Consider the following 55784-nt stretch of genomic DNA (forward strand, 5'->3'; position numbering starts at 1 on the left):
CCAAAAACCCACAACAGTTGAGCCTCGCAATATGCGGAAGCTGAACCGGACAGCCGTGGGTCAAGCCCGGCCATGACAGCATTGAAATGCGCGGCGATCCGCAAATGTCCGGCAGCGCGGAGGAACATTAAATGCCGGCAACCGGCTTGCGGTGCTGAGCCGGGTTCCCCACCTGCCCTGCCGTGCCTTATAATCGGGCTCGCGAATCCGACGAACCCGCCTGGAGACGATGCCATGTCGAACGACGTCAGGGACTATCCGGCCCGCGCCCGCAGCTCGGATGGCCTGTACCGTTTTCTCGGCGGCTCGCCGCTGTCGGTGGCGTTCCGGCTTGTGCTGCTGTCGATCCTGGTCGGCGTGGTGCTGTCGGCCATCGGCTTCGATCCGCTGAACATCCTGCACAGCATCCGGCTGCTGTTCATCCGGCTGTACGAGCTCGGCTTCGACGCCTTCAACTGGCTGTGGCGCTACTTCCTGCTCGGCGCCGTCATCGTGATCCCGATCTGGTTCCTGTCGCGGCTGTTCGCTCCGCGCGGCCGCTGAGAGACGCAGCCGATGCAGCTCCGCTTCGTCGGCTGCGGTGACGCGTTCGGATCGGGCGGCAGGTCCAATACCTGCTTCCATCTGACGGGGGCGCGCACCAATCTTCTGATCGACTGCGGCGCCTCGTCGCTGCCGGCGCTGAAGCGGCTCGGCATCGCCTGCAACGCGATCGAACTGATCCTGATCACGCATTTCCACGGTGATCATTTCGCCGGCCTGCCGTTCCTGCTGCTCGATGCGCAGTTCTTACGGCGAACGACGCCGCTGGTGATCGCCGGCCCCGCCGGCATCGCGGCGCGGCTGACGCAGGTGATGGAAGCGCTGTTCGAGCATTCGTCGACGACGCCGCGCAAGTTCGAGCTGTCGGTGATCGAGCTGGTGCCCGAGGAGACGACGCGCTTCGGTGACATCAGCGTGACGCCGTTTGCGGTGGTGCACGGCAACTCCGGAGGGCCGTTTCTCGGCTACCGCATCGAGGCGGAAGGCAAGGTCGTCGCCTATACGGCCGACACCGAATGGACCGACAGCCTGATCCGGCTCGGCCGCGACGCCGACCTGCTGATCGCCGAGGCCTATACCTACGACAAGGCGGTGAAGAACCATCTCAGCCTCGCGACGCTGGAGGCGCATCTCGATGCTATCAGGCCGAAGCGGCTGGTGCTCACCCATATGAGCGACGACATGCTGGGCCGGCTGGACCGCATCGACCACGTGGCCGCGCATGACGGCATGAGTATCGACCTCTAGCCGGGAGACGCGAAAGGTCGCTAAGAACGGCAGAGACGCGCGTGTCGCGCGTTTCGCCAATCAAAGAGCCGTTCTTGACCGCTTCAGCCAAAGTCACGACTGCGCAGGTGTTCGACATCGCGGGCCCCGCGATGATCGCCAATCTGACCACGCCGCTGATCGGCATCGTCTCGACCACGGCGATCGGCAGGCTCGGTGAAGCGGCCATGCTCGGCGGCGTCGCCATGGCCTCGGTGATCTTCGACTGCCTGTTCTGGCTGTTCGCGTTCCTCCGCGCCAGCACGCTCGCCTTCACCGCGCAATCGCTCGGCGCCGGCGAGAGCGACGAGATCCTGATGGTCCTGATCCGCGGCCTCGTGCTGGCCGCGCTGATCGGCATTGGCCTGACCGCGCTGCAACTGCCGCTGGGCGCGATCATTTTCGACATCATGGGGGGCAGCGACGCCGTGCTGAGCGCGGCGCGCAGCTATTTCATCATCCGGATCTGGTCGGCGCCGCTGGCGCTCGCCAACTACGTGCTGCTCGGCTGGCTGGTCGGGCTCGCGCGTGCGCGGCTGGCGTTGGCCGTCCAGGTCGCGATCAACCTGATCAACATGGCCGCGACCATCCTGTTCGTCCAGGTGCTGCAGGCCGGCATCGCCGGCGCGGCGATCGCCGCCGTGATCGCGGAAACGGTCGGTGTCGCGATCGGCCTCGTGCTGGCGCGCCGATTGGTCAAGGCCGACGCCCGGATGTCGCGTGCGGCGCTGCTCGACCGCGCCAAGCTGATGCACATGATGGCCGTCAACCGCGACATCATGATCCGCACCGCGGCGATGATCGTGGCCTTCCTGTTCTTCACCTCGCAAGGCGCGCGCGCCGGCGACACGACGCTCGCCGCAAACGCGGTGCTGAACAATTTCCTGCTGGTGGCCGCCTTCTTCCTCGACGGGCTCGCCAATGCCGCCGAGCAGCTCTGCGGCTACGCGTTCGGCGCGCGCAACAAGGACGCCTTCGCCGGCGCCACGAGGCTGGTGCTGACCTGGGGCTTCGGCTTCGCGCTCGCGGTGGCCGCGATCTTCGCGCTGTTCGGGCCGGTGCTGATCGACGTGATGACGGCAAGCGATGCCGTGCGCCGTGCGGCGCGCGACTACCTGCCGTTCGTGGTGGCGTCGCCGCTGCTGTCGGTGTTCGCCTTCGCATTCGACGGCGTCTATATCGGCGCCACCTGGGCGCGCGACATGCGCAACCTCATGGTGGCGGCGCTGGTCGTCTTCCTCGGCACCTGGCTGGCGCTGCGCGGCTTCGGCAATACGGGCCTGTGGATCGCGATGCTGAGCTTCTACGCGGCGCGCGGCGGCTTCCAGGCCGCGCGCTATCCGGCGCTGTTGCGGGCGTCGTTCGGGAAATCATGAGGGTCGTAGGGCGGCGAAGCGCAGCGTGCCCGCCGCCTTCCTTGACGTGCAAATGGTGGGCACGCTGCGCTTTGCCCACCCTACATTCTTTGTCGACGATAGACCGCGCGCTAGACCGGCCAATCCTCGGCGGTGATCGTGGCGGCATCGGCGCCCACGATCTCCGACAGCGAATCGCGTCCCGTGCGCAGCAGGGTCGAGGTCAGGTCGGCCTTGATGCTCTCGACCAGGCCGAGGCCCTTGTAGACCAGCGAGGAATACAGCTGGATCAGGCTGGCGCCGGCGCGGATTTTCGTCAGCGCGGCGCCGCCGGTGTCGATGCCGCCGACGCCGATCAGCGGGAACGCGCCTTCGACGCGCACGAAGGTCTCGGCCACCATGCGGGTCGACAGCCGGAACAGCGGCCGCCCGGACAGGCCGCCCTGCTCCCTGGCGCGCAACTGCTCGCGCAGGGAGCTCGGCCGGGCGAGCGTCGTGTTCGACACGATCATGCCGTCGACGCCGCGCGAGCGGGCGACGTGGACGACGTCGTCGAGCTCGGCGAGGCTGAGATCGGGAGCGATCTTGAGCAGGACCGGCGTATCGCCGGATTTCCGCCTGACGCGGTCGCGCGCCTCGAGCACCTTGGACAGCAGATCGTCGAGCTGAGAAGCCTGCTGGAGATTGCGCAGGCCCGGCGTGTTGGGCGAGGAGATGTTGACAGTGAAATAGCTCGCCACCGGTGCGAAGGTCTCGATCAGCCGGACATAGTCGGCGACGCGGTCGGCCGAATCCTTGTTGGCCCCGACATTGACGCCGACGATGCCGCCCTGGTGGGCGCGCCCGGCCAGCCGCCGCAGCACGATCTCGGCGCCGTCATTGTTGAAGCCCATGCGGTTGATGACCGCCTCGTCGCGCTCCAGCCGGAACAGCCGCGGGCGCGGATTGCCGCTCTGCGGCCGAGGGGTCACCGAGCCAATCTCGACGAAGCCGAAGCCGAGCCGCAGCAGCGCGTCCGGCACCTCGGCGTTCTTGTCGAAGCCGGCGGCCATGCCGACCGGATTCGGGAAGTTCAGCCCGAAGGCGCGCACCGCGAGCTTGGCATCATCCGGTCGCGGCTTGATCGCCGGCAGCAGCTTCAGGCCCTGGATGGCGAGCCGGTGCGCATCCTCGGCGTCGAGCCAGCGGAGCAGCGGCAGCGAGAGCTGATCGAAGGCGCGGATCACGGCTTCAAGTCCGGAAGGTCGTGGCCGCCATCGGCACGGCTGTGCATCTGGTGAACGGCGGTGACGGCGCCGAGATCGAGCTCGCCATACAGATGCGGGAACAGCTCGTCGTTGCGCGAGCGCTCCCAGCGCAAGCCCGTTCCCAAAGCATCCGCCTCGACCTCGACCAGGAACAGCGCGCTCTGCCCGGAGAAATGCTTCCGCGCCGTCTCCGGCACCTGGGAGGCGGTCGAAAAATGGATGAACCCGTCCCGCAGATCGTCCGCGCTGCCGCGGTACACGCCCAGCCGCTCCGCCTCGCGCCAGGCCGAAGCTGAGCAGATTTTGTAGATTTTGGGCACCTTCGCGCGGTCCTGGCTTGAGCTTGAGTTTGCTGATGTTTTCGGGAGCGGCCGACCGTATCGGCAGGGGGCGGCGAACTCAAGCATCGTTTGCCCGGGACAGTTCAGCGGCTGACACGCTCAGGTTGCATCCGAGCGACGGCGAATTCGCGAGGGTGCAACCGGTTCCTCAGCAAGAGTTAACCTGATTCGGCTTTCCTGTTGCGCGCGATTCGCAGCCGATCATGCCCACGCTTGAACCTTTGGAGATTGTCATGGACCGCCGCCACGTCTTGAAGGCCCTGGCGGGGCTCGCCCTGTGCCCCGTCTGCGCCACCCCGGGCTTCGCCGCCGAGGGCGCCCCGCACTGGAGCTATGAGGGCGCGACCGGACCGGCCAAATGGGGTGATCTCGACGCGGCCAACAAGGTCTGCGGCGTCGGCACCCAGCAATCGCCCATCGACATCGAGCACTCGACCCGGGCCCAGCTGCCCGACTTCAGGCTGAACTGGGCCAGGACCGCCGACACCATCGTCAACAACGGCCACACCATCCAGCTCAACTTCGCCGATGGCAGCAGCACCATGAAGCTCGAGGGCACCACCTACAAGCTGCTGCAGATGCATTTCCATCGTCCGAGCGAGCACCAGATCGGCGGCAAGAACTATCCGATGGAGGCGCATTTCGTGCATCGCGCCGCCTCCGGCGGCCTCGCCGTCCTCGGCGTGCTCATGACCACCGGCCGCCCCAACGCCGCCTTCGCGCAGATCGTCGCGACGATGCCGGACAAGGAGGGTCCCGCGGTCAAGGCTGATCCGCGCATCAATCCCCACATGATGCTGCCAGCGCGCCGCTCCTATTATCGCTATGCCGGCTCGCTGACGACGCCGCCCTGCTCGGAGGTGGTCGAATGGCTGCTGCTGAGCGAGCCGGTCTCGGTCGCGGAAACCGACGTGGCGAAATTCGCAAAGCTGTATCCGATGAACGCCCGTCCGGTGCAGAAGCTCGACCGCCGCTTCGTGCTGCAAGGGGTGTAGTTCGCTCGCCGCGCGGCGGTGGAAAGCGCCGCCGCGCATTCCGCCGTCGTCCCCGCGAAAGCGGAACCCATACCGCGGAATCCTGATTGTTTGAGAAGATGGCGGAGACCCTCCGCCACATGTTGGCCGGTGGCTATAGGTCCCGGCTCAAGGCCGGGACGACACCTTTTGTGTCATGACCAGCGTTGGCCTCACGCGCTGCGTGCCAATGCCCCGTCGATCATCGCCACCGCATTGTTCAGGCCGTAGACCGCGACGAAGGAGCCGAAGCGCGGGCCCTTCTCCTGGCCGAGCAGCACCTGGTAGAGCATGTTGAACCAGTCGAGCGACACGCCCGGGCGGCCGTCCTTGCCCTTCTTGGCGTGGTCGAGGAACGGCTCGCGGCGGCCGATCTCGTAGACCACGTTCTGGATGTCCTCGGCCGTCGCCTCCGCCGGCAGGTTCGACAACGCGTCGCGCAGATCCTGCAGCGCCACGCGCTCGCCCTCGGTCGGCTCGCGGAACGTCTTGGTGGGCGCGACGAAGTCGCGATAGTAGTTGATCGCGTAGCCGACCATCGCATCGAGCTTGGGATGGGTTTGCGGCGTCACGCCTGGCCGGTAGCGGCCGATGAAGCCCCATAGGGTCTCGGCATTCTCGGCGTTCGACGACGACACCAAGGTCAGCAGCAGTTGGAAGGTGACGGGCATGTCGGCCTTCGGCGGCTTGCCGGAATGGATGTGCCAGACCGGATTGCCGAGCTGCTGCTTGGCGTCCTGCCTGGAGAAGCCCTCGAGGAATTGCTGGTAATCGTCGACGTTGCGCGGGATGACGTCGAAATACAGCCGCTTCGCGGCCTTGGGCTCGCGATACATGAACAGCGACAGCGATTCCGGCGAGGCATAGCGCAGCCATTCGTCGATGGTCAGGCCGTTGCCTTTCGACTTCGAGATCTTCTGGCCCTTCTCGTCGAGGAACAGCTCGTAGTTGAAGCCCTCCGGCGGCGTGCCGCCGAGCGCCGCGCAGATCTTGCCCGACAGCTTCACCGAATCGATCAGGTCCTTGCCGGCCATTTCATAGTCGACGCCGAGCGCATGCCAGCGCATCGCCCAGTCCGGCTTCCATTGCAGCTTGCAATGGCCGCCGGTGACTGGAACGGTCACGCGCTCCTTGGTCTCGGGATCGTCATAGGAGATCGTACCAGCCTTGGCGTCGTGCTCGACGATCGGCACGTACAGCACCAGCCCGGTGCGCGGGCAAATGGGGAGGAACGGCGAGTAGCTCGCCGCGCGCTCCTCGCGCAGGGACGGCAGCATGATCGCCATCACCTTCTCCAGCCGCTCCAGCATGCGCAACAGCGCCGCATCGAACTTGCCGGAGGTGTAGTACTCGGTCGAGGAGGCGAATTCGTAGTCGAAGCCGAACCGGTCGAGGAAGGCGCGCAGCCGGGCATTGTTGTGCGCGGCGAACGAGGGATACTCGTTGGAGAACGGATCGGGGATGCGCGACAGCGGCTTGCCGAGATGCGTGGCCAGTATCTCCTTGTTCGGCACGTTGTCCGGCACCTTGCGCAGGCCGTCCATGTCGTCGGAGAACGCGATCAGGCGGGTCTTGATCTTGTCCTCGGTCAGCACGCGGAAGGCGTGGCGCACCATGGTGGTGCGCGCGACCTCGCCGAAGGTGCCGATGTGCGGCAGGCCGGACGGGCCGTAGCCGGTCTCGAACAGCACCTCGTCCTTCGGGGTCTTCTTCAGCCGGTTGACGATCGCCTTCGCCTGCTCGAACGGCCAGGCGTTGGAGTTTTCGGCAAGCGCGCGCAGGTCGCTCGGGCTGGTCGGGACGAGATCGATCGTGGACATCTGAAGTACCGGTTTCGAAGGAGCAAAAAACTAACACAGGGCGTCATCGCGAGCGAAGCGAAGCGATCCAGCCGTCACAAGGCTTCTGGATTGCTTCGTCGCTCCGCTCCTCGCAATGACGGTGGATGCGCAGCGACGGCGGGCCGGGCGCATGACGCCTTCGCCCACCCGGCAGGTGAAACTCTAGAACGGGCTGATCGAGAAGTAGCGCAGCCACAGATCGGTGTAGCGGCCTTTTTCCCAGACCCGGAACAGCGCCCAGTTCAGCGCCTGGCGCAGGAGGTCGTTGCCCTTGCGCACGGCGATGCCGACGCCCTCGCCGAAATAGCGGCTTTCGACGAAAGGTCCACCGGAAAAGGCGCAGCAATCGCCGGAATCGGTGCCATTGACCCAGAACGCCAGCGAGATTCCGTCACCGAAGATCAGGTCGACCTCGGCCCGGCGCAGCGCCTGCCGCAGCGCCTCGTCGTTCGGATAGGTCTTGATCTCGGCGTCGGTGAACATCGCCTTGAGGTAGGCCTCGTGCGCGGTGCCGGCGACGGCACCGATCTTCTTGCCCTCGAGAAATTCGGGGCGGATCTCGGTCATGACGGCGTCGCGGCGGGACACGAAACGCGCGGGCGCGCGGTAATACGGATCGGAGAAGTCGGCCCGCGCCCGCATCTGCGGCGTCACCGCGATCGAGGCGATGATCGCATCGCCCCGGTTGGACGACAGCGCGTCGAGCAGGGTTTCGAACCGGCGCATCTGGACGGTGCAGGTGACCTTGATCTCGTCGCAGATCGCCCTGGCAAGATCGACGTTGAAGCCGGCCGGATTGCCGTCCGGGCCGGTGAAGTTGAACGGCGGATAGTCGGTCTCGGTCAGGAACCGAATCACGGTGAGGCGCGACAGATCGGGCCGCTCCGGCCGGCGGCGCGGATCCCAGAAACCAGGGACGGCCTGCGGCGCCGCCTCGACGACCGGCCTCACCGGCGCTTGCGCGCGCACCTCGGAACCGGCCGCGGCGAGGCCGAAGCACAGCAACGCGCCAGCGGCGGCGCGGGCGAGACGGGTCGATTTCACGGGCTTTGACAAGACGGTCGGCATCAGCGGTCCCGATGGTCACCGCCTTATAAAGCATCCCAGCGCAAATTCGAGGCTGGATTCGGCCGGGAGGCAGCCGCCCGGCTGGAGCGTTAACGCGCTCAGAGGTATTTCTTGAGATCCGCCGCAGCTTCCTCGGGCGTCCGCTTCAGGTTGAACGGCGCGACGAACCGGCCATTGCGGTCCATCAGATACACCAAAGCAGTGTGGTCCATGGTGTAGTCGCCGTCCTTCAGCGGAACCTTCTTGGCATAGACGCGGTATTCGGTGAGAACCTTCGCCAGCACCTCGGGATCGCCCGTCAGGCCCTTGAGATGCGGGTCGAAGCTCGAGAGGTAATCCTTCATCGCGGCCGGATTGTCGCGCTCCGGGTCGACCGAGACGAAATAGGCGTTGACGCTGTCGGCATCCTTGCCCATCGCGCGTAGCACCTCGGAGATCTCGAACAGCGAGGTCGGGCAGACGTCAGGGCAATGGGTGAAGCCGAAGAAGATCAGGGTCGGCCGCCCCTCCAGGCTCTTCTCGGTGACGACCGCACCGCTCTGGTCGGTCAACTGGAACGGGCCGCCGATCGCCGCTGGCGCCGCGATGTTGCGTCCGCCGCCCATGACGAGGAACATCAGCGACAGCCCGATCACCAGGCTGGCGGCGAAGGCTCCGACGATCACCAGCGGACGGGTGATATTGGACGGCATTGCGCGCTCCTTCACTGTCTCTCAGAAGCAGGCCTGCAAGCCGGCCGCGAGGGTCTCGAAGAACACCGCGGTCCCGTACTGCGCCCACATCGTCACGGCCCCGAGGACGAGCCCGATCGCCGCGAGCCCCGCCGCGATAGCCGGCACAGAGGCGGGACGCCGGGCTTGCGACACGGACGGTATCTCTTGCGGCGCTGAAAGAGGCTGCATGATGGCGTACTCATCGGCCGGAGCCGACCACGCGGCCCGCCCCTCAGACTCCAGATAAGCCCCGCAACCGGTCCAGGCAAGCGCCGCAGTCGGGCGGCCGATCAGCCCAAATGCCAGCGGTTATCAATGGGAGGCGGAGGCCTTGGCCGCGGCCGGAGAGATGGCCGGCGCATTGGGCGCGACATGCGAGGACGAGGGCGAGGATGCCTGGGCATCCATGTAGCAGGGCTTGTACATCGCCTGCAGCTCCTTGCCCTTCAGGAAGATCATCCGGGGCGTCAGGCCGCCGCGCTGGGTGATCCAGCGGCGGATCGGCGACGGGTACATCGAGTACAGCATCTGGGTCGCCTCGGGATTGGTGACGGCCCGGCCGTTGGCGCCGAAATCCCAGGCGGCGTGGAAACCGAGATTGGCATGCGAGGTGACGCAGATCTTCTCGTGCGGGATGGCGCCGAGCACGATGGTGCAGGCCGATGCGCAGAGCCCGTCGATGATCACGTACTCCCCGGAAGACCGCAGGCCCTGGTACTTGTCGACATAGGTTCCGATCCGGCCGCCGCGGTCATCGGCGATCCGGACCACGGCCTGGCTGGCGCCGACCCCCGACAGCAACAGAACGACCGCAAGCAATCCCGTCCAGAATTTCATGTCGAGCCCCAGTGCAACCCGGCGAAACCGATCTGACCGACTTTGGCACGCTTCGTGTGATGCGCTTCTTGTGATGCTTGGACTGCGGTGGACCTTGCAATCACGACCCCATCCGCAGAACCGGAACGCGAAGGCCAAATCCAAATCGCACATGCAGCGTGTTTCGAGATCGTGTTTTTGTCCAGGAGAGCGCAGCGACCAAAGCCAAATTCACCGCGAGTGTTGCAAGCCCGCTGCACCAATGAGTCGCTACCACCGAAAATGGCCGAACGCTGGTTCCGGACATGGCGGTCGCGCCACGAGCAAGGCGGAGGCCCGGCATGATTCGCCCATCGGCGCGGCAGCGGCGTCACGGCGGCACGACCGGCACTCCGGAGAAACCCGGGGGCCGCGCTTTCGCACGACACACCCCAATCAGGGCGGGAGGCGAATCCCGCGGATCGCCGGCCCAGCGGCGCTGGTGCGGTCCCGATGGCGGGTGAGGGCTCGCGCGGGCATGGCGTCATGCGACGACGTCAGGAGAGGCCGTCGACGCAATCACAAGTTTGTGCCGTCCGCTCCTGGCCCTGCGCCGCAATGACTGCGGTGGGGTCAGGCGGCACCGCGCCGTCTGATCGGGAGGAGATGAAGCGAGGTCGCGCCGACACCGCGCCAGCAGCCGGGAGACGATCGGCCTCCCGACGCTCACGGCCCCGGCGGATCGAACTAATTATCGGGCAGCCGAATCCGCGCACCGAAGGTGACGAGCGGCGCATCGGCGGCGCCGAGCTCGATCTGCCGCTCCGGCACCTCCTGATAGCTGCCGTCTTCAATCTTTCTTAACTCATATTGCCAGACCGTTAACGTCTCGCCGCGCGCCAGCGCATCGCGGATGCGGCTGGCGCCGCGTCCCGGCAGCTTGATCAGGTCGTCGCGCATCATGCCGATCATCGTCGGGCTCTCGCCGCGATGCAGCTCGAAGAACACCATGCGATTGGGCTTGTCCTGCGGCTTGAGCACGGTATCCGCCGTGAACAGCACCAGACAGATCGCGACGGCAATCCACTTCCAAGTGTCGGACATCATGAGACGCATTCCCCGCACCGCCGCTGCGCGTGGCGTAGTCCTCGCGCAAACAGGCGGCAACTTACAGTTCTGTCATTCCGGATGAGATGACGTTCGACGTAATCGATTCGCTGCGCGCCGGGCGCGATGATGGGCTCCTCATCGTTCACAACATGGAGAGCACCGATGACCAATCCGACCGAGATCGCCGAGATCTACATCGCGCTGTGGAACGAACGCGACGCCGCGCGGCGCGGCGCATTGCTCGCACGTCACTGGACCGCGGATGCGCTCTATATCGACCCGATGATGCGCGGCGAAGGACGCGAGGCGGTGGATGGCCTGGTCGCGGGCGTGCAGCAGCGCTTTCCCGACTTCCGCTTTCGCCTCGTCGGTGCTGCGGACGGCCACGGTCCTCATCTGCGGTTTTCCTGGGAGCTCGGCCCCGAGAATGCGGAAGCCCCGATCCAGGGCACGGATTTCGTCGAACTGGCCGACGGCCGCATCCAGCGCGTCACCGGATTTCTCGACAAGGTCCCGCAGGGCGCCTGATGGACGCTCCGACCGGTCCGGCGTCCGCTGCGGTGCCGGCCTGCCGCGATGGCCGGGCTCCCATGCGCGGATGCGCGACCTGCCTTGCGATGATTGCGCTACGTCAACGTCGGACGCGATCCGCCGCTGCAGAGCTTCTGCTCGCAACGGAGTCCAGGATCGCCGGAGACGGGCGTGCAGCAATCAAATCCCATCGATGATCACGCCATGGCGGCCGGCACGCTGGCCGCCATCACCACCCTGCCCGAGCTTTGGCGCTGGCGCGTCGCACAGAGCCCGGACAAGCCGGCCTACCGCCATTTCGACGCGCGAGGCGGCCGATGGGCGAGCTTCAGCTGGCGCGAGATCGATCTCGTCGTCGCCCGCTGGCGGCGGGCGCTTGCGGCCGAGGGCTTCGACCGGGGCGAGCGTATCGCCATCCTGATGCCGAACGGGATCGCGCATCTCGCGATGGACCAGGCGGCGCTGTCGCTCGGCCTGGTGCCGGTGCCGATGCACGCCGTCGATAACGCCGACAGCATCGCCTACATCCTCGCCGATTCCGGCGCCCGGCTGCTGCTGGTCGATTCGGACGCCCGCTGGGAGGAGATCGCGGCGGTCCGCGAGGCCCTGCCCGAGCTGCGGCGCATCGTCTGCGCCGACCGACAACCGGCTGGCCCGACCGGCGATCCGCGCCTCGTCGATCTGGACGCGTGGTTGAACGCAGCCAGCAACGCCGCGCCTTCCGGCGCCCAGGCCGCCATCGCGCCGCACGACCTCGCCGCCATCGTCTACACCTCCGGCACGACGGGCCGGCCCAAGGGCGTGATGCTGTCGCACGACAACGTCGTCTCCAACCTCAAGGCGATTCATCAATGGCTCGCGGCCGACACCGACGACGTGTTCCTGTCGTTCCTGCCGCTGTCGCACACGTTCGAGCGCACCGCGGGCTATTATTACCCGATCGCCATCGGCGCCTGCGTCGCCTATGCGCGGTCGGTGAAACAATTGTCCGAAGATCTGGTGGAGGTCCGTCCGACCATCCTGATCTCGGTGCCGCGCATCTATGAGCGCATCTACTCGCTGGTCATGCATCATCGCGGGACCGCAAACCCGCTCGAACGGGCGCTGCTCGACCTGACGATCGCGATCGGCGGCCGTCGCTTCGATGCGCAGCATGGGCGCGAAACGAGCCTGTCAGCGTTCGACCGTATCGCGTGGCCGCTGCTGCAGCGCCTGGTCGCCGCCAAGGTGCTGGCCCGGTTCGGCGGACGGCTGCGGGTCGCCGTCAGCGGCGGCGCGCCGATCGCCGAGCCGGTGGTGCGGCTGTTCCTGGCGCTCGGGCTCGAGGTGCTGCAGGGCTACGGCATGACCGAGACCTCGCCCGTCGTCAGCGTCAACACGCCCGACGACAACGACCCGCGCACCGTCGGTCGCGCCCTGCCCGGCATCGAGGTGCGCATCGGCGACAATGACGAACTGATGGTGCGCGGCCCGAACGTGATGCTCGGCTACTGGCGCCGGCCGGAGGAAACCGCGCGGATCAAGGAAGCGGACGGCTGGCTGCACACCGGCGACCAGGCCCGCATCGATGCGGGACGCATCACCATCACCGGTCGGATCAAGGACATCCTCGTCACCTCGACCGGCGAGAAGATCGCGCCTGCCGATCTCGAGACCGCGATCCTGACCGATCCGCTGTTCGAGCAGGCAATCGTGATCGGCGAGAACCGGCCGTTCCTGGCCGCGATCGTCGTGCTCAATGCCAAGGGCTGGGCCGAGCAGCAGGCGCGGCTCGCGGCGCACGGCCAGCGCGGCACCGAGGCCGAGGCGGCATCGCTGCTGCGGCACATCGCCCGCGCCGTGAAGGCCTATCCCTCCTACGCGACGCCGAAAGCCGTGCATTGGACCTTGGAGCCGTGGACCATACAGGAAGGCCTGATCACGCCGACCTTGAAGAACAAGCGCCCGGCGATCGAGCGTGCTTTCGCGACGGAGATCGAGGCGATCTATGCGAAGCGGGTGGCGCCACAGACTGCCGTTTCAGGCTCAGCCCGCGGCTGACCCGCTCGCATCCCTGGTCTCGCGCCGAGGGCATGCTGGCGAGGGCACGCCGGCGAGGTCCGTGCGCCGGCCTCGGCGAACCTTACCTGGCCGAAACCGCCAGCGATCCGATTAACCGGAAGGCGCTGCGACGGCGATGCGGAACGGGTTGCTCGGATCGATGGTCAGGGCTCCCTTCGGATCTGATTTGATCGCCCACGACACCGCCCCCTCCGCACTGGTCGAAGCAATGATCTCGGCGGTGTAGTACGGCTGGACCGTCGCTTGGGGGAAGTAGCTGGCCGAACTGGTCCAGACGCCTACGAAGAGCTCGACGCTCGTGTTCGCCGGCGGCGCGTAGAACGCGGTGGGCGTGCCGACCGAGCTGGTTGCGGCGTAGTATTGTCTCGCACGCGCCACGGTCGTGCCCGCCGGCACTCCTGTCCCGGTGACCGCTTGGCCCGCAACGACGCACGAGGGGTCAGCGAGGGTGACGGCGGCCTCGTCTTGGATCAGCGTCGCGGTCGTCGTGCTGACGAAGGTCACCGCGACCGCCGTGCCGGAAGACGTCGGAGGCCAATTGATGGTGACGCCCGATGCATTGACGTCGGTTACCACGGTGCCGGTCGCGATTCCCTGTCCGGATACGGACTGACCGATCTGGACGAGCGACGGGTCTGCGACGTTGAAGATCGCCGTTATTCCTTCGAACAGATCGCCTGTGGTCGTGCTGGTGAAGGTCAGCAACGCGTCGCCATTTTGGGTCGCGTTGGCGCTCAAAGTGATCCCGGTCGACTGAACCACGGCGCGCACGAGAGGATTGCCGGGGCCCAACACGCCCGGACTTTCCTGGCTCGGGAGCAGGACGAAGAAATTGCGTGCCGGATCGGCCACCGACGATGCACAGGCGAGTTGCATGGCGCCAGTGCCGTTGGGCCCCCCCACCCACGATACGGCGAGAGGGCTCTTCGAATCGCGCAGCGGAGCCGAGCCGGCGCCGCCCGCGCTGGTGAAGTCCTGCGCGTAGAGGATGCCGAAATATTTCGAGAAGTCGGTCGCGAAATCGCTCGCAGTCCACGTTCCGTCGGAGAAATCGAGCCACAGGGCATCGTCGCTCTGCAGGTCGAAATCCGACGTGTCCTTGCCGGACTTGAAAGGGATGAGCGGGTACCAGCCGATCGTCTGCACGAAGGCCGCCACGTTGGTGAAGTCAGAACCGGGAGGGGGACCCGACCACCCGACGCCGGACTGCATCGTGGCAAACGTCAGCGCGACGCCCGTCCCGCTCGCGGCGGCGGCCTGGGTCAGCGTGACCATGGTGTCGTTGACGCTGACCACGCTCGTCCCATTCTGTATCCCTTGACCGGAGACGGACTGGCCCGGGAGGGCAATCGAGGGATTGGCGACATTGGTGATGATCGTCGAACCTTGGGTCAGATCACCGGTCGTCGTCGCGTCGAACAATGTGGTGAAGGTCAGCGGCGCTCCCGAACTGCTCGCGCTGGCGTTGGCGCTCATGATCACATCGGGCGGCGCGACGCCTGTCACCGTCGTCCCCTCCGGGACGCCTGCCCCCGAGACCTGCTGGCCGACGAAGATTCCCTGCGCCGCAGCGATGTTGGAGATCGTCGGCGATCCGGTCGCGAGGTCGCCTGTCGTCGTGACCGTGGCGGTCGGCACGAATTGCAGCGGGACCCCCGTGCCGCTCGTCGTGGCGGCGAGGCTCATCGTCACAATACTTCCGTTGACGCCCGTCACCGTCGCTCCCGCCGGCACTCCCGCCCCGGAGACGACTTGGCTGGCGAAAATCCCCGATGGATCGGAAACGGTGACGGCCGTCGAATTTGCGGTGAGGCTGCCTGTCGTCTCGACCGGAGGGTTTGGTCCCGCACCGGCAGCCATGAAGGCGACGTAGTTGGCGAGATTTATCGTGACGTTCCCCACCGGCATGTTCATTTCGCTGCTGATCCACGGGATCTCCGCGCCCGGCGCCTGTGGTCCGGACTTGGCGACAGACGGGAAATCAGTGCGGTCGAACACCGCGACCGGGGTGGCATTGGAGATGTCGCGGCCGCCGTTCGGCGCGTCGATGTACTGCGCCACACGCGTCGGCGTCCACGCGATGGTGTACGTATGAAACTCGCTGTAAGGCGCGAAGTTTCCAGACGTGTCGAACAGATACGCCTCGTTGTTGAGCACCGCCGAGGTGAAGGAGTTCGGATCGCTCGTGCCGGGTATGGGGCTCACCCGGAGTATTCCGGTGTGCGTGACGTCGGGCCATCCGGTGAAATCGACGGTATTCGAGGCTTGGCCGGCAGGGCTCCGCCAGTAGTTGAGCGCCACGGCATTGGTCATGTCGAGGTCGGATGGAGCCGCGAGCGACGTCAGCGGATATTTCCAGGTCGTCGCGTCAGGCCAGATCAAATTGGGCCCGGTCTGGTCGACGAGCAGCTTCCACCAGGTCGACCCGCGCGCCGGCGCGTGCAGGGGTTGGAAGACGGAGACATTGAATGCGGTCTCCTCGTTGCCACCGGGACCGCTGAGGCCGGCGATCACGCTTCCGAGCGTGCCCTTCGGCGTCAGATCACTTGTATCGATGATCAGCACGTCTTTGACTGGCTGGCTACCGGCGAGGCCAACCGACCAAACGTTCATGGGGGTGAACTGGAAGGTCTGGCCTGATACGGGCGCGCTGGCGGCTTGGCTCAGCGTGACGATCGACGTCGATTGGTCGACCTCGGTGATGAAGGTCCCTTCGGGAAGGAGACCGGGATTACCCACGGCGGAGACCGCCTCGCCGCCCGAAAGCTGTCCGATCAGGCCAACCGTGGTGATATCGATCTGATTGAGCTGGCCGCTGTTGATGTTTCCCGAACCGCCCGACGCCGCGACGGTGACCGTGACCGGCCCTGCGCCGAACAAGCCGGTGCCGCTGTTGAGTTTGTTGAGCGCTGTCTGCAGGTCGCCGGAACTGATATTGTAAGCAAGATCACCGGTCTTGGCGCCAGTCGTGCCGTCCTCCAGGACGAACGTTCCGCCGCTGGGCGGAGCGCCCGGCGCGCCCATCCACGTATTGTAGTAGGCCCACATCTGCTGCGCGATGGCCTCATCGGTCCGCGTGAAGCCGAGTGTCCAAGAGGTCGCGGCCGGATCGAGTGTCTGCGAACGCGGATCTCCCAGAGCGACGGTTGCGCCGAAGGTTTGCAGGTCATTCGGTTTTGGCAGCCCGCCCGCGAAGGTGGCGTAGGCCGCCTGGGTCGCCTGGGTGAAGGGGACGAACTCGAAATCGACCTCGTTCCAATTCCAGTTCTGCGCTACGTCGGGCGATTGCGCCGCCGAGGGCGCGTTGGAGTAGAGCCAGAATGCCGAGCAGACGGGACCTGGTGCCGCCTGCATCCTGCAAATGAACAGACCGTAACCGAAGCTGCGGTTGGACTGCATCTGCGCGGAAAGATAGTCGCCGTATCGGGAATAGTTATCGACTCCCGTCGATGAGACAGGCTGCTCTGCCACTGGACGTTCCCCTTGCCGAAACGAAGATGTCGGGGCCGATCCGGCCCCTTAACAATCCATGATTGGGTTTAATCTATGATTGTAATGAAAATACATACACGTGAAACTTGTGCCATCAGGACTTTCTAGTCAATTGAAATACACCTTAAAGGTGTATTCGATGGCAGTTTTTCGAGGATGAGAGGCGTGATCATGTCCCAGCTGCATCTTGGCAACCGGACGATCTTCAGAACCGCTCCTCCGGCCGGCCGCCGTGTCGTCAGCCGCGCAGGTTGAGGAAGCCAGGGCCGCAACGACGCTCCGGCGCGCGCACGGTCCCTGCCCGTCAGTCGATCGCGACAGCCAAAAGATCTGCACCTGCCGCGACGCCCATCTTCACGATCTCCCGCGAACGTCGGGTTGGTGTCAGGTTCGAGACCGCGCGGTCCTGATCGATTTGCAGCGAAAGTGCGGAGCGGCAGGGGAGGTCCGCCCTCCACCGGGCGCGCGCAACGCATACCGTCCTGACGCCGCAGCTGCACCTCATCGCGCAGCATAGACCGCGTACTCGTCTTATCCGGCGCTATCGGAAGCGGTGGACAATTCACCTTCGCATTGTCGGCATCCAATGCGGAGCTTGGAGCGGGCGAAGGGAATCGAACCCTCGTATGCAGCTTGGGAAGCTGCCGTTCTACCATTGAACTACGCCCGCGCTCGCCAATGCTTAGCCGACACGATGCGTTTCGCCAAGCGGCTTGTTGCCGCGCGATCCGCGGGCCCAGACGGCGAACGCGAAAGGTCTGCGATGGCCGGATCGCCCGATCGTGATCGGTCGCAACCGCAAGTCTCGGGAACAGATTGGGCGATCTCGCCTTGCCATTGGAGCCGGCGCTCGCGTCGCCGCGCCGTGTGCTGGGAGTTCACATCATGCAGAGCCATGGCCACAAGTCTCCGACCGCCCCCTCGAAAACCCTCGCCTTCATGTCGGGCCCGTCGGCGCTCGACCTCTACACGCTCGGTTGCGGCCTGTTCCTGGCCTTCGCGCCCGCGCTGTTCGGCTTCGCGCGCAGCGCCGGCCGGATCGATGCTGAGCTGGCGGGAGCTGCCGTCGTCGCGCTCTCGTTCGGCGGCCTCGTGGCGTTCGCCGATTGGGAGGAGTGGCTGAAGGTTGCGCTTGGCGTATGGCTGATTGCAGCGCCGTGGCTGCTCGGGTTCGCGCATACATCGGCGATGCATGTCAGCATCACGGTCGGGATCGCCGTGACCTTCCTAAGCCTCCTCGAGCTGTGGCTCGCGCATGATCCTGATTTTGCTGGCGATCGCACCGGAATGGTGAGCCGCTCGTCTGAGCTCTGATCGATCGCGTCTCGCCTGCGACAACAGAGATCGCAACGCAACGCTTGACAACCATCACCCAAATCAGGGCAAACCCGCCCCCGTCACGCCGCGCTGTTAACACTTTGTAAACAAAGTTGATGCGGGCGATCGTGACGATGATATGATGTGCGTGGGGTTGGGGTGGCGTCATGGGGCGTGGGTATACGATCTTTGATACGGCCCTCGGCCGTTGCGGCATTGCATGGAGCGATGCCGGAATCACCGGCGTACAATTGCCGGAAGCGCGGGAAATCGAGACGCGGCGGCGCCTGTTTCGTCAGTTTCCCGACGCACGGGAGCAGCGCTCGTGTTCGAATACTGAACTCGCCATCGAAGGCATCGCGGCCATGCTGCGCGGGCAGGAGGTCGACTTCTCCGACGTTGCGCTCGACCTCGACGGCGTCACGCCCTTCAACCAGCGCGTCTACGATTGCATTCGCGCGATTCCGCGCGGCGAGACGCGCACCGCCGACGCGATCGCAGACGAACTGCACGTGCCCAAGGCGCTGAACTCGATCGCGCAGGCACTGACCAAGAATACGTTCGTCCTGATCGTCCCTTGCCATCGCGTCCGCGACATCGGCAACGGCCTCGACAAGCCGTCGCCCAACAGCGGCATCGTCTCCAAGCGTCGGCTGCTGTCGCTCGAAGGCGCACGGCCTCATGCGGGCCTGACGCTGTTCGACGCGTTTCTCGCCGTCGACCGGCCGCGCGCGTCGTAAGCGGACGCCTCGCGTCGCGCGATATTATCTCGCGCATCGCCCTCCACTTTCCTCCGCAATGCGCTAGATTTGCAGGATGACCGCCACCATCCTGTTCGAAAGCCGTGACGTCACCGTGTCCGAGTTCCGCTGTGCAGCGATGCCGGGCGAGCGTCCCTATGTCGAGCAGTATGCCGGCTACTCGCTGTCCTATGTCCGCAAGGGCAGCTTCGGCTGTCGGCACCGCGGCCGCGTCTTCGAGCTGGTCACCGGCGCGCTGCTGGTCGGGCATCCCGGCGATGAGTTCATGTGTACGCACGACCACGTCTGCGGCGACGAATGCCTGTCGTTCTTCTTCGACGATGCGCTGATCGACGAGATCGGCGGCGACAGGCAGGCCTGGCGGGCCGGCGCGATGCCGCCGCTGCCGGAGCTCATGGTCCTCGCTGAGCTCGCAGAGGCCGTCGCCGCGCGCGAGCAGACCCTGGGCCTCGACGAGATTGGCCATATCATCGCCAGCCGCTTCGTCGCGACCGCCACGGGCCAGCAGGCGCGCGCCGCGACACCAGGCCCTCGCGACCGACGGCGCGCGGTCGAGAGCGCGTTGTGGATCGACGACAATGCGCATGATGACATCGACCTGGCGGCTGCGGCAGGCGAGGCCGGCGTCAGCCCGTTTCATTTCCTCCGGATGTTCGCCGCTACGATCGGCGTGACGCCGCATCAATATCTGATCCGCTCCCGCCTGCGGCACGCCGCGCGGCGCCTCAGCGAGGAGGATACGCCGGTCACCGCCATCGCCTACGATTCGGGCTTTGCCGATCTGTCGAATTTCACCCGCACCTTCTCGCGCGCTGCCGGCGTGTCGCCGGCGAAGTTTCGCAAGGCCTCGCGCGGCGAGCGCAAGATTCTCCAAGACCGTCTGAGCCGCCATTGATTGGATGATCCCGGCGCGTGCGGCAGCCGCATGCGAAGCATGGAGATCATCGATGTACGATCATATCGGCCTCAGGGTCGGCAATCTCGACGCCAGCGTCCGCTTCTACACCGCCGCGCTGGCGCCGCTCGGCCACATCCTCTGCTCCAAGGACGAGGCGTCGGCGGGCATCGGCCCGAAGGGGCAGCCGGCGCTGTGGCTGTATCTCGACAAGGGCGCCAGCAAAGGCACCGCGCATATCGCGTTCCGCGCCCAGGACCACGCGGCGGTCGCCAGATTCCACAGCGAGGGTTTGAAGGCAGGAGGCGGCGACAATGGCGGCGCCGGGCCGCGCACGGACTACAGCCCGACCTATTACGCCGCCTTCCTGATCGATCCCGACGGCAACAACGTCGAAGCCGTATGTCCGTGAGGTCAAGCCCATGGCATCCATCCAGAAGGACATTCCGATCGCGGCCCCGGCGGCTGCAGTGTGGGACGCCGTGCGCGATTTCGGCGCCGTTCATACCAGGGTGGCGCGCGGCTTCGTGACCGACACCAGGCTCGACGGCGACGTCCGCATTGTCAGCTTCGCCAACGGCAGCGTGGCGCGCGAGCAGCTGGTCGACTGCAACGATCAACGCCGGCGCCTCGTCTACGCCATCAGGAACGAACGCATCAGCCAGCACAGTGCGTCGTTTCAGATCATCGCGGAAGGCGAGGAGCGCTGCCGGGTGATCTGGACCACCGACGTGCTGCCGCACGAGATCGCGCCCTATATCGAGCAGCAGATGGAGCTCGGCGCGCGCGCGATGCAGGACACGTTGGGCAGGCTGCGCGGATAGCGGCTCAGCCGACACGCGCCGGGGGCGGCGCGTGCGCGTCAGGACCGCGTCCGGCCGCCAGCACGGCCGGGCGCAGCTCCAGCGCCGCGGCCGGCTTCGGCCCCCAGCGCGTGAGCATGACGCTCGCGAGCGTCAGCACGCCGAGCAGCACCATCGAGGACGCCGCCAGCATGAAGAAGTCGCCCTCGGTCGCAGCATGGCTCAACAGATAAGAGCCACCTGCGGCGATGAACACGAGCCGCACCGTCTGCGCCAGCACCGGACCGATCACCCTGGCTGCGCCCTGCGAAGAGAAGTACATCGAGATCGCCAGGCCGATGAAGGCATACATCGGCGCGGCGACCTGCAGATAGTGCCGGCCGGCGCCGCGCGCGCTCTCGTCCTGGGTGAAGATGTCGACCCACAATTGTGGGACGATCGCGATCAGCGTCGACAGCGCGCCAACCGACGCGAACGACACCAGCCCCGCCGTCCAGGCGATGCGGCGGGCGCGCGCGATTCGCTGCGCGCCGATCGCCATGCCGACCATCGGCACCGAGGCCATGCCGACGGAGAAGGCGACCGTGGTCATCATAAATTCGAGCCGCGCGCCGATGCCGTAGCCGGCGAGCACCGCGGTGCCGAACGACGCCAGCATATGCGTGAAGATCGCGATCGACAGCACGGATTGCAGCGGCGAGAAGCAGGCGACGGCGCCGACCTTGAGAATGTCGGCGAACATCGCGCCGCTGATCCTGAGGCCGCGCAGCTTCGGCCGGACGCGCGCGCGCCCCGAAAATAGGTACCAGCCCATCACCGAGATGCTGACGCAGAACGCCAGCAGCGCGCCGGCGGCGACGCCGCGCATACCGAGCCCGAGGACCAGGCTGAGCGTGCCGCCCAGCACGATCTGCAGCATCGCCGAGCTCAGGATCATGAACGACGGCAGCTTCATGTTGCCGGTGCCGCGCAGGATGCCGGCCATCGAGTTCATCAGCCAGGGCAGGATCGCGCCGCCGAAGAAGATCTGCAGATAGGCCGTGGCATGGCTCAGCACCGCGCCGCGGCCGCCGAGCAACTCCAGCAAGGCCGGGCCGAACACCAGCATGCCGATCATGAAGGTCGCGCCGAACAGCAGCGCGATCAGCAGCGCATGCGAGGCGAGCGTCGAGGCGCGATCGGTGTCGCCGGCGCCCAGCGCCCGCGCGATCGCCGAGGCCACACCGCCGCCCATCGCGCCGCCGGACATCGTCATGGTCAGGATCACCAGCGGAAACACCAGCGCCATCGCCGCCAGCGCCTCGATGCCGAGCCGGCCGATATAGGAGGTCTCGGCAATGACGACGCAGGTGCCGGCCGTGTTGGCGATGATGTTCGGCCAGGCCAGCGACAGCAGCGTGCGCAGAATGGGGCCGTCGACGAGCTTATTCCGCATCGGCTTCTCGGGGGGCGGCAATGCACGCCCCTCGCCGACCGGATTGTCGGCCAGGCCGATCTCGGACATCTCAGCTCCCCGCTCGGCCGCGCAGGTCGCGGCCGTCTTGTCGTTCGATTGCTTTCGCTTTCCTAGCACGGCGCTGGCGCGCGCCCTGTGCGGCAGGCGCATTGGGGGTGCGCGGCAGACGCAGCCGGCTAGAAGCGGAAGTGCTTGGAAAGCTTCAGGCCCTGGGCCTGGTAGTTGGAGCCGATGCGGCTGCCATACATCGCGTTGGGACGCGCCAGCATCTTCTCGTAGACCAGGCGGCCGACGATCTGGCCGTGCTCGAGGATGAACGGCACCTCGCGCGAGCGCACCTCGAGCACCGCGCGCGAGCCCTGCCCGCCGGCGCCGGCATAGCCGAAGCCGGGATCGAAGAAGCCGGCATAGTGGACGCGGAATTCGCCGACCAGCGGATCGAACGGCACCATCTCCGCGGCGTAGTCCGGCGGCACCTGCACGGCTTCCTTCGAGGCCAGGATGTAGAACTCGCCGGGATCGAGGATGAGGCTGCCGTCGGGCCGTGCCTTGATCGGCTCCCAGAACTCCTCGACCGGATAGCCGGCGCGGCGGTCGACGTCGACGACGCCGGTATGGCGCTTGGCGCGGTAGCCGACATAGCCGTTCGCATTGCTGCCGGACAGGTCGACGGACAGCGCGACGCCGCCGGCGAGATCCGCATCATCGCGATCGACCAGCCGCTCGGCCTGGTGCAGCGCGATCAATTCGTCCTCCGACAGGACCGCGTCGCGATAGCGGAAGCGAACCTGGGACAGCCGCGAGCCCTCGCGCAACAGGACCGGAAACGTCTTCGGGCTGATCTCGGCATAGAGCGGGCCGTGGTAGCCGGCGCCGATCATGTCGAAGCGTCGCGTGCCGTCGGCGATCACGCGCGTGAACACGTCGAGCCGCCCGGTCGAGCTCTTCGGATTGGCGGCAGCGACGATGTCCTTCGGCAGCGCCAGGCTCTCCAGCAGCGGCACGATGTAGACGCAGTTGGTCTCCAGAACCGCGCCGTCGGCGAGCGCGAACTCGTGCAGCTTCAATTCGTCGATGCGCTCGGCGACGGTCGATCCCGGCCCCGGCAGAAAGCTCGCGCGCACCCTGTAGGCGACGTCGCCGAGCCGCAGGTCCAAGCTCGCCGGCTGGATCTGGCTCTCGACGAAATCATATTCGGGAATGATCAGGCCGGCCTCCGCCATCGCCACGATCATGCGATCGGGGAGGATGCCGTGGGCGTCGGCGGGAAGCGAAAACGGCAAGACCTGATCCTTTGCCGGAATGGCGGCTATGCGAGCCAATATAGGGTCTTTTGACCGGTTATCCGATGGCCGGCTTGACGGAAAGGCCGGTTGCGACTATGAGCACCACTTATCCCGTGGTGATTTGAGCCGGCCGGCTTGCAGCCACGTTAAATAAGTCGCTAAACAGGCCGGGGACGAATGTGATCCCGGCCGTGAGGAGTTTTCCCAGGCCGGTTTTTTTGTGCCCATCGCCAGCAGCGGTGGTCACGATGGAGGTCACATGTCCAATTCTCCTGCGTCGAAGTCCCCCGCGAAGGCCCCGGCGTCGTTCGCTCACTACCGTCCCGAAACCCGGCTGGTGCATTCCGGCACCTTGCGCTCCGAATTCGGCGAGACCGCCGAGGCGCTCTATCTCACGCAAGGTTTCGTCTACGCCACCGCCGAGGAGTGCGAGGCGCGCTTCAAGGGCGAGGATCCCGGCTTCATCTATTCGCGCTTCTCCAATCCGACCACGGCGATGTTCGAGCGCCGCATGATCGAGCTCGAGGGCGCCGAGGCCTGCCGCTCGGCCGCCACCGGCATGGCCGCCGTCACCACCGCGATCCTGGCCCCCCTGCGGGCCGGCGATCACGTCGTCGCGGCGAAGGCGCTGTTCGGCTCGTGCCGCTACGTGGTCGAGGATCTCCTGCCGCGCTACGGTATCGAGTCGACGCTGGTCGATGGGCTCGATCTCGACCAGTGGCAGAAGGCGGTCAGGCCGAACACCAAGAGCTTCTTCCTCGAGAGCCCGACCAATCCGACGCTCGACGTGATGGACATTCCCGCGATCGCCGAGATCGCGCACGCCCATGGCGCGCGGCTGATCGTCGACAACGTGTTCGCCACGCCGATCTGGCAGAGCCCGCTCGCGCTCGGCGCGGACGTCGTCGTCTACTCCGCGACAAAGCACATCGACGGCCAGGGCCGCTGCCTCGGCGGCGTGATCCTGTCGTCGGAGGCGTTCATTGCAGAGCACATCCACAATTTCATGCGCCAGACCGGCCCGTCGATCTCGCCGTTCAACGCCTGGGTCTTGCTCAAGGGCCTGGAGACGCTCGCGGTGCGCGTGCGCGCGCAGACTGAGACCGCCGGCAAGGTCGCCGATTTTCTCGCCGCGCATCCGAAGATCTCGCGGCTGATCTATCCCGGACGCGAGGACCATCCGCAGGCGGCGACGGTCAAGAAGCAGATGCGCGCCGGCTCGACCCTGGTCGGCTTCGAGGTGAAGGGCGGCAAGGCGGCGGCGTTCCGTATGCTCAACGGATTGAGGCTCGCGCGCATCTCCAACAATCTCGGCGACGCCAAGACGCTGGTCACGCATCCCGCAACGACCACGCATCAGCGGCTGACGCCGGACGCGCGCGCCGAGCTCGGCATCAGCGAGGGCTTCATCCGCTTCTCCGCCGGGCTCGAGCATGCCGACGATCTGATCGAGGATCTCGACGCCGCCCTCAGCGCGGCGTAGCGAATGGCGAAGTGAGCGTCGCGAGTAGACCGATCTCATCGCTGCGCGCTACTCGTCATTCCTCATCCGCACATCACCTCCGGATCCCGGGTTCGCTCGCGCGGCGAGCGCCCCGGGATGACGCCCGCGGCGTCACATCGGCCGATAGGTCGGCACCTCGGCCGGCGCGTTGATGCCGAGCTTGACCTGGCCAACCGAGCGGATGATGTCGTCGCCGAGCAGTTGCGCGAAGCAGGCATAACCCCAATCGCTCATATGCAAGCCGTCCGAGATCACGAACTCGTTCATCGGGATCGCCTGCCGCTCGTGCCAGTCGCGCATCACCTCGAAGCGCGGGAAGATGCCGGCGTGATGCAGCTCGGCGATGCGGCCGAGCAGCTTGTTCATGCGACCCGCGCTCTCCTGCCGCTCGTTCACGCGCGGCGAATATTGCAGATCGACCAGCACGACATCGGAGGCTGCGGCCTGGATCTTGGCGACGCCGTCCTCGACCAGCCTGGCGGTCTCGGCCGGATCGAGATCGCGCAGCACGGCATTGGTGCCGACCTGCCAGATCACGAGATCCGGGTGACGGTCGATCACCGACGTCTCGATCCGCTTCATCATCTCCGGCGCATCCTCGCCGCCGACGCCGGCATTGATGACGCTGATGTCGACCATCGGATATTGCCGGCGCAGCTGCGCGGCGAGCCGATTCGGATAGGTGTAGTCCGGCGCGCTTGCGCCATAGCCCTGCGTCGACGATGAGCCGAAGGCGACGATCACGATCGGCAGGCCGGAGGCGAGCTTGTTGGCGACGTGCGGCAGCGAAATGAAATTCTTCTTCGCGACGCCCTTCGGCGCCAGGCATGGCACGCGGTTGAAGATGTCGGTGGCCGATTTGGCGACCTGCTTGACCTTGTCGATCGCCCGCTCGGTGATGCTGCGCGATTGCGGCGGCGTGGCCGCGACGGCCTGCCCGGCTGCGGCCGGCGGCTGTGCATCGGTCATGGCCGGCGCAGTCGTCGCCGCAGGCGGCGCGGTCGTGGCCGCCGGGCGCACCGCGGCGATCGGCCCGCGCACCTGATCGTTCGCCTGCGCCAATGTGACGTGTCCGATGCTAGGTCGCAGCTCGCTGATCAGCGGAGTCTTCGGACCGGAGCTCTCCACATCGGACAGCGCGGCGGGTGCAGCCGGCGCTGCGCTCTGCGCCCGTACCGTCTGCGGGCTCAGCGCGAGGGCGATGGCAATGACCGCAACGGCCGAAAGCTTCTCCCATGTCCCGGATACGCGGTGACACTCATTCGACGTCATGAACGACATAATCCTAGTTCTGCTGCGCCGGCCCGATATGCGCCGCGTCGATGATGAACTTCGACAGCGCCCGGCCGATGCAGTCATGAACCTGCCTGGCCAGCTCGACCCCGTGCGTCGGATTGAACAGGTCGAAATCGCCCTGCTCGTTCCACTGCCGCATGATGGCAAACCGATCGAACAGCGGAATGTCGCGGTGCTGCGCCACCACACGCATGTTGTCGACATAGGGCGGCACGGAGATCAATGTTTCCGTCCGCGGACTGTATTGCAGATTCATCAAGACGACGTCAGCTCCTGCTTTCTGCAGCGTCGCCACACCGTCGTCGACCGCCTGCCGGAACTCATCAGGATCGATCGACCGCATGGCGTCGACCGTGCCGGTCTGCCAGATGACCAAATTAGGCCTTTTTCCTTCCACCAGTTTAACGAGATTGCCCGCGACTTCCTCGGCCGTCTTCTTGGGCTGCAGCTCGATGCTGAGATTGACGGCGACCGCCGGCAGCTTGTCCTTCAGCGCAGCCTGCAGACGGGCGGGGTACGCATTGGCGTCGGAGGTGTTGACGATCGAGGACGAGCGGCTTCCGACGACGAGAATATCGAGTGTGCGGCCGTTCTTGACGGCGTCTGCAACCTTCGGGAGCGGGCTCTCGGTGGTCAGCAGGTAGGCCGGCACCTCACAGTTCTGCGGCGCGTCTTCCGCGCGCGCGGAGGCCGCCAGCGAAACAGCCAGCGCCGCGATACCAAACCTTAACCACGAGACGGACTTCATCAGCCCCCTCCCGCCAGATCGGCGTTGCTGCGCGCACCTTTTCGCGCGGCGCCCTTATCGGCCTCACGCTTGTACCACGAAATCAACGACGCCACCCCCCACATGATGAGGATGCCGCAAAGGCTGATCACCGCGTGCATCATGGCGCCGCCGGACACTTCGGCAAGGACGAAGTGGCCCGCAAACGCCAGAAATACGCCAAGACAGAAGATCTCGAGCGAGTGTTGCCCACAAACAATCAGCGGGCGCAGCCACGGCGACTTCAACAGCGGCCAATCCTTGCGCAGATAGTGCACGGTGAGTGCTGCGAGTGCGAGGAAATGCGCGAAGCGCAACACGTCAAGGTCGGTCTTGTCGATCGGATACATCCACTGCTCGATTCGGCGCGGCATCAGATGGCCGAGCTGCGGGATGTACCAGGTCAGGGTCACGCAGAACGCCGCGACCAGATAGGCGACGCAGAGCCCGAGCGTGATCGGCGAGTTGATGATGCGCGACATGCGATGAGCACCGCCGAGCGCGCACCACGCACCGAACACGAACAGGAGCTGCCAGGCGAACGGGTTGAACGCCCAGAAGCCGTTCGGATAGGCCGTCAGATAGAGATCGAGCTCCCAGGTGAGTGCGTAGAGAACGACCGAGAGCCCGAGCGTGACATCCGGACGCCAGCGCATCAGCCACAGGATCAGCGGCAGGAACAGCATCAGCACGATGTAGAGCGGCAGCACGTCCATGTTGACGGGGCGGAAGCGCAGGATCAGCGCCTGCACGATGGTCACGTCCGGCTGCTTGAGAAAATCCATGATCCCCATCTCTTCGGTGTAGAGCGGGTTCTCGAAGCTGGTCGCGACGTAGGAGATCTCGGCGAGGAAGATCGTGAACAGGAAGACATGGGCGACGTAGATCTGCCAGACGCGGCGCAGGATGCGCGCGGTGGCGACGATGAAGCCGGCATCCTGCATCGCCCGGCCATAGACGAATGCCGCCGTGTAGCCGGAGATGAAGATGAAGATCTCGGTGGCGTCGGAGAAGCCGTAGTTGCGGATCGTGAACCAGGTCAGCAGGTTCGGCGGCAGGTGGTCGATGAAGATCAGCCATAGCGCCAGCCCGCGAAACAGGTCGAGCCGCAGCTCGCGCTCGCCGACCGCCGGGAAGGTGATCGCCGGAGCAGCGGTGGTGGCGGGTGCAGCAGTGGCGGCCGGCGCGGCCGCGACGGCTGATGCTGATGCGACCACAGGTGCAGCCGCGCTCGCCGCGGCGGCGGTCTCCGCAGCCGGCGCGGGTGCGGCGCTGGCTGCGGGGGCGGACGGTCCGGCAAGGCGATCGGCAATCGACGTCATCAGGCACCGCGTCAAGGCTGCCAGCCTTCGAGGCCCGGCAGGGGAAATGTAGGGCTGCGCAGTTTTTGCGCAAGCGATGAAGGACTTATCAGCTGGGCCGTGCCCAGTTTTTCGACCTTGGCGGCCAGCTGGTGGGCGATCGCACGACGCAGGACAGGTCGATCGCCGCCAGGCTCTGCCGGCCGCGCCCGATCCGAGTCCAAGGAACGGACCGCGCGTACGGCCGACAGAGTCCGCGATTCTGGTGCCATAATGCGGAACTGTGTTGAAAGCACGATGGCGTCGCGATTGGTTCCGGCGCGGGTTTCCGCTACAATGTCATCATGTATCGCGCCGTGACTCGCCACATCGAAGTGACCGTCGAACCGAACTTCCTGCCTGAGAAGTCGTCGGTGGCCGATGGCCGCTGGTTCTGGTCCTATACCGTCGTCATCACCAACAGCGGGGAGGAGACGGTGCGGCTGCGCAGCCGCCACTGGATCATCACCGACGGGATCGGCCGGCAGCAGGAGGTGCGCGGCGAGGGCGTGGTCGGCGAGCAGCCGGTGCTCGCGCCAGGAGAGCGCTTCGAATACACCTCCGGCGTGCCGCTCACCACCGCGTCCGGCTTCATGGCCGGCTCCTACCAGATGGAGAGCGAGAGCGGCGAGCACTTCGACATCGCCGTGCCGGCGTTTTCGCTCGACAGCCCGGACGGCGGCAAGCGGGTGTTGAACTAGCCGAGCGTGCACTTGGTTCGGCTGATGACCGATCGTGCACCCGCATTTTTGTACTTGGCTTTCAACGTTCATCGCGTATCGGCCCGGCACACCCGCTAACTTCTGCTCAGCTGTCGTCCCGGGCAAGCGTCCGACAACGCGCCAGCGTTGGCGGATGCGCCGACCCGGGACCCATAACCACAGTGTGCAGTTTGGCGACGGCTGGAGCGACGATGCCGTTTCACCACAAGACCCTGTGGTTATGGTTCCCCGCGCGACGTGCGCAATTGCGCACTAGGCGGGGACGAAACCATTTCTGTCGAAGCGAGATTGCGTCACACCGCCCCTCTCTGACTGACGTCACAGCACTTCGCGTTCTCGCGACGCATCCCGCGCCCGAGCTTTGTCGATTCGTTCGCCCTCTCCAAGCAGAGGGCGCAGGGAAGGCCGGGCCTCGGCTGAGGCCCGTGGCCCGCCTGCGAAAAGAATGCAGGCGGCAGGTACCACAGGTTCAGCCGGAACGACCCGGCCCTCCCTGCGCGATCGGTTTTAACGGCTGCTTCGCGTTCTCCCTGGTGCGCCGTGCTTTCTGGCCACCATCCCCACGCGAAGCGAAAGCTCCGGCGTGAGTTGATATCAGCGTCGGGATATCAGGACCGCGCGACTTGACCGTGCGTGCATCGCCGTTCGTCCGCGCGGACTGATCCACGCTGCGGCAATACACGCCCATCGCATCCCACTGCCAACGGTTCGTGACGGTCGCGAAACGCCCCTCATGCGGCAGCAGAGACGCGCGGAAATGTGCCAGTGATTTGCCCGACGACACAAGTTGTTTGTTGCTGCGACAAAGGAGCGCGACGGGCAGTGCGGTCGGCACGATCCAGGATGAACTAATAGCGACGAAGCACCGGACCATAGGGCGGGCAAAAGGCACTTGGAGGCCCGACGATAGAGGCACAAGTGCACGGCGCCGTGCCCACCGCCCGCGACCACCGCTCGCGATCGTGGGAACGCGATCACGCTCGGAGGCGCCGTCGGGGCCACCGTGCCGCCAGCGCGACGCCCTTCGATCATCCCCGCATGCGCGCGATGCCTTCGGCCCAGGTCACGACCGGGGTGTAGCCGAGGTCGCTTCGCGCCTTGCTGATGTCGAGCGTGAAATCCTGGCCGATCATGCGCAGTGTCTGGCGCGTGATCGGCGGCTTGGAGCGCAGATGAAACATGCGCCAGACGGTCTCCATGACGGCCGCCATGCGCCAGGCGATGCCGAACGGTGCGGATCGTTGGATGGGGGGAACGTCCCGGGTGCCGAGCAGATCGGTGATCACCTGCTTGAGCGTGCCGGCCTGCCCGTCGGTGACATGGTAGGCCTGCCCGCCCCGGCCTTTTTCGGCCGCCAATAGCAGGCATGCGACGACATTGTCGACGTGGCTCGTGGACATGAGCTGTCCACCGCCGTCGGGCAGCGCGAAATGACCTGCCCTCGCGGTTTCGACCATGGCATCGAGCATCGGCATCCCCTCGCCCCAGATCAGCGGCGGCCGGACCACGATCGTGCGAAACGCAGCCGTGTTGGCCTGCCGCACCATCTGGTCGGCGTCCGCCTTGGTCGCGATGTAGGGCGCCCAGGACGGCCTTTGCAGCGTCGCATCCTCGCTGACGTCCCTCATCGGCTTCGGACGTCCCATCACCACCGCGGCGGCTCCGGCGGCGACAAATGTCGATGCGCCAGCCGCCTTGGCGGCGGCCAGCATCTTGCGCGTGCCGTCAACATTGGCCTCGCGAAACAGCGTATGAGGGTCCCACTCGCTCAAGTGCCCGGCCACGTGAAAGACCGTGTCGCACCCTTGCATACCCTCGGTCAGCGCCATCTCATCCTGAAGGTCGCCCCGACGGGTCACGACACCCGGGCCCTCGACGGCCGCCGCCGCCTCGTCGCTGCGAACCAGCGCGACCACTCGCACATTCATCTCCCGCAACCGCGCGATGAGGCGCTTGCCGACGAAGCCGGAGCCGCCTGTGACAAAGACGTTTTTCATGCTACCTCTATAGCGTTGCTATAGCACTCATATAGCACCGCTATAGGCCAATGCAAGATCCGTCAGGGACTGTCGATGTCGACCGAAGATCAGATTCTATCCGCCGCCGCTGAAATCCTGGAACGGCAGGGCCCCGAAGCCGTGACGACGCGGGCGGTGTGCCAAGCGGCGGGCGTCACCGCGCCAACGCTCTATCACCACTTCGGTGACAAGAGCGGATTGCTGCGTGCCCTGGTCTTGCGGGGGGTCGAGACGTTCATGACACAGAAGCGGACCAACCGTCACACCGCTGACGCCCTCGCCGATCTGAAGCGCGGCTGGAACGGCTGGATCGCTTTCGCACTCGAACGACCAAAATTGTTCCGCATGATGATCGATCAAACCCGGTCGGACCCAGGCGCGTCCAGAGAGGCTTTCGGACTCATGCGGGCGGTGGTCGAGCGGCTTGAAGCCCAAGGACGTTTGACGACCGACGTGGACACCGCGTCACGAACGATCTGGGCGGCTTCGAACGGCGTTCTGACCCTGTTCTTGCAGGACGTGCCGGCCGCCGAGATCAAGCGGTCGAGTGACATATTGCTGGAGGCGCTTGTCGCGAGGTTTGTGCGAACTGATCAGTAATGCGACTCCATCCCATCGCGTCACGATCCGGCGCCCTGTTGCGCATCACGCCTTGCGGCATCGCTCGCTGGCGCATCGCCGGCCGTCCAATCACTCCTGCCGGGCCGTCCCGTCGTGAATCGACGGCCTAGTTCTCCGTCACGCCCGCCTCGTGCGGGGTGAACTGATAGACCGAGGAGCAGAACTCGCAGGTGACGACGACCTTGTCGTCCTTGACCATGTCGGCGCGGTCCTGGGACGAGAAGCTCTTCAGCATGTTGGCGACCGCGTCGCGCGAGCAGGAGCAGCGCGCCTGCAGCGGCACGGTGTCGAACACGCGCACGCCGCGCTCGTGGAACAGGCGATACAGCAGCCGCTCGCCGGACAGCGCCGGGTCGATCAGCTCGATATCCTCGACTGTCGCGACCAGCGATTGACCCTCGATCCAGGCCTCGTCTTCCTCGACCGCGTGCAGCTCGGTACCCTCCGGCGCATCGCCGGGATGCAGATCGGCCTGGCGCAGGCGCTCGGGCGCCTGCGGCAGGAATTGCGTCAGCAGACCGCCGGCGCGCCAGCGGTGCTTGCCGCCGCTCCACTCCTCGCCGACGGCGAGGCGCACCCGCGTGGGAATCTGCTCGGAGCGGAGGAAGTATTCGTGCGCGGCCTCCTCCAGGCTGCCGCCGGAGAGCGCGACGAGGCCCTGGTAGCGGCTCATGTCGGCGCCCTGGTCGATGGTCATCGCCAGATGGCCCTTGCCGAGCAGGCCGCCGGAGTCCTTCGCTTCCGAGAGCCGCGCCTCGTCATAGCGTGCGTAAGCGCGCAACCGGTCGGGCGCCTGGAAGTCGACAACCAGAAACGAGACCGGCCCATCGGTCTGGGTCTGCAGGATGAAGCGACCGTCGAACTTCAGCGAGGAGCCGAGCAGTGTCGTCAGCACGATGGCTTCGCCGAGCAGCTTGCCCACGGGCGCGGGATAAGCGTGCTTGGTGAGGATGTCGTCGAGCGCCGGGCCCATGCGGGTCAGCCGCCCGCGCAGATCGAGCGCCGCGACTTCGAACGGCAGCACGGCGTCGTCGACCGGCACCGCCGAGGGCGCGCGGCTGGTGTCGAGGTTGATGTTGGTAGCGGGGGGATTGGCTGTCATGGGGCGTATTTGGGGTTTTTTGGCACGAATGGAAGGGCACCCCCCGGCTGTCGTCCCGGCTTGAGCCGGGACCCATACCGCGGATGCTATCGAGGGACGTCGGTAGTAGTCACTCGTCTTGTAGCCCACACCAGGCCTTGACGAACGAACCACGATCCCGACAACTAAGCAGAGCAACGGCCACCGCTGCAAACCAGTTCGATCACGCGGTATGGGTCCCGGCTCAAGGCCGGGACGACAATTGTGGTGTAGCGCCGTCGAACCCTACGCCCGCTCGCCGAAGCACCACGCCAGGATGCCCTTCTGGGCGTGCAGGCGGTTTTCGGCTTCGTCGAAGACGACGGACTGCGGGCCGTCGATCACCTCGTCGGTAACCTCCTCGCCGCGGTGGGCGGGCAGGCAGTGCATGAACAGCGCCTCGGGCTTGGCCAAGGACATCAACTTCGAATTGACCTGATACGGCTTGAGCAGGTTGTGGCGATGCTCGCCGTCCTTGTCGCCCATCGACACCCAGGTGTCGGTGACGACGCAGTCGGCATTCGCCACGGCCACTTCCGGGTCGTGGCCGAGATGGATGTCGGCGCGGGTGGCGCGGATGAAATCCTTCATCGGCTTGCCCGGCGACAGCTGCGGGGGGGTGGCGACGTTGAGCCGGAACTTGAAGCGCTCGGCGGCATGCGCCCAGGACGCCAGCACGTTGTTGTCGTCGCCAGTCCAGGCCACGGTGCGGCCCTCGATGGAGCCGCGATGCTCCTCGAAGGTCATCACGTCAGCCATCACCTGGCAGGGATGCGAGCGCCGGGTCAGGCCGTTGATCACCGGCACGGTGGCGTGCGCGGCGAGCTCGAGCAGCGCCTCGTGGCTGAGGATGCGGATCATGATGGCGTCGACATAGCGCGACAGCACGCGCGCGGTGTCGGCGATGGTCTCGCCGCGGCCGAGCTGCATCTCGGTGCCGGTCAGCATGATCGCCTCGCCGCCGAGCTGGCGCATGCCGACGTCGAACGACACGCGGGTGCGGGTCGACGGCTTGTCGAAGATCATCGCCAGCACCTTGCCCTCGAGCGGCTTCTTCGCCGGCTCGCGCGCCTTCAAGGTCTTCTTCATCGCGCTGGACAGCGCCAGCACGTTGCGTAGCTCCTCGACCGGCATCTCGGTGAGATCGAGGAAATGACGCGGCGTATTGCCCATGGTCTTGCTCATGATGCGGCCGCCTGCCTGGCAGGCTTGCCCGACAGCGCCGCACAGGCGCGATCGAGCATCTCGACCGATTGTTCGATTTCGGATTCGTTGACGATCAGCGGCGGCAGGAAGCGCACGACATTGTCGCCGGCGCCCACCGTGAGCAGCTTCTGATCGCGCAGCGCCGCGACCAGATCGCCCGACGGCACCACCGCCTTGACGCCGATCAGAAGGCCCTCGCCGCGGATCTCGGAGATGATGTCGGGATGACGATCGAGGACGGCACCGAGCTTCTGCTTCAACAGCAGCGACATCCTGCGGACGTGATCGAAGAAGCCGGGCGCCAGCATCACGTCGAGCACGGCGTTGGCCGCGGCGACCGCCAGCGGATTGCCGCCGAAGGTCGAGCCGTGCGAGCCCGGCGTCATGCCCGACGCGGCCTCGGCCGTGGCGAGCACGGCGCCGATGGGAAAGCCGCCGCCGAGCGCCTTGGCCAGCGACATCACGTCCGGCGTGACGCCGAGCCAGCGATGCGCAAACAGATCGCCGGTGCGGCCCATGCCGGTCTGGACCTCGTCGATGACCAGCAACAGACCGTTGTCGTCGCAGAGCTGGCGCAGCGCCTTGTAGAACGGCAGCGGCGCGGTGCGCACGCCGCCCTCGCCCTGCACCGGCTCGACCAGGATGCCGGCGGTGTGCGGACCGATTGCCTTCTTCACCGCTTCGATGTCGCCGAACGGAACCTGATCGAAGCCGTCCATCGGCGGACCGAAGCCGTCGAGATATTTCGCGGAACCTGTCGCGGCGAGCGTCGCCAGCGTGCGGCCGTGGAACGCGCCTTCGAAGGTGATGATACGGTAGCGTTCGGGATGGCCCTTGGCGGCGTGATATTTGCGCGTGATCTTGATCGCGCCTTCCATCGCCTCGGCGCCGGAATTGGCGAAGAACACGTAGTCGGCAAAGCTCTGCTCGCACAGCCGCGCGGCGAGGCGCTCGCCATCCGGGCTCTTGAACAGGTTCGACATGTGCCAGAGCTTGGCCGCCTGTTCCTGCAGCGCCTTGACCAGATGCGGGTGCGCATGGCCGAGCGAATTGACCGCGACGCCCGAGGTGAAATCGAGATAGCGATCGCCATTGGTCGCGATCAGCCACGCGCCTTCGCCGCGCTCGAACGAAAGATCGACCCGGGCGAATACGGGGAGGAGATGCGTAGCGGCAACACTGGTCATGGCGGATCACATGAGCTGACGGGCCGGCCGAGACACGCGCCACGCGGCGCCATCGCGCATCAGGGACCCCACCCTGGAAAACAAAATGTGCCGCCTTTTCAAGGCGGCACGTACATCTATTGTATGCGGGCAGCGGTGGGAGTCAACTACGCGTCAGCCGATGCATGGCGGGGCCGGCCCGTGAGATTGCGGACGCACGACACGGCTCGAGACGTGCCACAGGGAACCACGGAATGTGTGGACTGCGGCCACCGACTCTTGCGCGAGAGTCACGCCATATTGTAGCGTTTTCGACGTCGAGTACGACATCTCGTGCGGCAGTTCTGATCCCTCTCGAAGTTCTCTGAGTTTGCGTAACGTCCGGGTGCCTCGTGCGCGCCCGGCGAGGGATAAGGGATTCTGCCGCCAGGGATTTTCTTGAGACAGCATCGCAGCGCCGTCCCGGAATTGGCCGGCGCAACGCGAAGGGAAAGGTTCGATGACCGTATTGACCTGGTCCGACGATCGCGTCGAGCAACTGAAAAAACTCTGGGAAGCCGGACTATCGGCCAGCCAGATCGCCGCGGAACTCGGAAACGTGACGCGCAACGCCGTGATCGGCAAGGTGCACCGGCTGGGCCTGTCCGGCCGCGCCAAGAGCCCGGCCACCGCGGCACCGCGCCAGCGCAAGGCGGCCCGCCCGGCCCAGCCGATGATGCGGGTGGCACGCCCGGTTGCGCGCGGCAACACGGCGCTCGCACAGGTTTTCGAGGTCGAGGCGGAGCCCGATCCGGTTGCATTCGACAACGTCGTGCCGATGAACCAGCGGCTGTCGCTGCTGGAGCTCAACGAGGCGACCTGCCACTGGCCGGTCGGCGATCCCTCGAGCGCGGATTTCTTCTTCTGCGGCGGCAAGGCGCTGTCCGGCCTGCCCTATTGCGCGCAGCATTCGCGCGTCGCCTATCAGCCCGCGGCCGACCGCCGCCGCCAGCCGGCGAAGTCGACCACGCGCTGAGCGGTTGGCCGCGACGGGCGATGAGGATGCTCCACATCGCCCCGCGATCTCCAGCTGCTTACTCAGAACGATCGATGACGTGTGCCCGGCCTGCGCCGGGCCGCAGGATGCGCCCGCCGATCAGGCGCCCCGCGCGGGCTTCGACTGCGGAAAGCACGCCGTGAAGGCGGCGCCATTGCGCGGCACGCTCTCGATCAGCAGCCGGCCGCGGTGGCGGTTGAGGATATGCTTCACCAGGGAGAGGCCGAGCCCGGTGCCGCCCTGCGCGCGGCTGTCGCCGACGTCGACGCGATAGAAGCGCTCGGTCAGGCGCGGCAGATGCTCGGGCGCGATGCCCGGACCGAAATCGCGCACCTTGACCCGGATCTCCGGCGCGTTCTCGGCGGAGACGGCCTGCTCCAGCGAGACGATCACGCGCCCGCCCGAGGCGCCGTATTTCAGCGCATTCTCGATCAGGTTCTCGAACACGCGCAGCAGCTCCTCGCGGTCGCCGGCGATCGTCACCGGCGCCTCCGGCAGGCTGGTCTCGATCACCACCTGGCGCTCCCTGGCCAGCGACTCCAGCCCGTCGGTGACCTGGCGGATGATGGGGACGACGTCGACCATGGCGTGGGGCTGGACATGCGCCGACAGCTCCACCCGCGACAGCGACAGGAGATCGTCGATCAGCCGCGCCATGCGCGTCGCCTGGATGTGCATAATGCCGAGGAAGCGCTCGCGCGCCTTCGGATCGTCCTTCGCCGGCCCCTGCAGCGTGTCGATGAAGCCCGAGAGCGCCGCCAGCGGCGTGCGCAGCTCGTGGCTCGCATTGGCGACGAAGTCGGCGCGCATTTCCTCGACCCGGCGCAGCGGGGTCAGATCGTGGAACGTCATCAGCATGCATTTGTCGGTGCCGCCGAACGCCGTCGGCACCGGCACCGGCGTGATGATCAGCTCCATCCAGCGATCGACCGGAACGTGATCGTGATAGGTGGCGCGACGGATCTCGGTGGTGGCGATCGCCTCGCGCAGCGCGGTGATGATCTCCGGCGTGCGCAGCGCGAACTGGGCGAGCTCGCCCTTGCGCAGGGCCGGCGCGAGCTGCGCGGCGGCGCCATTGAGGTGGATGACGCGGCCGGCGCGGTCAAGCAGCACGGCGGGATCGGGGATGCCCTCGACCACCGCGCTCACGGCCGGCGCCTCGACCGGGTTGGCGTGGCGCTCCTCCTCGCGCTTGGCGACCGCGCCATGCAGCCGCCACGGCACCAGGGCGGCGGCGGCAATGCACAGGAATACCGCCAGGGCCCGCAGCGGCAGCAGCTCGTCCAGCAGCACGAGCCCGACAAGCGCGAGCGCCGCAGCGAGCAGGATGATCGCGGAATGGCGCAGCCGGTCCGGCCAGGGGGTGAAGATCGAGAGCGAGGTGTCGGAGGGAGCGTCGAGGGCCATCTGGTCCGATTGTTCCCTTGAACTGGCGTCAGGCACCGGAATCGCTGCGTTTCCTCACAAAAGCGGCTTCGGGCGGGGGGCCCGGATCGAGGCTGAGCGCGGCCTGCCGCAGCCGCTTCGACCGCGTGCTGATGATAACCTCGCGAAACGTCAGCAAGATTACAGAAATGAGGAACGGCGCCAAATAATACAGCATCCGGAACAGCAGCATTCCGGCCAGCAGCTCCTCGCGGTCCATCTGCCACAGCCCGACCAACATCGCGGCGTCGAACACGCCGAGCCCGCCGGGGGAATGGCTGGCGAAGCCGAGCAGGGTCGCCGAGACGAAGATCACGGCCACCACGACGAAGCCGAGATTGGGCTCGTCCGGCACCAGCACGTACATCGCCAGCGCGCAGAAACCGAGGTCGATGATGCCGATCGCGATCTGCAACAGGGTCAGCGGGCCGCTCGGCAGCACCACGGTCCACGGCCCGCGGCCGACCACGCGCGGCTTGGTCCATACCCAGGCGACATACCCCAACAGGCCGACCAGGATCGCGATCGCCACCATGCGGTTGACCCAGGGCGGCAGCTGGTCGATCGAGGCCGCGGCCTCCGGATGATAGCTGATGCCGAGCCCGAGCACGGCGGCATTGCCGAGCCAGAACGTCAGGCCGGCGAGGAAGCAGATCTTGGCGACGTCGATGGCGTTCAGCCCATGGGCCGAATAGACGCGGTAGCGCACGGCGCCGCCGGTGAAGACGCTGGCGCCGACATTGTGGCCGATCGAATAGCTGGTGAAGGCAGCCAGCGCGTTGACGCGGTAGGGCACGTGGTCGTGGCCAATGGCGCGCACCGCGAACAGATCGTAGAAGGTCAGCGTGAAATAGCCGGCGGCGACGAACAGCGCGGCGAGCGCGATCTGATGCGGCTCCGTGCTCTTGATCGCCTCGAGCACCTCGTAGGTGTCGATGCCGCGCAGCATGTGGTAGAGGACGTAGCAGGCGACCGCGATCACCGCGATGCTGATCAGCACGCCGAGCTTGTGCAGGACTTGCTTCTCGCGCAGGAACGTGGCCGCTCTGCGTATGGCTTCAAGCATCTACACCTCTCACCGTGATCCGATCACGACGGCCGGGGATGCCGCGCCCCGGAGGCCGCAGCATCATGTGCGCATACAACGCCCTCGTAGCGCGTTTCGACGCATTGGGGAACACGGAGCGTGCGAACAAAAGCGTACACATGGATATACTTAGCAGGCTTTACGGAAATGCGATGCACCGTTTTGCCGCACATGAGGCAAGACATCAGGCAAAGACGTCAGGCAAGGCATCATGCAGGACGGCGGGTCAGCGCACGCTCCCGCCAGCCTGCAAACCCCAGGTTAAACTTTGGTGAGGAACGCGGATCTCCGGGCTTTCCGGGTCGCCCCATGGCTCGGCGGGTCGGCATGGCTCAACGATAAGCGCCAGTTGCGCGTTTGACAGGTTCGCGCCTCGTCAAACCTTCGTGTCTCGCAGTTGCGATGACCTGCGCAGGCGGACCGGCGACGCGCCCGACGCCGTCTTTGCAGGTGGCGTCGGGTGCAGTCCGGTGCGGCGGTTTCAGGCCGCCGATTTCGTCCGCATGCTGCGGATCACCACCAGCGCCCGCAGCCAGGTGCCGATGGCGCAGCCGACGAGGTAGGGCACGAACATGATCAGCAGCAGTTCGAGCCAGTAGCCAGGCCGGCCGGGGATCAGGCAGGCCACGGCCGTCGCGACCAGGCCGGCGGCCAGCGCCGCCAGCAGCCAGGTCAGCCAGCCCGACACGCGCGGGGCGCGATGCACCACGGCGACCCAGCCCATTGCCAGCCCGATGGCGAATGCGCCGGCCAGCCAGCCCCAGTGAAAGGCAACGAGATAGGCCATGACGTTACCTCACCACGAATTCGATGCGCCGATTCTGCGCCCGGCCGTCGGCGGTGTCGTTGGCGGCGATCGGCTGGGTGCTGCCATAGCCGATCGCGCTGAAACGGTCGGCCGGCAGCCCGGCCTTGACCAGATAATCGACCACCGCCTGGGCGCGCTTCTGCGACAGCACCTGATTGGCCGCGGAATCACCGTCGGCATCGGTGTGGCCGATGATCTCGACATTGGCGGAGGGGCAGCGGAACGCGATCTCGACGAGGCGGTCGAGCAGACCGGTGGAATCCCTGTCGAGGTCGCTGCGGCCGGTCTCGAAGCGGATCTTGGCCTTGCCGAGCAGGTCGGAGAACAGCTGCTGGCACACCGTGGGATCGACCGGGGCGGCCGCCGGCTTCACCGTGATCTCGGCCTTCACCTGCCAGCCCTGCGGCACGTCCTTGGCGAGCCCGGTCCGGATCTGGGCGGCGGCGGCGTCGTAAAGCGCATCACCCGAAATCTTGATGTCGCGGTCGGACACCACCAGCGTGCCGGTCGACAGCCGCGACAAGGCGCCCAGCGCCGGCACCACCGCATTCACGAAATTGGCCGGCGCGCCGAGGCTGTTCTTGAGATTGTCCACGACCTTCTCGCTGAAGAATTTGCGCGATGAGGAGCCGATGACGACGGCGTGGATGTTCTCGTCTGGAACGTTGCCGGCGAGCGTCACGGTCACCGCGACCGGGTCCTTGTAGGCCTGGAAGACATAGGGCGGCGCCTTGACCTCGTTGCTGGCGACCTTGAAGCCGTCGGGCAGCTTTCCGAGCGCGGCCGCGATCGCCTCGCGGCCGCCGAGTTCGCGCGCCATGCCGGACAATGTGACGTCGCCGTCGGAGATCGTGAACTTGCCGTCCTTCAGCTTGGCGATCTGGCCGATCAGCAGCAGCGCCGCATCCTCGAAGCGCGCCGGCGCGCCGCGCGCCAGGCCCATCTGGTCAGCGACCTCCACGCCCGGCAGCGCCGCCCGGGTCGCGTCCATCAGCTTGCCCTTCAAGGCGGGCAACGGCGCGCTGCCACCCAGCGTCACCCGGACGACGTCACGCTCGGCCGACCAGACGAACGGCTTGGCCTCGGGGACCAGCCGAGTCTCGTCGTTGACGAGCCGCACGCCGGCCACGGCGTCGACCGCGGCGACGGCATCGCGGCGCCCGGCCTCGGAAAACGCATTGGCGCGCAGCGAGACATCGCGGCCATCCACCGTGATGCTCGTCCTGTCGAGCACCGCCCCCTTCAGGGCGGCCGCACTGCGACCGGCGAGATCATTCTCCAGGGGAACGGTGCTGGTCCAGGCCGCGAAGCCCCAAAGCACGATCAGCGGGATGACACCAGGCCACCATTTCCCGCTCCACCTGAAAAGTCCGCGCATTCGTCATCCGTCGCATCGAGGAAGCAGAGAGAAAACAAACCCTTGCATGCCTGTCAAACCGGAAATGAGGAGCGCCGCACGGTACGTTGCGACCGCAGGCTAAGGTTTTCTTCAATCATTCGTCGGTAACCTTGTCCCGACACTCACCGGGCCGCATATTTCAGATGAGGCGATTTCGCAAAACCTTTATCCGCGCCGGCCTGGAAGCGCTGTATCTGAGCGGCGCGCATGTCTGGCTGCGCCCGATCTTCTCGGGCGTGGGTGCGATCTATACGCTGCATCATGTGCGGCCGCACCGCGACGCCGATTTCCAGCCCAATTGTCACCTCGAGGTCACGCCGGATTTCCTGCGCGAGATGTTGTCGCACCTGCGCGACCACGACATCGAGATCATCACTCTCGACGAGTTGCACAGCCGGCTGGTGGCGAAGGACTTCTCGCGCCGCTTTGCCTGCTTCACCTTCGACGACGGCTATCGCGACAATCGCGACTTCGCGCTGCCTGTCATGCGCGAGTTCGATGCGCCGTTCACGATCTATGTGACCACCGATTTCGCGTCCGGAAACGGCCGGCTCTGGTGGGTGACGCTGGAGCGGCTGGTCGCGAAGACCAACGCGATCGACATCAAGATCGGCGGGCTGTCGTTGCAGCTCGATGCATCGACGCCGGCAGCCAAATGCGTGACGTTCCAGCGCCTGCACGACTGGCTGCGCGCACTGCCGGGCGAACACGACGTCCGGCGCGAGATCAGCGCGCTGTGCGCGCGCTACGACGTCGACGAGGCGTCGATCTGCCGTGAGCTCTGCCTGTCCTGGGACGAGCTTCGGGCGCTGTCGGTGGAGCCATTGATCTCGATCGGCGCGCATTCGATCAGTCACTGCAATCTCGCCAAGCAGACCGAGGAGACGGCGCGCATCGAGATCGCCGACAGCCGTGCCCGGATCGAGAACGAGTTGCAGCGGCCTGTGCTGCACATGGCCTACCCCTACGGCGACCGCGCCGCCGCCTCGCAGCGCGAATTCGTGCTGGCGGCCGCGAGCGGCTACAAGACCGCCGTCACCACCCGGCCCGGCATGATCTTCGCCGAAAGCGCCGATCATCTCACGGCTCTGTCGCGCGTCTCGCTGAACGGCCATTACCAGGACGCCCGCGTGCTGCCGGTGCTGACCTCGGGCGCCGCGACCGCGATGTGGAACGGCTTCCGCCGCATCGACGCGGCATAGGCCGCGTCTTCACACCCCCGATGAATTGCGGCAAATCCTTGCGACTGCGTCTCACTTGACAGTGCCAGCGCGTCCCGCACACAAGCGCGCACGACATAAGCAAAAGGGAGGCACCATGCTCAAGAACCTGTTCTCGCTCGAAGGCCGCATCGCGCTCGTCACCGGCGGCTCGCGCGGCATCGGCAAGATGATCGCGTCCGGGCTGCTCGCGCAGGGCGCAGCGCGGGTCTACATCACGGCGCGAAAGGCCGGTCCGTGCGAGGAGACTGCCAAGGCACTGACGGCGGAATATGGCGGCGAGTGCATCGCGCTGCCGATCGACATCTCGACGATGGCGGGTATCGACATGCTCGCGGCCGAGATCAAGACGCGCGAGCCCAGGCTCGACATCCTCGTCAACAATGCCGGCGCCGCCTGGGGCGCCGACTTCGATGAGTTTCCCGAGAGCGGCTGGGACAAGGTGATGAACCTCAACCTCAAGACGCCATTCTTCCTGACCAAGGCGCTGGCGGCGCCGTTGCGCGCGGCGGCCAGCGCCGAGCGGCCGGCGAAGGTCATCAACATCGCCTCGATCGACGGCATCTTCGTCAACCCGCTCGAGACCTATTCCTATGCGGCGAGCAAATCCGGCCTGATCCATCTGACGCGGCGCATGGCCGCCAAGCTGATCAAGGACCACATCGTGGTCACCGCGATCGCGCCGGGCCCGTTCAAGTCCGACATGAACAAGGCCGCGCGCGACAACGCCGACGAGGTCGCCGCGCGCGTGCCCGCGGGCCGCATCGGCACCGACGAGGACATGGCGGGGACGGCGATCTTCCTGGCGTCGCGGGCGGGCGACTATGTGGTGGGAAACACGATCGCCGTCGATGGCGGCATCGTCTACGCGAATCCCGGCATTCCAGGCGCGGGCTGGGATAGTTGAGGCCGAATTAGTAACCCAAGGAAAGGTCGGCTCCCTCCCCCCTTGTGGGGGAGGGGTGGAGAGGGGGGTAAGCCACGAACGACCGTCTCCGCGGCTTCCCTCCCTAGCCCTCCCCCACAAGGGGGGAGGGAACAGACCGGGTCCAGGTCTCAGGTCTCGATCTTCACGTACTCGAAATCACCCGGCTTGTTGTCGATGCCGACTTTCGGGGGCGCGATCCACGACGCGTATTCGCCGATCTCGGTGACGGGCTTCATCAGCGAGGCGATGTAGGCGCCGTCGTCGGCCGAGGGCAGCCAGTCGCCCTTGCGCTTCGCCCACGTGCCCTCGTCGATCAGGATGCCCTCGGGCGTCGCATGGACGTCCTTGAACTCGCCGATGGCGCGGTGGAAGGCGGTATGCGGCAGCTTGAGCTGGAAGTCGTAGCCGGCGGTGGTGATGATCTTGTTCCAGCGCAACAGGCCCTTGATGCAGTCCTGCGAGTAGTCGTCGCGCAGGCGCATGTTGAGCGCGGTCAGCGCCGGCTCGTCGACCCGCTTGATCTCGCCGTCGACCAGCTTGAGCACCGGATAGGTCGAGTTCTTGAGCTGGTGATCGTCCTGGATCTGGGTCTCGTGATAGCGGCCCTTGATGCCGGCGTTGAAGGCGTTCGCCGCGTTGGTCGAGACCTCCGAGCCGAACAGGTCGAGCGACAGCGTGTAGTGCAGGTTCAGCTTCTTCTGGATGGTCGGCAGGTCGATGACGCCGAGCGCGCGGACCTTGGCGATATCGGTGGGATCGTCGATGCCGGCGGCCCGCATCGCCTCGACGGTGCGCTGGATGACGCGGCCGACGCCGGTCTCGCCGACGAACATGTGATGCGCCTCTTCAGTCAACATAAAGCGGCAGGTGCGCGACAGCGGATCGAAGCCGGATTGCGCGAGGCTGTGCAGCTGCATCTTGCCGTCGCGGTCGGTGAAGTAGGTGAACATGAAGAACGACAGCCAGTCCGGCGTCTTCTCGTTGAAAGCGCCGAGCATGCGCGGAGAGTCCGCATCGCCAGAGCGGCGGCGCAGCAGCTCGTCGGCCTCCTCGCGGCCATCGCGGCCAAAATATTTCTGCAGCAGGTAGACCATCGCCCAGAGGTGACGGCCCTCCTCGACGTTGACCTGGAACAGGTTGCGCATGTCGTAGAGCGACGGCGCCGTCTTGCCGAGATGGCGCTGCTGCTCGACCGAGGCCGGCTCGGTGTCGCCCTGGATCACGATCAGGCGGCGCATCAGCGCGCGGTATTCGCCGGGGACCTCCTGCCACGCCGGCTCGCCATAATGCTCGCCGAACGGAATCTTCCGATCCTCTTCCTGCGGGGCCAGCAGGATACCCCAGCGATAGTCCGGCATCTTGACGTAGTCGAACTTCGCCCAGCCGCGCGGATCGACCGAATAAGCGGTGCGCAGATACACGAGCGACTGCTGGAAGCCTTCCGGGCCCATGTCGTTCCACCAGTCGACATAGCCGGGATGCCAGCCTTCCAGCGCCTTGAGGACCTGGCGGTCCTCGGCGAGATTCACGTTGTTCGGAATCTTGGTCGAGTAGTCGACGTTCATGATGTTCATGTTCATGGCGTGCCTCCCTGAAATCTTCCCGGTGGTCATGCCGGGCCTTGTGCCGGGCATCCACGTCGTTCGTGTCGATGAGCCCGTCATGGCCGGGCCAAGCCCGGCCATGACGGATGATAACTACACGCGCGTCATGTCGTATTGCGGCCGCTCGCCGGTGCCGTAGCGCCGGAGCGCGCCCTCCTCGCCGACCGCGTTGGGGCGCTGGAAGATCCAGTTCTGCCAGGCGGTCAGGCGAGCGAAGATCTTCGATTCCATCGTCTCGGGACCGGCGAAGCGCAGATTAGCCTCGAGGCCGGTGAGACTGTCGGGCGAGAAGCTGGCGCGCTCCTCGAGGAAGACCCGGATCTCGTCCTCCCAGTCGATATCGTCGAGCGCGAAGGTGACGAGGCCGAGCTCCTCGGCCTCATCTGCCTCCAGCGGCTTGCCGACCTGCTCGTGCACGCGCTCGAGCCCGTTGGGATCGTCGAGGAAGCGCGACTGCAGCCGGGTCAGACCGTGGCTCATCGGATAGGGACCGAAATTCATCGCCGACAATTCGATGGAAGGCGCCGGGCGGTTGTCGCCCTGGATGGTGCCGATCAGCATGTAGGAGCGGTCGGAGGCGAACACGAGCTCGGCCAAGGTGCCGGCGAAGCACGAGCCGGGCTCGACCAGCGTCACCAGCGTGCGCGACGTGACGTCGATGCGCTTGAGCACGCGCTTCCAATAGTGCCTGATCTCGTTGACCAGCCAATGCGCCTTGTTGGCTTCGAGGAAGGCGTCGTAGGCCAGGACCTGGGAGTTCTCGCCCTGCGACTTGAACACCAGCATTGCGATGCCGAGTTCGTTGATGCGCAGATGCAGGATGGCGTCATCGAGCTCGCGCGCGACCTGCAGCGGCCAGAACGAGGCGCCCTGCCCGATCATGCCGTCGATGTCGGCCGGCGGCGCGGCCTCGGGAGCTGAGACCGTGATGGTGGCGATGCGGGCGGCGCGGTCGATGTCGACATTGACGAAGCCGTAGCGCACGCTGCTCGCGTCAATGATGCGCTTGAGCGGCGTGAGCGCGACGCCCTTGCCGCTGCCGTTGCGCTTGGATGCGGCCGCGAACTCCCTGGCGCGCTCGGCGACCTTGGCATCGACCTTGGAGTTCGGCGCGATCTCGTCGACGAGACGCCATTGCACGGCGCGCTTGCCCTTGACGCCCTCCTCCGTCGTGCAGAACGCGTCCGCACGGTCGCGGCGCACCTTGCGCTTGTCGACGACGCGCGTCAGGCCGCCGGTGCCGGGCAGCACCGCGAGCAGCGGCACCTCCGGCAGCGACACTGAAGACGAGCCGTCATCGGCGAGGATGATGTGATCGGTGGCGAGCGCGAGCTCATAGCCGCCGCCGGCCGCGGTGCCGTTCACCACGGTGATGAAGCGCTGGCCGGAATTCTCGGATGAATCCTCGAAGCCATTGCGGGTCTCGTTGGTGAACTTGCAAAAGTTCACCTTGTGGGCGTGGGTCGCGCCCGCGAGCATGCGGATGTTGGCGCCGGCGCAGAACACGCGCGGCTTGGCCGAGCGCAGCACCACGACCTTCACTTGCGGGTGCTCGAAGCGCAGCCGCTGCACGGCATCTGCAAGCTCGATGTCGACGCCGAGATCATAGGAATTGAGCTTGAGCTGGTAGCCCTCGAACAGGCCGCCATTCTCGTCGACATCCATGGCGAGCGTCGCCACGTCGCCATCGATCGAGAGCTTCCAATGTTTGTAGCGGGAGGGATCGGTCTGAAAATCGATGAACGTCTTGCCTCCCGCGAGCACGCGGTCTTCCCCGGCCATGAGTCACCCTTCGTTGGAGTGCTTATCGTTGAGATGCACAATAATTCATGTTATGACTGGCGTCTACCGTTAAATGCCAGAACATGCACTTTGTTTCATGTTTGTGATGCCGGTGACGGCAAGCTGGCTGCGGCGAACTCGGCGATAACGCGCAGGGTCGCCTCGGGCGCCTCGCGATGCGGGGAATGGCCGGTCTTGGGCAGCATCGTCACCTCGACCGGGCAGTAGCACTCCTCCTGGAGGATCTCGACCTGGCGGAGGGTGCCGTACTGGTCATCGACGCCCTGGATCACGGCCACGGGGACGCGGATGTAGGCGAGGTCAGCCGTGATGTCCCAGGTCCGGAACGTCGGATCGAGCCAGGCGCCGTTCCAGCCATGGAACGCATTGTCGACGTCCTTGTGCCAGCGGCCGAGCTTGGTGCGCAGCTCCGTGGTTTCGTAAGTGGTCTTGATCGCGGCGATCGACGACACCGAAACGTCCTCGACGATGACATGCGGCGCGATCAGCACGATACCCTGGAGGCGATGGTCGGCGTGGCTGCCGGCATAGATCGCCGCGATGGAGGCGCCGTCGGAATGGCCGACGAGAAGACCGCGCCGGAAGCCGATCGCGTCGAGCAGCTTCGGCAGCACATCGCGCGCCTCGCGCTGCATGTAGTCGAGCGGGCGCGGCAGAGTGACCGGGCTCGAGGCGCCGTAGCCGGCGCGGGAATAGGCGAGCACGGAGGCGCCGGTGGCCTGTTGGAGCTTGTCGGGGAAGTCGCCCCACAGGCCGACCGAGCCCAGCCCTTCATGCAGCAGCACGATGCAAGGGGCGTCGGACGGCTGCGGGCCGATGAGACGATATTCGAGCTGGGCGGAGTCGATGGTGAGGAAGCCGTTCGGTGAAAGCTGCACGGTCACTCTCTCCTTCGTCATACCCGGGCTTGACCCGCCTGCGCGGCCGAAGCCGCTTCGACGCGGCGAAGGCCCGGGCATCCACGCCTTTCTTCGTCGCGGCGGGATGGTTGGCCGGGTCAAGCCCGGCCATGACGACAACTAAAAGCAGGGCCAACTTACGGGCAGGAAGACCAATTACTGGCTCGCCCCCTCGCGCAGCTTGAAGCGCTGGATCTTGCCGGTCGCGGTCTTCGGCAAGGATTCCACCACCTCGATCCAGCGCGGATATTTCCACGGGCCGATCTTCTGCTTGACGTGTTCCTTCAGTGCCTCGTGCAGGGTCGAGCGATCGACGCTCGGGCGCAGCACGACATAGGCCTTCGGCTTCAGCAGGCCCTCCGGATCGGCTTCCGGCACCACGGCAGCCTCCAGCACGGAGGGATGCGTGATCAGCGCGCTCTCGACCTCGAACGGCGACACCCAGATGCCGGAGACCTTGAACATGTCGTCGGAGCGGCCGCAGAAGGTGTAGCGGCCATCGGCATCGCGAACATATTTGTCGCCGGTGCGCGTCCAATAGCCCTCGAAGGTCGAGCGGGTCTTGTGGCGCTGATTCCAGTAGCCTTCGCCAGCCGAGGGCGCGTGCACCAGCATCTCGCCGACCTCGCCGTCCGGCACGCCCTCACCGGCCTCGTTGACAAGACGAACCTGATAGCCCGGCACGGGGCGCCCCGATGAGCCGTATTTGATGTCCCCGGGCACGTTGGACAGGAAGATGTGCAGCAGCTCGGTCGAGCCGACGCCATCGAGAATGTCGACGCCGAACCGCGCCTTCCAGGCATTGCCGACCGATTCCGGCAGCGCCTCGCCGGCCGAAGTGCAGATGCGCAGAGCGCTGCCGGCCTTCTCATGGCGCAGCGACTCATCGTGCAGCATCGCGGCGAACAAGGTCGGCACGCCGTAGAAGATGGTCGGATTGTAGCGGTTGAGGAGCTTGAACATCAGCGCCGGCGTCGGACGCTCGGAATTGAGGATCGTGGTTGCACCGACAGAGAGCGGGAAAGTCAGCGCATTGCCGAGGCCATAGGCGAAGAACAGCTTTGCGGCTGACAGACAGACATCGCTCTCGCGGATGCCGAGCACCTGGCTGGCATAGGTCTCCGCCGTCGCGGCGAGATTGCCGTGCAGATGGCGCACGCCCTTGGGCATGCCGGTCGAGCCCGACGAATATAGCCAGAACGCCGGCTCGTCCTCGTGGGTGGCGACCGTGTCGAACTGATCGCTCTCGCGCGCGAGCTCCTCGGTGAGCAGCTTGTGGCCGAAGGCATTGGCGCCGGAGACCACGACGCAATCGAGATCGGGCATCCGGCCGACAATGTCCTTCACCACCGGATACAGCGCCTCGGACACGAACAGCACGCGGGCGCGGCAGTCGGCCAGCACATAGGCGTATTGCTCCGAGGTCAGCAGCGTGTTGAGTGGCACCGGGACGATGCCCGCGCGCATGGCGCCAAGAAACACCGCGGGGAAATCTACCGTATCGAGCATGATCATCGCCACGCGCTCCTCGCGGCGGACGCCAAGGCGACGCAGCATGTTGGCGACGCGGCAGGTCTGCTGCTGCAAACCGCGATAGGTCAGCTCGGAGACCGTGTCCGTGTAGGCGAGCTTGTCGCCGCGCCCCGCTTCGACATTGCGGTCAAGCAACCACGATACCGCATTGTACGACTTCACGGCATTCTCCCCGGATTTTTGAATTATAATTCATACAAGGCCACCAACATCGCTTGCTGTCAATCCTCCCCGGCATTATGTTTCCTGCTCAAAAGAGTACCTCAGGGATATGACGCCACACAGCGATGCCCCGCGCGACGACGGCCAGTCCGCGGCCGAGACCGATTTCCTCGACCAGCTGGGCCAGCGGGTGCGGCGGATGCGCGGCCTCGCCGGCATGTCTCGCAAGGTGCTGGCCGAGGTCTCCGGGATTTCCGAGCGCTACATCGCCCAGCTCGAGAGCGGCAAGGGCAATGTCTCGATCGTGCTGCTGCGCCGCATCGCCAACGCGATCAACGCGCCGCTCGACGACATCATCCCCGGCGGCGAGCCATCGCCGGACTGGCCAGTCATTCGCGATCTCCTGAAGAAGGCGAGCCCGAGCCAGATCGCCGAGGTCAAGGAGCTGCTTGCCGGCGGCGCATCGGCGCCGCTGCGGCGTTCGTTCTCGGGCATTGCGCTGATCGGCCTGCGCGGTGCCGGCAAGTCGACGCTCGGCAAGATGCTGGCGGCGCGGATCGGCTGGAGCTTCGTCGAGCTGAACAAGGAGATCGAGCGGCAGAACGGGCTGTCGGTTGCCGAGATCATCGCGCTCTACGGCCAGGAAGGCTTTCGCCGCATGGAGCAGGCCGCCCTGGTGCAGCTGCTCGCGCGCAAGGAGCCGATGGTGCTGGCGACCGGCGGCGGCATCGTCTCCGAACCGGTGACCTTCGACCTGATCCTGACCTCGTTCTACACGATCTGGCTGAAGGCCGAGCCGGAGGAGCACATGGGGCGCGTGCGCAAGCAGGGCGACCTCCGCCCGATGGCCGACGACCGCTCGGCGATGGCCGAGCTGCGCAACATCCTCGCCAGCCGCGAGCCGCTGTACGCAAGGGCCAACGCCGTCGTGGATACAGCGGGCCTGTCGGTCGACGCGGCCGCCGCGCGGCTGGGTGAAGCTGTGAAGCCGGTCATCGCCAAAGAGGCCAGGATGTTTGCGCGAGGGTGAACGCGCGCAACGTCAATGCCGGCACATCCCGGCATGCGTTAACCACCGCCGTCATTTTCATACCGCCGATGGTGGCCACACACCCTCCGATTGCTTAATAGATCGTTAAGTGACTGGAGGACGTGTCATGGACAACCGTCGCAACGAGGCCCGCCAACGCGTCTACTATGGCGGCGTTCTGACATTCAACGCCGGCTGCTCGACGCTCGCCTGCGTCGTGCGCAACTTCAACAACCGAGGCATCAAGATCGAGTTGGAAGGGAGCGTGCTGCTGCCCGACCGCGTCGACGTCACGATCGAACGGCGCGGATGGTCGCGGCCGGCCCGCATGGTGTGGCGCGACGGTGCCGGCGCCGGCCTCGCCTTCGACAAGGAGAGCGAGGTCGTCTCGCTGGAATGGGCTCGCACGCTGCGCGACCGCGAACGCACCAACAAGCGGCTCAAATCCCGCCTCGAACAGATTCTGTCGGGGTACTGAGCTGATGTCCGAGGTCTCGCGAGACCGAGACGACCTGCTGCTTGCAGCTCCCGATGCGCCGCAGAGCCCCGCTCGCGCTGCCGAGCGCCGGCCGCGGCTGGCATGGCTGCGGCGCGTCGCCCTCCTGCTCGCCGCTCAATATGTCATCGTGCTGCTGATCGGCGTCGCAGCGGCGTCCACCGTGCGATCCTATGTGCTGCCGGAGGTCGTCGACCGCTTCGAGGCCCTCGCAGCGGCGCTCAAGCGAACGCCGCTGCGGTAAGCTCATTCCATTTCCCGCAGCTCCGCGTAGGTGAGCGGCTTGAGGCTGGCGCCATCGAAATAGACGAAGCGCAACCGGCGGCGGCGGGAGACGAAGTTCGACGGCAGCGGATCGTAGCGGAAGGTGCCGCCGCCGAGATGCGGCGTCAGGCTGCCGACATCGGTCAGCGCGTCGATCTCGACGCGCAGCAGCTTGAGGCTCGTGCCGTCGCGCAGGATCTCGAACGGGACCCGCGCCAGCCGCAGGAAGCTGGTCGGATCCGGCGCGGCGATGAAGCCGTCGACAAAGGCAGCCTCGACCTTGTCGAGATCCGGTTCGGCCGCCGCGGCGGGCTTGGCGCCGTCCGGTTGATGCGGCGTCTGCCACTGTACCGGCGAGCGGCCGCCGTGGGGATGGTTGTGACCGGGACCGTGCGGGGGGTGATCGTGGTCATGGTGGTGATCATGATCATGCGCATGGCCATGATCGTGATGATGATGGCCGTGATGGTGGTGATGATGACGCATCGCGAGCCTCAGAAGCTGACCGGCTTGTTGATGATGGACTTGTGGCTGCCGAGCTTGCCGTGGGCGACCATCGAGCCGAGCGCCTCGACGACGACGCGCACGCCGATCAGCGCGGTGATGTCCGAGGTGTCGTAGGGTGGCGAGACCTCCACGACCTCGAGCCCGCACAGGCCTTCGGCGGCGACGAGGCCGAGCAGCTTCAGCGCCTCGCGCGGCAGGAAGCCGCCGGGCTCGGGCCACCCGGTGCCGGGCACGAAGCCGCAATCGATGGAGTCGACGTCGAACGAGATGTAGACGGCGTCGGCGTCCTTCCACGCCAGCTCGAGTGCGATTTCGGCGGTCTTCTCCAGGCCGATTTTCTCGATGTCGGCGATGGTCAGCACGTTGGTGTTGCGCTTGCGCGCGACCTCGACGCCCTCGCGGGGCACTTGCCAGCCGCCGATGCCGAGCTGCACAAGATTGGTCGGCGACACGTTCGGCAGGTTGGTCGCCCAGTACCAGGGCGTGGTGTGCATGCGCTCGTCGAGATCCTTCTCCTGGATGTCGATGTGGCGGTCGAAATGGATGATGCCGATGCGCTTGTCGGTACACTGCGCGATGCCGCGAACGCAGGGAAAGCCGATCGAATGGTCGCCGCCGAGCATGATCGGCAGCGCCCCGGACGAGAACACATGCGCGACGCCGCGGCTGATCTGGTCAAAACTCTTTTCAAGGTTGGCGGGGATGGTGAAGACGTCGCCGGCATCGCACAGGGTCATCTGCTCGCGCAGGTCGACGCCGAGCTCGTAGTTGTAGGGCGTGTACAGCGCGGAGATGCGGCGGATGCCCTGCGGCCCGAAGCGGGTGCCGGGCCGATAGGTGGTGCCGGAATCGAAGGGGATGCCGATCACCGCGGCGTCGTATTTGCCGACGTCGCGGACGTTCTCGACATACGGCGCTTTCATGAAGGTGTTGATCCCGGCGAAATGCGGCAGCTCGCCGCGCGCAAAGGTCGGGATCTCGCGATCCGTCAGCGTGTCGGCGCCGGGCAAACCCATGTCGAGCGCCCATTGCTTCTCCCTGCGCCAGCCATTGCTCGGCAGCCTGCCCTCGGCCTCCAGCGCCTGCCAGCCTTGCGTCGCCATCTTGTCGAAGTCCGGATGGTGACGCCGCATGAGCCGGCGCTGCGCGTGCAATCCGGCGCGGTGCGACCGGCGCATGAGTGGAAATGACATGGAGACTCTCCTTCGTTTCTTTCGACGTTTCTTGAACTGACTATTGCGCCGCCTGCAGGCTGGCGCGGATGAAGCCGAGCACGGGCACCGCGCTGTCGCGGGTGAGATCGAGGTCGTAGGTGATGCGCGCGCCGAAGCGCTCGGGCGCCTGCGGATCCTTGCGCGGGCGGTCGAGCGCGATCAGCCGGGTGGCGAGGCCGAACGCCTCCTTGATATCGTGGGTGACCATCACGATGGTCATGTTGTGCTCGCGCCACAACGGCTTGATCAGCCCATGCATCTGCGCACGGGTGCCGGGATCGAGCGCGCCGAAGGGCTCGTCGAGCAGCAGCACGCGCGGCTGTTTCGCCAGCGCCTGCGCGATCGCCAGCCGCTGCTGCATGCCGCCGGACAGCGCGCTCGGATATTTGTCGGTGTGAGCGCCGAGACCGACCGCCTCGATCAGCGCGCGGCTGTTCTCGATCGCTTGCTTGCGCGCCGTGCCGAACAGCCGCGCCGTGAACGGGCTGCCGGCAAGCTCATAGCTGAGCAGCACGTTGCCGAGCACGGTCAGATGCGGGAACACCGAATAACGCTGGAACACGATGCCACGGTCCGGCCCCGGCTCGGCCGGGAACGGCTGGCCGTCGAGCAGCACGGAGCCTTGCGTCGGCCTCTCCTGGCCGAGGATCAGGCGCAGGAAGGTGCTCTTGCCGGCTCCGGAGGGACCGACGATCGACAGGAACGCGCCAGAGGCGATCTCGAGATTGATGCGCTCGAGCACGACCTGGTTGCCGTATTCGACCCAGACGTTGCGGAAGGACAGCGTGCTCATCAGTGGCTCCCTTGCGCATAGGCCCAGGGAAAAGCGCGCCGTCCGAACCAGACCAGCGCATAGTCGAGGATGTAGGCGAGCAAGGTGATCCAGACGACGTAGGGCAGGATCACGTCCATCGACAGATAGCGCCGGACCAGGAAGATGCGGTAGCCGAGCCCGACATCGGAGGCGATCGCCTCGGCCGAGATCAGAAACAGAAAGGCCGGACCGATCATGAGCCGCAGCCCCTGGATCAGGCGTGGCATGATCTGCGGCAGCACGACGCGGATCGCGACCTGCCAGGTCGAGGCGCCCAGGGTCTGCGCCTTGATCAGCTGCTCGCGCGGCATGTTCTGCACCTCGAGCGAGAGGTCGCGCACCAGGGTCGGCGTAACGCCGATGATGATCAGCACCACCTTGGACAGCTCGCCGAGGCCGAACACGATGAACAGAACCGGCAGCACCGCCATCGGCGGGATCATCGACAGTACCGCAATCAGCGTGCCGAAGCCGGCGCCGGCGATCGGAAGCAAGCCGATGGCGAGTCCGAGCACGAGGCCGATGACGGCGGCAATGCCGAGCCCGAGCGCGAGCCGCTGCAGGCTCGCGGCCGTGTCCGACCACAGCACGTAGTCGCCGGAGCGACGATCCGGCTCGGTCGCGAGCCGCTTCGAGGTCGCGACCATCTCGGAGACCGGCGGCAGCAGCTTGTCGTCCGGATTGTCCGCACGCCGCTGCGCCGACCCCACCACGTAGATCAGCGCGATCAGCAGGAACGGCAGCAGCGCCAGCAACAGCCGGCTGCCCCGGTTCGGGACGACGTTCATCGCACGCGTCATGGATGGCTCCCTAACTCCTCATGGTGAGGAGGCGCGCAGCGCCGTCTCGAACCATGAGGCCCACCTCGGCCTCACCCTTCGAGACGCTTGCTGACGCAAGCTCCTCAGGGTGAGGGGTGACACGAGTTGCGCAGCGGACAGACGGCTCAGAGCTTCCCGTCGGCGGCCATCTTCATGAAGGTCGGATCGAAGCGCAGCTTGACATTGCCGGCCGCGCCCAGCGTCTTCGTTGGCGTGGAGATGCCGACCGCGTCCTTCGACTTCACGTTCTCGCCAAGCAGGTTGTGTTCGAAGCAGAAGGTGCGCACGAGATCCATGATCTTCGGCAATTCCGGTCCGGTCACGAAGGCGAGCGCGTCCTTCGGCTCATAATACATGAACGTGGTCTTGAGCTGGGTCTCGAAACCGGCGAGATCGGTGCCCGACAGCTTGGCCATCGCCTCGCGCGCGGCCTTGCCCTTCTCGCTCTGGTCCTTCATCAGCGCGATGGTCTCGTACCAGATGCCGACCAGCGCCTTGCCTAGCTCGGGATTGTCCTTGAGCGTCGCACTGTTGACGACCATGAGATCCTCGATCTCGCCGGGGATCTTGCTGGAGTCGAACACCAGCGTCGCGCCAGGCTCGGCCTTCACCTCCAGCAGCTGCGGATTCCAGGTGACCACGGCCGTCGTGTCCGGCGACTTCGCGGCGGCGACGATGTCGGCGTCCGAGGTGTTGACCGTCTTGATGTTCTTCTCGGACAGCTTCGCGGTCTCGAGACCGCGCGCCAGCAGATAATGCGACACCGAGAGCTCGACGAGGTTGACCTTCTGGCCCTTGATGTCGGCCATGGTCTTGCCCTTCTTGAGCACGACGCCGTCATTGCCGTTGGAGTAGTCGCCCATGATGATGGCCGACGTGTCGACGCCGCCGGCAGCGGGGATGGTCAGCGCATCCATGTTGGTGACGGTGACGCCGTCGAACTTGCCGGCGGTATACTGGTTGATCGATTCGACGTAGTCGTTGATCTGCGTGACCTTGATCGTGATGCCGTATTTGTCGGCCCACTTCTTGACGATCCCGGACTCGGCCGCATAGGGCCACGGCATCCAGCCGACATAGATCGTCCAGGCGATGTTGAATTCCTTCTTCTTCTCGGCTGACGCTGATGACAGCGACGCGGTCGCCAGCGTCGATGCCGCGAGCAGGGCAACAAACAGATTTCGCGCTTTGAACATGTCCAGTCCCTCATCGGTTTTCTGACCGCGGACTGGCATGAAGAACCTCGTGCCTGCCAAGCGCGGCCACTGAGGTCTCCCGGGTTTTTATCCCGCCGTGCACCAGGGCTCTCCCCTGGCGGCTGCTCTCGGACCAGCGTTCTCGACCGAGAACCGGAACCCTAGCTGCCAACTCTGAGCAACTGGAAGAGCAATCCGCGTGCCACGGAAAATGCTTGCGATTCAACGGAACAAATCACAGCATATGCTCAAAAAGACGGCATCACGAATTCATCTTAGGCGATGAGGATCGTCGGCGCTCGGCGGCCATTCATCAGTGGCATGAACCGGTGGCCGAGCGCGAACGACCTCATCAGGTCGGCACGTCCGGTGCTGTGTTGGGAGTC

General features: G+C 65.9%; 50 protein-coding genes, 1 tRNA gene, 1 pseudogene and 2 riboswitches. Of the genes and pseudogenes, 20 read left to right on the plus strand and 32 right to left on the minus strand.

What is annotated here, in order from left to right:
* Positions 1-234 precede the first annotated feature (234 nt).
* The 3 genes from ACQR1H_RS25030 to ACQR1H_RS25040 all read left to right on the plus strand — a co-directional run bounded on the left by ACQR1H_RS25030 (position 235) and on the right by ACQR1H_RS25040 (position 2684).
* Complete coding sequence (locus ACQR1H_RS25030; protein WP_315801566.1) at positions 235-543, plus strand: DUF6460 domain-containing protein; 309 nt, start codon at positions 235-237, stop codon at positions 541-543.
* 12 nt (positions 544-555) lie between these two features.
* Positions 556-1290, plus strand: coding sequence for an MBL fold metallo-hydrolase (locus ACQR1H_RS25035; RefSeq protein WP_434848470.1), 735 nt, complete (start codon positions 556-558; stop codon positions 1288-1290).
* A 107-nt stretch (positions 1291-1397) separates the two neighbouring features.
* The gene (locus ACQR1H_RS25040; protein ID WP_434908438.1) at positions 1398-2684 is read left to right on the plus strand and encodes an MATE family efflux transporter; all 1287 of its coding nucleotides are present in this window, start codon (positions 1398-1400) and stop codon (positions 2682-2684) included.
* A gap of 110 nt (positions 2685-2794) precedes the next feature.
* Here the strand turns inward: ACQR1H_RS25040 and ACQR1H_RS25045 are convergent, their stop codons facing one another.
* Positions 2795-3889, minus strand: coding sequence for a quinone-dependent dihydroorotate dehydrogenase (locus ACQR1H_RS25045; protein WP_434908350.1), 1095 nt, complete (start codon positions 3887-3889; stop codon positions 2795-2797).
* A complete protein-coding gene (locus ACQR1H_RS25050; protein WP_434908351.1) occupies positions 3886-4230 on the minus strand; it encodes a DUF952 domain-containing protein in 345 nt (114 codons plus the stop codon). Before ACQR1H_RS25050 ends, ACQR1H_RS25045 begins: the two co-directional genes overlap by 4 nt.
* 254 nt (positions 4231-4484) lie before the next feature.
* Here ACQR1H_RS25050 and ACQR1H_RS25055 point away from each other — a divergent pair, with 254 nt between their 5' ends.
* The gene (locus ACQR1H_RS25055) at positions 4485-5246 is read left to right on the plus strand and encodes a carbonic anhydrase (protein WP_434908352.1); all 762 of its coding nucleotides are present in this window, start codon (positions 4485-4487) and stop codon (positions 5244-5246) included.
* Between the two features lie 191 nt (positions 5247-5437).
* On the opposite strand, the gene ACQR1H_RS25060 is transcribed toward ACQR1H_RS25055, so the two are convergent.
* The 6 genes from ACQR1H_RS25060 to ACQR1H_RS25085 form a co-directional block, all read right to left on the minus strand.
* On the minus strand, positions 5438-7084 hold the full coding sequence (locus ACQR1H_RS25060; protein WP_434908353.1) for a lysine--tRNA ligase: 1647 nt from the start codon (positions 7082-7084) through the stop codon (positions 5438-5440).
* A 183-nt stretch (positions 7085-7267) separates the two neighbouring features.
* Positions 7268-8173: a transporter substrate-binding domain-containing protein gene (locus ACQR1H_RS25065; protein WP_434882490.1), complete on the minus strand. Its 906-nt coding sequence runs from the start codon at positions 8171-8173 to the stop codon at positions 7268-7270.
* Positions 8174-8271: 98 nt separating this feature from the next.
* A complete protein-coding gene (locus ACQR1H_RS25070) occupies positions 8272-8865 on the minus strand; it encodes an SCO family protein (RefSeq protein WP_315801573.1) in 594 nt (197 codons plus the stop codon).
* Positions 8866-8886: 21 nt separating this feature from the next.
* Positions 8887-9075: a hypothetical protein gene (locus tag ACQR1H_RS25075; RefSeq protein WP_434908354.1), complete on the minus strand. Its 189-nt coding sequence runs from the start codon at positions 9073-9075 to the stop codon at positions 8887-8889.
* 123 nt (positions 9076-9198) lie between these two features.
* Complete coding sequence (locus ACQR1H_RS25080) at positions 9199-9723, minus strand: hypothetical protein (RefSeq protein WP_315801575.1); 525 nt, start codon at positions 9721-9723, stop codon at positions 9199-9201.
* A gap of 705 nt (positions 9724-10428) precedes the next feature.
* Positions 10429-10788, minus strand: coding sequence for a hypothetical protein (locus ACQR1H_RS25085; RefSeq protein ID WP_434908355.1), 360 nt, complete (start codon positions 10786-10788; stop codon positions 10429-10431).
* Between the two features lie 165 nt (positions 10789-10953).
* On the opposite strand from ACQR1H_RS25085, the gene ACQR1H_RS25090 reads away from it, so the two are divergent.
* Both ACQR1H_RS25090 and ACQR1H_RS25095 read left to right on the plus strand, forming a co-directional pair.
* Entirely contained in the window at positions 10954-11319 is a 366-nt protein-coding gene (locus ACQR1H_RS25090) for a nuclear transport factor 2 family protein (protein WP_434908356.1), read from the plus strand.
* A 174-nt stretch (positions 11320-11493) separates the two neighbouring features.
* Positions 11494-13362 carry an AMP-dependent synthetase/ligase gene (locus ACQR1H_RS25095; RefSeq protein WP_434908357.1) on the plus strand — a complete coding sequence of 623 codons (1869 nt, stop codon included), beginning with the start codon at positions 11494-11496 and terminating at the stop codon, positions 13360-13362.
* Between the two features lie 111 nt (positions 13363-13473).
* Here ACQR1H_RS25095 and ACQR1H_RS25100 read toward each other — a convergent pair whose 3' ends face one another.
* Positions 13474-16854, minus strand: a complete 3381-nt coding sequence (locus ACQR1H_RS25100) for a hypothetical protein (RefSeq protein WP_434908358.1) — start codon at positions 16852-16854, stop codon at positions 13474-13476.
* Between the two features lie 617 nt (positions 16855-17471).
* A tRNA-Gly gene (locus tag ACQR1H_RS25105) sits at positions 17472-17545 on the minus strand.
* A 215-nt stretch (positions 17546-17760) separates the two neighbouring features.
* On the opposite strand from ACQR1H_RS25105, the gene ACQR1H_RS25110 reads away from it, so the two are divergent.
* The 5 genes from ACQR1H_RS25110 (at position 17761) to ACQR1H_RS25130 (ending at position 20672) form a co-directional block, all read left to right on the plus strand.
* On the plus strand, positions 17761-18189 hold the full coding sequence (locus ACQR1H_RS25110; protein WP_315801580.1) for an SPW repeat protein: 429 nt from the start codon (positions 17761-17763) through the stop codon (positions 18187-18189).
* 170 nt (positions 18190-18359) lie between these two features.
* Entirely contained in the window at positions 18360-18932 is a 573-nt protein-coding gene (locus ACQR1H_RS25115) for a methylated-DNA--[protein]-cysteine S-methyltransferase (RefSeq protein ID WP_316218167.1), read from the plus strand.
* Positions 18933-19008: 76 nt separating this feature from the next.
* Positions 19009-19848: a helix-turn-helix transcriptional regulator gene (locus ACQR1H_RS25120; RefSeq protein WP_315801582.1), complete on the plus strand. Its 840-nt coding sequence runs from the start codon at positions 19009-19011 to the stop codon at positions 19846-19848.
* Between the two features lie 52 nt (positions 19849-19900).
* Complete coding sequence (locus tag ACQR1H_RS25125) at positions 19901-20260, plus strand: VOC family protein (RefSeq protein ID WP_316181987.1); 360 nt, start codon at positions 19901-19903, stop codon at positions 20258-20260.
* Between the two features lie 10 nt (positions 20261-20270).
* Positions 20271-20672, plus strand: coding sequence for an SRPBCC family protein (locus ACQR1H_RS25130; protein WP_434908359.1), 402 nt, complete (start codon positions 20271-20273; stop codon positions 20670-20672).
* Between the two features lie 4 nt (positions 20673-20676).
* On the opposite strand, the gene ACQR1H_RS25135 is transcribed toward ACQR1H_RS25130, so the two are convergent.
* On the minus strand, positions 20677-22155 hold the full coding sequence (locus ACQR1H_RS25135) for an MATE family efflux transporter (protein ID WP_434838114.1): 1479 nt from the start codon (positions 22153-22155) through the stop codon (positions 20677-20679).
* Between the two features lie 128 nt (positions 22156-22283).
* Complete coding sequence (locus ACQR1H_RS25140) at positions 22284-23390, minus strand: 2'-deoxycytidine 5'-triphosphate deaminase (protein WP_316181992.1); 1107 nt, start codon at positions 23388-23390, stop codon at positions 22284-22286.
* 106 nt (positions 23391-23496) lie between these two features.
* Positions 23497-23576, plus strand: a riboswitch (SAM riboswitch).
* Between the two features lie 76 nt (positions 23577-23652).
* Between ACQR1H_RS25140 and ACQR1H_RS25145 the strand changes: the two genes are divergently transcribed.
* Positions 23653-24876 (plus strand): O-succinylhomoserine sulfhydrylase, encoded by a 1224-nt coding sequence (locus tag ACQR1H_RS25145; protein WP_434908360.1) that lies wholly within the window; start codon positions 23653-23655, stop codon positions 24874-24876.
* 132 nt (positions 24877-25008) lie between these two features.
* On the opposite strand, the gene ACQR1H_RS25150 is transcribed toward ACQR1H_RS25145, so the two are convergent.
* The 3 genes from ACQR1H_RS25150 to ACQR1H_RS25160 are packed head-to-tail and all read right to left on the minus strand — an operon-like array spanning position 25009 to position 28281.
* Complete coding sequence (locus ACQR1H_RS25150) at positions 25009-26169, minus strand: GDSL-type esterase/lipase family protein (protein WP_316237349.1); 1161 nt, start codon at positions 26167-26169, stop codon at positions 25009-25011.
* Positions 26170-26182: 13 nt separating this feature from the next.
* Positions 26183-26941, minus strand: a complete 759-nt coding sequence (locus tag ACQR1H_RS25155; RefSeq protein WP_315801590.1) for an SGNH/GDSL hydrolase family protein — start codon at positions 26939-26941, stop codon at positions 26183-26185.
* A complete protein-coding gene (locus ACQR1H_RS25160) occupies positions 26941-28281 on the minus strand; it encodes an OpgC domain-containing protein (protein WP_315801591.1) in 1341 nt (446 codons plus the stop codon). Before ACQR1H_RS25160 ends, ACQR1H_RS25155 begins: the two co-directional genes overlap by 1 nt.
* A 323-nt stretch (positions 28282-28604) precedes the next feature.
* Between ACQR1H_RS25160 and apaG the strand changes: the two genes are divergently transcribed.
* Entirely contained in the window at positions 28605-29000 is a 396-nt protein-coding gene (gene apaG, locus ACQR1H_RS25165; protein WP_315801592.1) for a Co2+/Mg2+ efflux protein ApaG, read from the plus strand.
* Positions 29001-30049: 1049 nt separating this feature from the next.
* On the opposite strand, the gene ACQR1H_RS25170 is transcribed toward apaG, so the two are convergent.
* Positions 30050-31018 (minus strand): NAD-dependent epimerase/dehydratase family protein, encoded by a 969-nt coding sequence (locus tag ACQR1H_RS25170; RefSeq protein WP_316218162.1) that lies wholly within the window; start codon positions 31016-31018, stop codon positions 30050-30052.
* 75 nt (positions 31019-31093) lie between these two features.
* Between ACQR1H_RS25170 and ACQR1H_RS25175 the strand changes: the two genes are divergently transcribed.
* Entirely contained in the window at positions 31094-31639 is a 546-nt protein-coding gene (locus tag ACQR1H_RS25175) for a TetR/AcrR family transcriptional regulator (protein ID WP_316181998.1), read from the plus strand.
* 127 nt (positions 31640-31766) lie between these two features.
* Here the strand turns inward: ACQR1H_RS25175 and ACQR1H_RS25180 are convergent, their stop codons facing one another.
* From ACQR1H_RS25180 to ACQR1H_RS25190, 3 genes are all read right to left on the minus strand, one after another.
* Positions 31767-32762: an Hsp33 family molecular chaperone gene (locus ACQR1H_RS25180; RefSeq protein ID WP_316181999.1), complete on the minus strand. Its 996-nt coding sequence runs from the start codon at positions 32760-32762 to the stop codon at positions 31767-31769.
* 264 nt (positions 32763-33026) lie between these two features.
* The gene (argF, locus tag ACQR1H_RS25185) at positions 33027-33953 is read right to left on the minus strand and encodes an ornithine carbamoyltransferase (RefSeq protein WP_315801770.1); all 927 of its coding nucleotides are present in this window, start codon (positions 33951-33953) and stop codon (positions 33027-33029) included.
* A gap of 8 nt (positions 33954-33961) precedes the next feature.
* Complete coding sequence (locus tag ACQR1H_RS25190; RefSeq protein WP_316182001.1) at positions 33962-35173, minus strand: aspartate aminotransferase family protein; 1212 nt, start codon at positions 35171-35173, stop codon at positions 33962-33964.
* A 478-nt stretch (positions 35174-35651) separates the two neighbouring features.
* Between ACQR1H_RS25190 and ACQR1H_RS25195 the strand changes: the two genes are divergently transcribed.
* Positions 35652-36167: a GcrA family cell cycle regulator gene (locus tag ACQR1H_RS25195; protein WP_315717142.1), complete on the plus strand. Its 516-nt coding sequence runs from the start codon at positions 35652-35654 to the stop codon at positions 36165-36167.
* A 120-nt stretch (positions 36168-36287) separates the two neighbouring features.
* On the opposite strand, the gene ACQR1H_RS25200 is transcribed toward ACQR1H_RS25195, so the two are convergent.
* The 4 genes from ACQR1H_RS25200 to ACQR1H_RS25215 all read right to left on the minus strand — a co-directional run bounded on the left by ACQR1H_RS25200 (position 36288) and on the right by ACQR1H_RS25215 (position 40886).
* Positions 36288-37595, minus strand: coding sequence for an ATP-binding protein (locus ACQR1H_RS25200; RefSeq protein WP_316237352.1), 1308 nt, complete (start codon positions 37593-37595; stop codon positions 36288-36290).
* Between the two features lie 28 nt (positions 37596-37623).
* Positions 37624-38679: a lysylphosphatidylglycerol synthase domain-containing protein gene (locus ACQR1H_RS25205; protein WP_315751236.1), complete on the minus strand. Its 1056-nt coding sequence runs from the start codon at positions 38677-38679 to the stop codon at positions 37624-37626.
* Positions 38680-39181: 502 nt separating this feature from the next.
* Positions 39182-39487 carry a hypothetical protein gene (locus ACQR1H_RS25210; RefSeq protein WP_434908361.1) on the minus strand — a complete coding sequence of 102 codons (306 nt, stop codon included), beginning with the start codon at positions 39485-39487 and terminating at the stop codon, positions 39182-39184.
* 4 nt (positions 39488-39491) lie between these two features.
* Complete coding sequence (locus ACQR1H_RS25215) at positions 39492-40886, minus strand: OmpA family protein (RefSeq protein ID WP_434908362.1); 1395 nt, start codon at positions 40884-40886, stop codon at positions 39492-39494.
* A 164-nt stretch (positions 40887-41050) separates the two neighbouring features.
* Between ACQR1H_RS25215 and ACQR1H_RS25220 the strand changes: the two genes are divergently transcribed.
* Together ACQR1H_RS25220 and ACQR1H_RS25225 are read left to right on the plus strand one after the other, a co-directional pair.
* On the plus strand, positions 41051-42109 hold the full coding sequence (locus ACQR1H_RS25220) for a polysaccharide deacetylase family protein (RefSeq protein ID WP_434838119.1): 1059 nt from the start codon (positions 41051-41053) through the stop codon (positions 42107-42109).
* A gap of 115 nt (positions 42110-42224) precedes the next feature.
* Positions 42225-43034, plus strand: a complete 810-nt coding sequence (locus tag ACQR1H_RS25225; RefSeq protein ID WP_316182009.1) for an SDR family oxidoreductase — start codon at positions 42225-42227, stop codon at positions 43032-43034.
* A 149-nt stretch (positions 43035-43183) separates the two neighbouring features.
* On the opposite strand, the gene boxB is transcribed toward ACQR1H_RS25225, so the two are convergent.
* From boxB to ACQR1H_RS25245, 4 genes are all read right to left on the minus strand, one after another.
* Complete coding sequence (boxB, locus tag ACQR1H_RS25230) at positions 43184-44635, minus strand: benzoyl-CoA 2,3-epoxidase subunit BoxB (RefSeq protein WP_316237354.1); 1452 nt, start codon at positions 44633-44635, stop codon at positions 43184-43186.
* 117 nt (positions 44636-44752) lie between these two features.
* Positions 44753-46441 (minus strand): 2,3-epoxybenzoyl-CoA dihydrolase, encoded by a 1689-nt coding sequence (boxC, locus tag ACQR1H_RS25235; protein WP_434874026.1) that lies wholly within the window; start codon positions 46439-46441, stop codon positions 44753-44755.
* Between the two features lie 95 nt (positions 46442-46536).
* Positions 46537-47340 carry an alpha/beta fold hydrolase gene (locus ACQR1H_RS25240; protein WP_434908363.1) on the minus strand — a complete coding sequence of 268 codons (804 nt, stop codon included), beginning with the start codon at positions 47338-47340 and terminating at the stop codon, positions 46537-46539.
* 177 nt (positions 47341-47517) lie between these two features.
* Positions 47518-49056, minus strand: a complete 1539-nt coding sequence (locus ACQR1H_RS25245; RefSeq protein WP_316237356.1) for a benzoate-CoA ligase family protein — start codon at positions 49054-49056, stop codon at positions 47518-47520.
* A gap of 109 nt (positions 49057-49165) precedes the next feature.
* Here ACQR1H_RS25245 and ACQR1H_RS25250 point away from each other — a divergent pair, with 109 nt between their 5' ends.
* The 3 genes from ACQR1H_RS25250 (at position 49166) to ACQR1H_RS25260 (ending at position 50826) form a co-directional block, all read left to right on the plus strand.
* Positions 49166-50086, plus strand: coding sequence for a helix-turn-helix transcriptional regulator (locus ACQR1H_RS25250; RefSeq protein ID WP_315801607.1), 921 nt, complete (start codon positions 49166-49168; stop codon positions 50084-50086).
* 127 nt (positions 50087-50213) lie between these two features.
* The gene (locus ACQR1H_RS25255) at positions 50214-50564 is read left to right on the plus strand and encodes a PilZ domain-containing protein (RefSeq protein ID WP_315801608.1); all 351 of its coding nucleotides are present in this window, start codon (positions 50214-50216) and stop codon (positions 50562-50564) included.
* A gap of 4 nt (positions 50565-50568) precedes the next feature.
* Positions 50569-50826, plus strand: a complete 258-nt coding sequence (locus ACQR1H_RS25260) for a hypothetical protein (RefSeq protein WP_316182020.1) — start codon at positions 50569-50571, stop codon at positions 50824-50826.
* Positions 50827-50828: 2 nt separating this feature from the next.
* On the opposite strand, the pseudogene ACQR1H_RS25265 reads toward ACQR1H_RS25260, so the two are convergent.
* From ACQR1H_RS25265 to ACQR1H_RS25285, 5 genes and pseudogenes are all read right to left on the minus strand, one after another.
* A pseudogene (locus ACQR1H_RS25265) lies at positions 50829-51197 on the minus strand (hypothetical protein); the annotation flags it as partial.
* A 143-nt stretch (positions 51198-51340) separates the two neighbouring features.
* Positions 51341-52546, minus strand: a complete 1206-nt coding sequence (locus ACQR1H_RS25270) for an arginase family protein (protein ID WP_315801610.1) — start codon at positions 52544-52546, stop codon at positions 51341-51343.
* 40 nt (positions 52547-52586) lie between these two features.
* Positions 52587-53360, minus strand: a complete 774-nt coding sequence (locus tag ACQR1H_RS25275; protein WP_434908364.1) for an ABC transporter ATP-binding protein — start codon at positions 53358-53360, stop codon at positions 52587-52589.
* A complete protein-coding gene (locus tag ACQR1H_RS25280; RefSeq protein ID WP_434908365.1) occupies positions 53360-54181 on the minus strand; it encodes an ABC transporter permease in 822 nt (273 codons plus the stop codon). Before ACQR1H_RS25280 ends, ACQR1H_RS25275 begins: the two co-directional genes overlap by 1 nt.
* 146 nt (positions 54182-54327) lie before the next feature.
* Positions 54328-55398, minus strand: a complete 1071-nt coding sequence (locus ACQR1H_RS25285; protein WP_316218743.1) for a putative urea ABC transporter substrate-binding protein — start codon at positions 55396-55398, stop codon at positions 54328-54330.
* Positions 55399-55472: 74 nt separating this feature from the next.
* Positions 55473-55574, minus strand: a riboswitch (guanidine-I (ykkC/yxkD leader).
* Between the last annotated feature and the right edge of the window lie 210 nt (positions 55575-55784).

It is taken from the genome of Bradyrhizobium sp. HKCCYLRH2015, from assembly GCF_051168215.1.
Classification (GTDB): Bacteria; Pseudomonadota; Alphaproteobacteria; order Rhizobiales; family Xanthobacteraceae; genus Bradyrhizobium.

Coding starts and splice junctions, on each gene's coding strand:
- ACQR1H_RS25060 (WP_434908353.1), bottom strand. CDS start 7,084: ATGTCCACGATCGATCTCGTCCCGACCAGCCCGAGCGACCTGCGCGCG.
- ACQR1H_RS25275 (WP_434908364.1), bottom strand. CDS start 53,360: ATGAGCACGCTGTCCTTCCGCAACGTCTGGGTCGAATACGGCAACCAG.
- ACQR1H_RS25250 (WP_315801607.1), top strand. CDS start 49,166: ATGACGCCACACAGCGATGCCCCGCGCGACGACGGCCAGTCCGCGGCC.
- ACQR1H_RS25190 (WP_316182001.1), bottom strand. CDS start 35,173: ATGACCAGTGTTGCCGCTACGCATCTCCTCCCCGTATTCGCCCGGGTC.
- ACQR1H_RS25115 (WP_316218167.1), top strand. CDS start 18,360: ATGGGGCGTGGGTATACGATCTTTGATACGGCCCTCGGCCGTTGCGGC.
- ACQR1H_RS25205 (WP_315751236.1), bottom strand. CDS start 38,679: ATGCTTGAAGCCATACGCAGAGCGGCCACGTTCCTGCGCGAGAAGCAA.
- ACQR1H_RS25130 (WP_434908359.1), top strand. CDS start 20,271: ATGGCATCCATCCAGAAGGACATTCCGATCGCGGCCCCGGCGGCTGCA.
- ACQR1H_RS25070 (WP_315801573.1), bottom strand. CDS start 8,865: ATGCCGTCCAATATCACCCGTCCGCTGGTGATCGTCGGAGCCTTCGCC.
- ACQR1H_RS25225 (WP_316182009.1), top strand. CDS start 42,225: ATGCTCAAGAACCTGTTCTCGCTCGAAGGCCGCATCGCGCTCGTCACC.
- ACQR1H_RS25270 (WP_315801610.1), bottom strand. CDS start 52,546: ATGTCATTTCCACTCATGCGCCGGTCGCACCGCGCCGGATTGCACGCG.
- ACQR1H_RS25110 (WP_315801580.1), top strand. CDS start 17,761: ATGCAGAGCCATGGCCACAAGTCTCCGACCGCCCCCTCGAAAACCCTC.
- ACQR1H_RS25035 (WP_434848470.1), top strand. CDS start 556: ATGCAGCTCCGCTTCGTCGGCTGCGGTGACGCGTTCGGATCGGGCGGC.
- ACQR1H_RS25195 (WP_315717142.1), top strand. CDS start 35,652: ATGACCGTATTGACCTGGTCCGACGATCGCGTCGAGCAACTGAAAAAA.
- argF (WP_315801770.1), bottom strand. CDS start 33,953: ATGGGCAATACGCCGCGTCATTTCCTCGATCTCACCGAGATGCCGGTC.
- ACQR1H_RS25135 (WP_434838114.1), bottom strand. CDS start 22,155: ATGTCCGAGATCGGCCTGGCCGACAATCCGGTCGGCGAGGGGCGTGCA.
- ACQR1H_RS25285 (WP_316218743.1), bottom strand. CDS start 55,398: ATGTTCAAAGCGCGAAATCTGTTTGTTGCCCTGCTCGCGGCATCGACG.
- ACQR1H_RS25090 (WP_434908356.1), top strand. CDS start 10,954: ATGACCAATCCGACCGAGATCGCCGAGATCTACATCGCGCTGTGGAAC.
- apaG (WP_315801592.1), top strand. CDS start 28,605: ATGTATCGCGCCGTGACTCGCCACATCGAAGTGACCGTCGAACCGAAC.
- boxB (WP_316237354.1), bottom strand. CDS start 44,635: ATGAACATGAACATCATGAACGTCGACTACTCGACCAAGATTCCGAAC.
- ACQR1H_RS25030 (WP_315801566.1), top strand. CDS start 235: ATGTCGAACGACGTCAGGGACTATCCGGCCCGCGCCCGCAGCTCGGAT.
- ACQR1H_RS25145 (WP_434908360.1), top strand. CDS start 23,653: ATGTCCAATTCTCCTGCGTCGAAGTCCCCCGCGAAGGCCCCGGCGTCG.
- ACQR1H_RS25120 (WP_315801582.1), top strand. CDS start 19,009: ATGACCGCCACCATCCTGTTCGAAAGCCGTGACGTCACCGTGTCCGAG.
- ACQR1H_RS25065 (WP_434882490.1), bottom strand. CDS start 8,173: ATGCCGACCGTCTTGTCAAAGCCCGTGAAATCGACCCGTCTCGCCCGC.
- ACQR1H_RS25080 (WP_315801575.1), bottom strand. CDS start 9,723: ATGAAATTCTGGACGGGATTGCTTGCGGTCGTTCTGTTGCTGTCGGGG.
- ACQR1H_RS25150 (WP_316237349.1), bottom strand. CDS start 26,169: ATGACGTCGAATGAGTGTCACCGCGTATCCGGGACATGGGAGAAGCTT.
- boxC (WP_434874026.1), bottom strand. CDS start 46,441: ATGGCCGGGGAAGACCGCGTGCTCGCGGGAGGCAAGACGTTCATCGAT.
- ACQR1H_RS25210 (WP_434908361.1), bottom strand. CDS start 39,487: ATGGCCTATCTCGTTGCCTTTCACTGGGGCTGGCTGGCCGGCGCATTC.
- ACQR1H_RS25125 (WP_316181987.1), top strand. CDS start 19,901: ATGTACGATCATATCGGCCTCAGGGTCGGCAATCTCGACGCCAGCGTC.
- ACQR1H_RS25170 (WP_316218162.1), bottom strand. CDS start 31,018: ATGAAAAACGTCTTTGTCACAGGCGGCTCCGGCTTCGTCGGCAAGCGC.
- ACQR1H_RS25215 (WP_434908362.1), bottom strand. CDS start 40,886: ATGCGCGGACTTTTCAGGTGGAGCGGGAAATGGTGGCCTGGTGTCATC.
- ACQR1H_RS25155 (WP_315801590.1), bottom strand. CDS start 26,941: ATGAAGTCCGTCTCGTGGTTAAGGTTTGGTATCGCGGCGCTGGCTGTT.
- ACQR1H_RS25160 (WP_315801591.1), bottom strand. CDS start 28,281: ATGACGTCGATTGCCGATCGCCTTGCCGGACCGTCCGCCCCCGCAGCC.
- ACQR1H_RS25260 (WP_316182020.1), top strand. CDS start 50,569: ATGTCCGAGGTCTCGCGAGACCGAGACGACCTGCTGCTTGCAGCTCCC.
- ACQR1H_RS25280 (WP_434908365.1), bottom strand. CDS start 54,181: ATGACGCGTGCGATGAACGTCGTCCCGAACCGGGGCAGCCGGCTGTTG.
- ACQR1H_RS25220 (WP_434838119.1), top strand. CDS start 41,051: ATGAGGCGATTTCGCAAAACCTTTATCCGCGCCGGCCTGGAAGCGCTG.
- ACQR1H_RS25075 (WP_434908354.1), bottom strand. CDS start 9,075: ATGCAGCCTCTTTCAGCGCCGCAAGAGATACCGTCCGTGTCGCAAGCC.
- ACQR1H_RS25085 (WP_434908355.1), bottom strand. CDS start 10,788: ATGATGTCCGACACTTGGAAGTGGATTGCCGTCGCGATCTGTCTGGTG.
- ACQR1H_RS25200 (WP_316237352.1), bottom strand. CDS start 37,595: ATGGCCCTCGACGCTCCCTCCGACACCTCGCTCTCGATCTTCACCCCC.
- ACQR1H_RS25055 (WP_434908352.1), top strand. CDS start 4,485: ATGGACCGCCGCCACGTCTTGAAGGCCCTGGCGGGGCTCGCCCTGTGC.
- ACQR1H_RS25255 (WP_315801608.1), top strand. CDS start 50,214: ATGGACAACCGTCGCAACGAGGCCCGCCAACGCGTCTACTATGGCGGC.
- ACQR1H_RS25180 (WP_316181999.1), bottom strand. CDS start 32,762: ATGACAGCCAATCCCCCCGCTACCAACATCAACCTCGACACCAGCCGC.
- ACQR1H_RS25175 (WP_316181998.1), top strand. CDS start 31,094: ATGTCGACCGAAGATCAGATTCTATCCGCCGCCGCTGAAATCCTGGAA.